The organism is Pantoea sp. T14 (assembly GCF_036663535.1).
In the GTDB taxonomy this organism is placed as follows: Bacteria; Pseudomonadota; Gammaproteobacteria; order Enterobacterales; family Enterobacteriaceae; genus Pantoea; species Pantoea phytostimulans.
Map to the genome: position 1 here is coordinate 173,014 of NZ_JAWUEB010000013.1, position 57,671 is coordinate 230,684.

The 57,671-nt window shown below is 52.7% G+C and carries 48 protein-coding genes, 1 pseudogene and 1 other annotated feature (2 of these 50 only partly in view); of the genes and pseudogenes, 18 read left to right on the forward strand and 31 right to left on the reverse strand.

The features are described from left to right. On the reverse strand, positions 1-399 hold the 5' portion of the coding sequence (gene folA / locus SC127_RS05610) for a type 3 dihydrofolate reductase (RefSeq protein ID WP_215847661.1). Its footprint begins 84 nt before the window's first position; the window shows 399 of its 483 coding nt (coding positions 1-399); the start codon lies at positions 397-399; its stop codon lies off the left edge, out of view. Between the two features lie 299 nt (positions 400-698). Between folA and SC127_RS05615 the strand changes: the two genes are divergently transcribed. Continuing rightward, positions 699-1,073 (forward strand): DUF805 domain-containing protein, encoded by a 375-nt coding sequence (locus SC127_RS05615; protein ID WP_243078619.1) that lies wholly within the window; start codon positions 699-701, stop codon positions 1,071-1,073. A 45-nt stretch (positions 1,074-1,118) separates the two neighbouring features. On the opposite strand, the gene SC127_RS05620 is transcribed toward SC127_RS05615, so the two are convergent. From SC127_RS05620 to ribF, 9 genes are all read right to left on the reverse strand, one after another. Then, positions 1,119-2,258, reverse strand: a complete 1,140-nt coding sequence (locus SC127_RS05620) for a porin (protein ID WP_215847663.1) — start codon at positions 2,256-2,258, stop codon at positions 1,119-1,121. Between the two features lie 296 nt (positions 2,259-2,554). Continuing rightward, positions 2,555-5,776, reverse strand: a complete 3,222-nt coding sequence (gene carB, locus SC127_RS05625; protein WP_215847664.1) for a carbamoyl-phosphate synthase large subunit — start codon at positions 5,774-5,776, stop codon at positions 2,555-2,557. A 13-nt stretch (positions 5,777-5,789) separates the two neighbouring features. After that, positions 5,790-6,938, reverse strand: a complete 1,149-nt coding sequence (gene carA, locus SC127_RS05630) for a glutamine-hydrolyzing carbamoyl-phosphate synthase small subunit (RefSeq protein WP_243078620.1) — start codon at positions 6,936-6,938, stop codon at positions 5,790-5,792. A 467-nt stretch (positions 6,939-7,405) separates the two neighbouring features. After that, positions 7,406-8,221 carry a 4-hydroxy-tetrahydrodipicolinate reductase gene (dapB, locus tag SC127_RS05635; RefSeq protein ID WP_215847666.1) on the reverse strand — a complete coding sequence of 272 codons (816 nt, stop codon included), beginning with the start codon at positions 8,219-8,221 and terminating at the stop codon, positions 7,406-7,408. 225 nt (positions 8,222-8,446) lie between these two features. After that, positions 8,447-9,400 (reverse strand): 4-hydroxy-3-methylbut-2-enyl diphosphate reductase, encoded by a 954-nt coding sequence (gene ispH, locus SC127_RS05640; protein ID WP_215847667.1) that lies wholly within the window; start codon positions 9,398-9,400, stop codon positions 8,447-8,449. Continuing rightward, complete coding sequence (fkpB, locus tag SC127_RS05645) at positions 9,381-9,851, reverse strand: FKBP-type peptidyl-prolyl cis-trans isomerase (RefSeq protein WP_215847668.1); 471 nt, start codon at positions 9,849-9,851, stop codon at positions 9,381-9,383. The genes ispH and fkpB overlap by 20 nt, the downstream gene beginning before the upstream one ends. A gap of 3 nt (positions 9,852-9,854) precedes the next feature. Beyond that, positions 9,855-10,361, reverse strand: coding sequence for a signal peptidase II (gene lspA, locus SC127_RS05650; protein ID WP_243078622.1), 507 nt, complete (start codon positions 10,359-10,361; stop codon positions 9,855-9,857). Next, positions 10,361-13,177 carry an isoleucine--tRNA ligase gene (ileS, locus tag SC127_RS05655; RefSeq protein ID WP_332625697.1) on the reverse strand — a complete coding sequence of 939 codons (2,817 nt, stop codon included), beginning with the start codon at positions 13,175-13,177 and terminating at the stop codon, positions 10,361-10,363. Before ileS ends, lspA begins: the two co-directional genes overlap by 1 nt. Before the next feature lie 29 nt (positions 13,178-13,206). Further along, on the reverse strand, positions 13,207-14,133 hold the full coding sequence (gene ribF / locus SC127_RS05660) for a bifunctional riboflavin kinase/FAD synthetase (RefSeq protein WP_215847669.1): 927 nt from the start codon (positions 14,131-14,133) through the stop codon (positions 13,207-13,209). 317 nt (positions 14,134-14,450) lie between these two features. Here ribF and rpsT point away from each other — a divergent pair, with 317 nt between their 5' ends. After that, the gene (gene rpsT / locus SC127_RS05665; protein ID WP_006117633.1) at positions 14,451-14,714 is read left to right on the forward strand and encodes a 30S ribosomal protein S20; all 264 of its coding nucleotides are present in this window, start codon (positions 14,451-14,453) and stop codon (positions 14,712-14,714) included. Positions 14,715-14,751: 37 nt separating this feature from the next. Here the strand turns inward: rpsT and nhaR are convergent, their stop codons facing one another. The 4 genes from nhaR to dnaK form a co-directional block, all read right to left on the reverse strand. Continuing rightward, entirely contained in the window at positions 14,752-15,669 is a 918-nt protein-coding gene (gene nhaR, locus SC127_RS05670; protein WP_243078624.1) for a transcriptional activator NhaR, read from the reverse strand. Between the two features lie 18 nt (positions 15,670-15,687). Beyond that, positions 15,688-16,860 carry a Na+/H+ antiporter NhaA gene (nhaA, locus tag SC127_RS05675; RefSeq protein WP_332625700.1) on the reverse strand — a complete coding sequence of 391 codons (1,173 nt, stop codon included), beginning with the start codon at positions 16,858-16,860 and terminating at the stop codon, positions 15,688-15,690. Between the two features lie 167 nt (positions 16,861-17,027). Continuing rightward, the gene (gene dnaJ, locus SC127_RS05680; RefSeq protein ID WP_215847672.1) at positions 17,028-18,161 is read right to left on the reverse strand and encodes a molecular chaperone DnaJ; all 1,134 of its coding nucleotides are present in this window, start codon (positions 18,159-18,161) and stop codon (positions 17,028-17,030) included. Positions 18,162-18,265: 104 nt separating this feature from the next. Continuing rightward, a complete protein-coding gene (gene dnaK / locus SC127_RS05685) occupies positions 18,266-20,176 on the reverse strand; it encodes a molecular chaperone DnaK (RefSeq protein ID WP_243078626.1) in 1,911 nt (636 codons plus the stop codon). Positions 20,177-20,477: 301 nt separating this feature from the next. Between dnaK and SC127_RS05690 the strand changes: the two are divergent. Beyond that, positions 20,478-20,558, forward strand: a pseudogene (locus SC127_RS05690) (GPR1/FUN34/YaaH family transporter); the annotation flags it as partial. A 68-nt stretch (positions 20,559-20,626) separates the two neighbouring features. On the opposite strand, the gene SC127_RS05695 reads toward SC127_RS05690, so the two are convergent. From SC127_RS05695 to tal, 3 genes are all read right to left on the reverse strand, one after another. Continuing rightward, on the reverse strand, positions 20,627-21,937 hold the full coding sequence (locus SC127_RS05695) for an MFS transporter (RefSeq protein WP_243078627.1): 1,311 nt from the start codon (positions 21,935-21,937) through the stop codon (positions 20,627-20,629). A gap of 106 nt (positions 21,938-22,043) precedes the next feature. Next, the gene (gene mog / locus SC127_RS05700; RefSeq protein ID WP_332625705.1) at positions 22,044-22,631 is read right to left on the reverse strand and encodes a molybdopterin adenylyltransferase; all 588 of its coding nucleotides are present in this window, start codon (positions 22,629-22,631) and stop codon (positions 22,044-22,046) included. Between the two features lie 126 nt (positions 22,632-22,757). Then, entirely contained in the window at positions 22,758-23,711 is a 954-nt protein-coding gene (gene tal, locus SC127_RS05705; protein WP_215847674.1) for a transaldolase, read from the reverse strand. A 209-nt stretch (positions 23,712-23,920) separates the two neighbouring features. Between tal and yaaA the strand changes: the two genes are divergently transcribed. After that, positions 23,921-24,697, forward strand: coding sequence for a peroxide stress protein YaaA (yaaA, locus tag SC127_RS05710; RefSeq protein WP_332625707.1), 777 nt, complete (start codon positions 23,921-23,923; stop codon positions 24,695-24,697). A 48-nt stretch (positions 24,698-24,745) separates the two neighbouring features. On the opposite strand, the gene thrC is transcribed toward yaaA, so the two are convergent. From thrC to SC127_RS05730, 5 genes are all read right to left on the reverse strand, one after another. Further along, positions 24,746-26,032: a threonine synthase gene (thrC, locus tag SC127_RS05715; RefSeq protein ID WP_332625710.1), complete on the reverse strand. Its 1,287-nt coding sequence runs from the start codon at positions 26,030-26,032 to the stop codon at positions 24,746-24,748. 3 nt (positions 26,033-26,035) lie between these two features. Continuing rightward, a complete protein-coding gene (gene thrB, locus SC127_RS05720; RefSeq protein WP_215847676.1) occupies positions 26,036-26,965 on the reverse strand; it encodes a homoserine kinase in 930 nt (309 codons plus the stop codon). A 2-nt stretch (positions 26,966-26,967) separates the two neighbouring features. Further along, positions 26,968-29,430: a bifunctional aspartate kinase/homoserine dehydrogenase I gene (gene thrA / locus SC127_RS05725; protein ID WP_332625712.1), complete on the reverse strand. Its 2,463-nt coding sequence runs from the start codon at positions 29,428-29,430 to the stop codon at positions 26,968-26,970. Between the two features lie 26 nt (positions 29,431-29,456). After that, positions 29,457-29,575: a sequence feature (Thr leader region), on the reverse strand. After that, positions 29,514-29,582: a thr operon leader peptide gene (thrL, locus tag SC127_RS22560; protein WP_215848341.1), complete on the reverse strand. Its 69-nt coding sequence runs from the start codon at positions 29,580-29,582 to the stop codon at positions 29,514-29,516. (Overlaps the previous feature by 62 nt.) Before the next feature lie 187 nt (positions 29,583-29,769). Further along, positions 29,770-30,474 carry a tRNA/rRNA methyltransferase gene (locus SC127_RS05730; protein WP_243078630.1) on the reverse strand — a complete coding sequence of 235 codons (705 nt, stop codon included), beginning with the start codon at positions 30,472-30,474 and terminating at the stop codon, positions 29,770-29,772. Between the two features lie 600 nt (positions 30,475-31,074). On the opposite strand from SC127_RS05730, the gene arcA reads away from it, so the two are divergent. After that, a complete protein-coding gene (gene arcA, locus SC127_RS05735) occupies positions 31,075-31,791 on the forward strand; it encodes a two-component system response regulator ArcA (RefSeq protein WP_215847679.1) in 717 nt (238 codons plus the stop codon). Positions 31,792-31,828: 37 nt separating this feature from the next. On the opposite strand, the gene creA is transcribed toward arcA, so the two are convergent. Beyond that, positions 31,829-32,302 carry a protein CreA gene (creA, locus tag SC127_RS05740; protein WP_215847680.1) on the reverse strand — a complete coding sequence of 158 codons (474 nt, stop codon included), beginning with the start codon at positions 32,300-32,302 and terminating at the stop codon, positions 31,829-31,831. A gap of 198 nt (positions 32,303-32,500) precedes the next feature. Between creA and robA the strand changes: the two genes are divergently transcribed. Continuing rightward, entirely contained in the window at positions 32,501-33,379 is an 879-nt protein-coding gene (gene robA / locus SC127_RS05745; protein WP_243078631.1) for an MDR efflux pump AcrAB transcriptional activator RobA, read from the forward strand. Between the two features lie 45 nt (positions 33,380-33,424). On the opposite strand, the gene gpmB is transcribed toward robA, so the two are convergent. After that, positions 33,425-34,072 (reverse strand): 2,3-diphosphoglycerate-dependent phosphoglycerate mutase GpmB, encoded by a 648-nt coding sequence (gene gpmB, locus SC127_RS05750; RefSeq protein ID WP_215847682.1) that lies wholly within the window; start codon positions 34,070-34,072, stop codon positions 33,425-33,427. 60 nt (positions 34,073-34,132) lie between these two features. On the opposite strand from gpmB, the gene yjjX reads away from it, so the two are divergent. Next, on the forward strand, positions 34,133-34,651 hold the full coding sequence (gene yjjX, locus SC127_RS05755; protein WP_243078632.1) for an inosine/xanthosine triphosphatase: 519 nt from the start codon (positions 34,133-34,135) through the stop codon (positions 34,649-34,651). Here the strand turns inward: yjjX and trpR are convergent. Next, positions 34,626-34,961 (reverse strand): trp operon repressor, encoded by a 336-nt coding sequence (gene trpR, locus SC127_RS05760; protein WP_215847683.1) that lies wholly within the window; start codon positions 34,959-34,961, stop codon positions 34,626-34,628. The genes yjjX and trpR overlap by 26 nt on opposite strands. A 45-nt stretch (positions 34,962-35,006) precedes the next feature. Continuing rightward, a complete protein-coding gene (gene sltY / locus SC127_RS05765) occupies positions 35,007-36,926 on the reverse strand; it encodes a murein transglycosylase (protein WP_332625715.1) in 1,920 nt (639 codons plus the stop codon). Positions 36,927-37,195: 269 nt separating this feature from the next. On the opposite strand from sltY, the gene atzF reads away from it, so the two are divergent. From atzF to urtE, 8 genes are all read left to right on the forward strand, one after another. After that, complete coding sequence (atzF, locus tag SC127_RS05770; RefSeq protein ID WP_332625717.1) at positions 37,196-38,992, forward strand: allophanate hydrolase; 1,797 nt, start codon at positions 37,196-37,198, stop codon at positions 38,990-38,992. 3 nt (positions 38,993-38,995) lie between these two features. Further along, complete coding sequence (gene uca, locus SC127_RS05775) at positions 38,996-42,613, forward strand: urea carboxylase (RefSeq protein ID WP_332625719.1); 3,618 nt, start codon at positions 38,996-38,998, stop codon at positions 42,611-42,613. A gap of 9 nt (positions 42,614-42,622) precedes the next feature. Next, complete coding sequence (locus SC127_RS05780) at positions 42,623-43,324, forward strand: GntR family transcriptional regulator (RefSeq protein ID WP_243078635.1); 702 nt, start codon at positions 42,623-42,625, stop codon at positions 43,322-43,324. Between the two features lie 29 nt (positions 43,325-43,353). Then, positions 43,354-44,622 carry an urea ABC transporter substrate-binding protein gene (gene urtA, locus SC127_RS05785; protein ID WP_215847686.1) on the forward strand — a complete coding sequence of 423 codons (1,269 nt, stop codon included), beginning with the start codon at positions 43,354-43,356 and terminating at the stop codon, positions 44,620-44,622. Between the two features lie 357 nt (positions 44,623-44,979). Beyond that, positions 44,980-46,545: an urea ABC transporter permease subunit UrtB gene (urtB, locus tag SC127_RS05790; RefSeq protein ID WP_332625723.1), complete on the forward strand. Its 1,566-nt coding sequence runs from the start codon at positions 44,980-44,982 to the stop codon at positions 46,543-46,545. Further along, positions 46,545-47,621: an urea ABC transporter permease subunit UrtC gene (gene urtC / locus SC127_RS05795; protein WP_332625725.1), complete on the forward strand. Its 1,077-nt coding sequence runs from the start codon at positions 46,545-46,547 to the stop codon at positions 47,619-47,621. Before urtB ends, urtC begins: the two co-directional genes overlap by 1 nt. Beyond that, positions 47,614-48,411 carry an urea ABC transporter ATP-binding protein UrtD gene (urtD, locus tag SC127_RS05800; RefSeq protein WP_215847688.1) on the forward strand — a complete coding sequence of 266 codons (798 nt, stop codon included), beginning with the start codon at positions 47,614-47,616 and terminating at the stop codon, positions 48,409-48,411. Before urtC ends, urtD begins: the two co-directional genes overlap by 8 nt. Before the next feature lies 1 nt (position 48,412). Further along, entirely contained in the window at positions 48,413-49,111 is a 699-nt protein-coding gene (gene urtE / locus SC127_RS05805) for an urea ABC transporter ATP-binding subunit UrtE (RefSeq protein WP_243078638.1), read from the forward strand. Positions 49,112-49,149: 38 nt separating this feature from the next. Here urtE and SC127_RS05810 read toward each other — a convergent pair whose 3' ends face one another. The 3 genes from SC127_RS05810 to rbsK are packed head-to-tail and all read right to left on the reverse strand — an operon-like array spanning position 49,150 to position 52,460. Then, a complete protein-coding gene (locus tag SC127_RS05810) occupies positions 49,150-50,166 on the reverse strand; it encodes an aldose 1-epimerase family protein (protein WP_215847689.1) in 1,017 nt (338 codons plus the stop codon). Next, positions 50,163-51,488, reverse strand: coding sequence for an L-fucose:H+ symporter permease (gene fucP, locus SC127_RS05815; protein ID WP_243078816.1), 1,326 nt, complete (start codon positions 51,486-51,488; stop codon positions 50,163-50,165). Before fucP ends, SC127_RS05810 begins: the two co-directional genes overlap by 4 nt. Before the next feature lie 54 nt (positions 51,489-51,542). Next, positions 51,543-52,460, reverse strand: a complete 918-nt coding sequence (gene rbsK, locus SC127_RS05820) for a ribokinase (RefSeq protein WP_215847690.1) — start codon at positions 52,458-52,460, stop codon at positions 51,543-51,545. Between the two features lie 406 nt (positions 52,461-52,866). On the opposite strand from rbsK, the gene deoR reads away from it, so the two are divergent. Then, on the forward strand, positions 52,867-53,631 hold the full coding sequence (deoR, locus tag SC127_RS05825) for a DNA-binding transcriptional repressor DeoR (protein ID WP_332625729.1): 765 nt from the start codon (positions 52,867-52,869) through the stop codon (positions 53,629-53,631). A 4-nt stretch (positions 53,632-53,635) separates the two neighbouring features. On the opposite strand, the gene SC127_RS05830 is transcribed toward deoR, so the two are convergent. Further along, complete coding sequence (locus SC127_RS05830; RefSeq protein ID WP_332625731.1) at positions 53,636-54,583, reverse strand: 2-hydroxyacid dehydrogenase; 948 nt, start codon at positions 54,581-54,583, stop codon at positions 53,636-53,638. Positions 54,584-54,767: 184 nt separating this feature from the next. Between SC127_RS05830 and ettA the strand changes: the two genes are divergently transcribed. Continuing rightward, positions 54,768-56,435, forward strand: coding sequence for an energy-dependent translational throttle protein EttA (gene ettA / locus SC127_RS05835; RefSeq protein WP_215847693.1), 1,668 nt, complete (start codon positions 54,768-54,770; stop codon positions 56,433-56,435). Between the two features lie 53 nt (positions 56,436-56,488). Here the strand turns inward: ettA and SC127_RS05840 are convergent, their stop codons facing one another. Then, positions 56,489-57,385, reverse strand: coding sequence for a LysR family transcriptional regulator (locus SC127_RS05840; protein ID WP_332625734.1), 897 nt, complete (start codon positions 57,383-57,385; stop codon positions 56,489-56,491). 94 nt (positions 57,386-57,479) lie between these two features. On the opposite strand from SC127_RS05840, the gene SC127_RS05845 reads away from it, so the two are divergent. Beyond that, positions 57,480-57,671, forward strand: partial view of a zinc-binding alcohol dehydrogenase family protein gene (locus tag SC127_RS05845; protein ID WP_332625736.1) — the 5' portion only. It continues 810 nt past the right edge of the window; 192 of the gene's 1,002 nt are visible here — the first part of the coding sequence; it begins with the start codon at positions 57,480-57,482; its stop codon lies beyond the right edge, outside the window.

Consider the following 57,671-nt stretch of genomic DNA (forward strand, 5'->3'; position numbering starts at 1 on the left):
CCATTCGTCCGGCTCGTAATCCGGGAACTGCGTGTCACCTTCAACTTCAGCGTCGATATGGGTCAGGTAAAGACGATCGGCACGGTTCAGCATCTGCTCGTATACACGACCGCCACCAATCACCATGATCTCTTCTGCATCACCGGCAGCCTGAACCGCTTCCTCCAGAGATGTTACCCACGTCACGCCTTCTGCGTCACCCGGCTTGCTGCTCACAACGATATTCAAACGTCCCGGTAACGGTCGGCCAATAGACTCAAACGTCAGGCGACCCATAATAACCGGCTTTTTCAAGGTATTACGCTTAAACCAAGCCAAATCCGCAGGCAGGTCCCACGGCATGGCGTTTTCCATACCGATAATGCGATCAGCTGCTAATGCCGCGATAAGACTAATCATGTTAAAAGACTCACTGGAAAAAATTGGCGCCATCATACGTAAAGGCGAAACTTTCGTCGATAGCGATAAGGGTCTATTTGCGTAAAGCTTTTTTGCCGCCGCATTTTTGTTACTGGACAGAATTTTAAACCGTGTTTTTGCGTTCTTTTGAATCAAGCCGCCAGTTAAGATCCGTTAGCGAGTACAAGGAGAAGGTTACAGCTTCTGGCCGTGACGTCGGAGAGAGAGCTGCATAGAATACACTTGGATTTACCTTACCAGGTCGCACCTACTGATCACGCAAAATAAGGAAATATGCTGTGAATGAATATCTCTCTGCGTTAAAGCAGTATGGCGTAATACAGGGTCGCTGCCGCCGCAAAACTTACTGGCTGTTTGTGTTAGTGAACATTCTCGTTTCAGTGGTTTTAACCGTGCTTGATACAGTTTTAGGCTTCAATATTTGGCTTGATGAAGGGTTACTCTCAACGCTCTACTCTTTGGCGATATTGATTCCTTCCATCACGGTTTCAATTCGCCGCCTTCACGATCTTGACCGATCCGGCTGGTGGTTGCTGCTAATACTTTTACCTTTCATCGGTACGCTGTTACTGCTGATTTACTTCTGCTTCAAAGGTAGCGAAGGGCCAAATCGCTTTGGCGACGATCCGTTGCGCGCGCCCTCTCATTCTTAAAAAAAACGGCTCCCAAAGGAGCCGTTACGTTTTGATTTTTTTCGCTTAGAAATCGTAGCGTAAACGTACCAGGTTCATATCACCCAGATTGTCCGTGCTTGAGGTAAATACGTGTTCGTAGTCAACACGGAAGCCGTAGTCGAGGAACAGCGTTACGCCCAGGCCATTATCGATACGCTGATAGTCACGACCATTCACGTACTCGAGACGATCGCCCATCACGTAAGGCTGCACAGCTTTCAGGCCATATTGCTTAACCGGGATCTTGTAACCGGCAAAGTATTCGATGCCCCACGCATCATCAGCAAAATAGTTGTTCACATTACTTTGCTTGGTCGGGATGAAGTTTTCGTACCAGCCGCCGCCGGCAGAGAATGTCCAGTTACCTGGCGTCCAGCTCAACGCGGTACCGAAGATATTCTGGTCGTAATCTTTGCTGTCGCCCGTCTCTGCGTTACGCATCGTTGCATGCGTGTAGTTCCACGCGGTGCCCCAAGTCAGATCGTCAGTGATGTGGTAATCAACACCCAACGAACCGCCGCCTTTACGCTTGTAGCGCAGGCTGTTACCCGGTAAATACTCGTTATCATTAAACAGATAAGAAGCATAAACATCGAGTGCGCCGAAGGTATTTTTATACTTCAACTGCTTGCGGGAACGGTAAGAGCCGTCATAGTCGCCGCTAATGCCGTTGCCTGGCGCCTGAGCGAGCATATCGTAATCCCAGATGTCAGTTTTAGCGCCAACCACATCGTAATAAACGCTGTTTTGCTGACCAAAGGTCAACTGGCCCCACGTTTTGCTTTTCAGGCCGGTATAGAGCTGGCGGCGAGTGGTGTTGTTTGCACCGTCAGCGTAGTGATCGTCCCAGTCAAACAGCTTAGGAATGTTCACACCCAGCTCGTAATAACTGACCCAGCTCACATCATCGAACAGGTAATAATCTGCACCAAAACGGAAGCGCGTACCGCCGTCGAAGCCGTCGCGTTTGTAAGATGAGTCGTTAACGCCAGTCTGGTGATTGACCTGAGCACGGATGCTGCCGCCCACGGCAAAATTCAGGCGGCTCAGCGGATCGCCTGCCTGTACATCTTGTTTCAGAATCGTGATTTCTGCCTGGCTGGCAAACGGTAAAAAGGTCATCAGTGCAGCCACTGCACTCAGTGAAAATTTATGCATTTTCATTTTTTATTAATATCTCTGTTAACGCTCCAATAATGAGCGAACGAAATATTACATTGTGAATTATTTAGACAGCTAGCTTTTGCTTTATAGATTTGTGCGGAGTAGGATAATTCGCATTATTCGCTAAAAATTAAGTCAAATCAGATACTTTTATAATCAAAGCTTAGAACATATTTTTCTTTATTGTTATATTTCAAACAACAAATACGCTGTCTGCATTCGAATAATTTAAAATAAATGGAAATATTTAAGTAAAAAAAACGGCTCCCGAAGGAGCCGTTTTTTACACGTGATGCTTATTTAATTTGCGCGTGCATTTCCTGCACGGAAATCACTTGCTCAGTCGGATCGGCATTCAACGACATTGCGGTAGCAAAACCACCGTTCAGCGTAGTGTCGTAATGCACTTTGTACTGCAGTGCACTGCGGCGGATTAACTTGGAATCTTCAATCGCCTGGCGACCTTCCGTGGTATTCACGATGTAGGTGTATTCGCCATTCTTTAAACGATCCTGAATGTGCGGACGACCTTCATGCACCTTGTTTACCAGACGTGGATTGATACCCGCTTCACCCAACACCACGGCAGTGCCGTGAGTTGCATCCAGTTCAAAACCAAACTTCTGCAGCTTCGCGGCCAGGTCGACGATACGTTTTTTATCGCCTTCACGCACCGACAGTAGTGCACGACCGGTTTTCTTCATGTTGCTCTGCGCACCCAGCATGGCTTTAGAGAAAGCTTCAGCAAAAGTACGGCCCACACCCATGACTTCACCGGTTGAGCGCATTTCTGGACCGAGAATCGGGTCAACGCCCTGGAACTTGTTGAACGGCAACACCACTTCTTTCACTGAATAGTACGGTGGAATCACTTCTTTGGTGACGCCCTGCTCAGCCAGCGTTTTGCCTGCCATCACGCGTGCAGCCACTTTCGCCAGCGGTACGCCGGTCGCTTTTGAAACGAACGGTACAGTACGTGCGGCACGTGGGTTCACTTCAATCAGATAGACTTCGTTGTCTTTCACGGCAAACTGGACGTTCATCAAACCACGTACTTTCAATTCAAAGGCCAGCTTTTCGACCTGCTGACGCATCACGTTTTGAATCTCTTGATTCAGCGTATAGGCTGGCAGTGAGCACGCGGAGTCACCAGAGTGAACGCCCGCCTGCTCGATGTGCTCCATGATGCCGCCAATAAACACGCGTTCGCCGTCGCAAATCGCATCAACGTCAACTTCTACCGCATCATCAAGGAAGCGATCCAGCAACACAGGCGCGTCGTTAGAGACCGATACCGCCGTCTGGAAATAACGCTTCAGGTCAGCTTCGTCATAGACGATTTCCATTGCGCGGCCACCCAAAACATAGGAGGGACGGACGACCAACGGATAACCGATGCCAGCTGCTTTCTCGACAGCCTGCTCCAGCGTTGCCACGGTGGCGTTAGCCGGTTGCTTCAGGTTCAAACGTTCTACTGCTTGCTGGAAACGTTCGCGATCTTCTGCGCGGTCAATGGCGTCTGGACTGGTACCAATTACCGGTACGCCAGCCGCTTCCAGCGCACGCGCCAGTTTCAGTGGAGTTTGACCACCATATTGCACGATTACGCCTTTCGGCTTCTCGATGCGAACAATTTCCAGCACGTCTTCCAGCGTGACCGGCTCGAAGTACAAGCGGTCTGAGGTGTCATAATCCGTTGATACGGTTTCAGGGTTACAGTTCACCATGATGGTTTCGTAACCATCTTCACGCAGCGCTAAAGAAGCGTGGACGCAGCAGTAGTCGAACTCAATACCTTGACCGATACGGTTTGGACCACCGCCCAGCACCATGATTTTCTCACGATCCTGATTTGGATTGGCTTCGCACTCTTCCTCGTAAGTTGAGTACATATAAGCGGTATCAGTTGAGAATTCTGCGGCGCAGGTATCAACGCGCTTGTAAACCGGATGTAAGTTGAACTGCTCACGCAGTTTACGGATTTCGCTTTCTGCCACGCCCGCTAACGTCGCCAGACGTGCATCGGCAAAGCCTTTACGCTTCAGAGCACGCAGGAACGTTTCATCAAGACTGTTTACCCCTTCGCGTGCAACCTGCTCTTCCAGACGGACTAACTCTTCAATCTGCACCAGGAACCAGCGGTCAACATTGGTCAGGTTGAAAACGCCATCCACTGACATACCTGCACGGAATGCATCAGCGATGTACCAGATACGATCCGAACCGGCGTCTTTTAATTCACGACGGATGCGGGTTAACGCTTCTGTATCATCAAGGCTGACTTTTGGGTCGAAACCGTTAACACCGACTTCCAAACCACGCAGCGCTTTCTGCATTGATTCCTGGAAAGTACGGCCAATTGCCATCACTTCACCGACCGATTTCATCTGCGTGGTCAGGCGATCGTTAGCACCGGCAAATTTCTCGAAATTGAAGCGAGGAATTTTGGTCACAACGTAGTCGATAGAAGGTTCGAATGACGCAGGTGTTAAGCCACCGGTGATGTCATTCATCAGTTCATCAAGGGTGTAACCGACAGCCAGTTTGGCGGCAACTTTCGCAATCGGGAAGCCGGTAGCTTTCGACGCCAGCGCCGATGAACGTGACACGCGCGGGTTCATTTCGATGATGATTAAACGGCCATTCTTCGGGTTTACCGAGAACTGTACATTCGAGCCACCGGTTTCTACGCCAATCTCACGCAGTACCGCCATCGAGGCGTTACGCATGATTTGATATTCTTTATCGGTCAGCGTCTGGGCAGGGGCGACGGTGATGGAGTCACCGGTGTGAATGCCCATTGCGTCGAAGTTTTCGATAGAGCAGACGATGATGCAGTTGTCGTTTTTATCACGCACCACTTCCATCTCGTACTCTTTCCAACCAATCAGCGATTCATCAATCAGCAGCTCATTGGTGGGTGAAAGATCGAGACCGCGTTCGCAAATTTCTTCGAACTCTTCACGATTGTAAGCGATACCGCCACCGGTGCCGCCCATGGTAAAGGAAGGACGAATAATGCAAGGGAAACCGACATCGGCAGCCACTGCCAACGCTTCTTCCATGTTGTGAGCGATGCCGGAACGCGCGGTTTCCAGTCCAATACTCTTCATCGCCACGTCAAAACGACGGCGGTCTTCAGCTTTATCGATGGCGTCGGCGGTCGCACCAATCATGGTGACACCGAACTCTTCCAGTACGCCATGACGCTCCAGTTCAAGCGCGCAATTCAGCGCTGTCTGACCACCCATGGTGGGCAGCACGGCATCCGGGCGCTCTTTTTCAATGATTTTGCGTACCACTTCCCAATGAATCGGCTCAATGTAAGTCGCATCAGCCATTTCCGGGTCAGTCATGATGGTGGCCGGGTTGGAGTTCACCAGAATGACGCGGTAACCCTCTTCGCGCAGCGCTTTACACGCCTGCGCACCGGAATAGTCAAATTCGCAGGCCTGGCCAATCACAATAGGACCGGCGCCAAGAATCAGGATGGATTTTATGTCTGTACGTTTTGGCATGATTAGCTCCTGATTACTTCGCTTTAGAACGGAATGCGTCAATCAATTCAATAAAGTGGTCAAACAGTGGTGCTGCATCACCCGGACCCGGGCTGGCTTCTGGGTGTCCCTGGAAGCTGAACGCAGGCTTGTCGGTGCGATGGATGCCCTGCACGGTTTTATCAAACAGCGAGATGTGCGTAACACGTAAGTTGGCAGGCAGGTCAGCTTCATCAACAGCAAAACCGTGGTTCTGCGCAGTGATCATCACGGTATTATTATCGAAATCTTTAACAGGATGGTTGCCGCCATGGTGACCAAGCTTCATCTTCACCGTTTTAGCACCGCTCGCCAGCGCCAACAGTTGATGGCCAAGACAGATACCGAAAACCGGAATTTCCGTTTGCAGGAAGGACTGAATCGCCTTGATGGCATAGTCACAAGGTTCTGGATCGCCAGGACCGTTCGAGAGGAAGACGCCATCTGGATTCAGTTTCAGTACGTCTTCTGCTGAAGTCTGCGCAGGCACCACTGTCAGACGGCAGCCGCGATCTACGAGCATGCGCAAAATGTTGCGCTTTACACCGTAATCGTAGGCAACAACGTGATAAGGCAGCTCTTCTGCTTTTGTTTGTTCTGGCAGGCCGCCTTCTAACGCCCAGCTTCCCTGTTGCCAGGCGTAGCTTTCGGTGGTCGAGACTTCTTTCGCCAAATCCATGCCTTTCAAACCCGGGAACGCCTGCGCCTTTTGCAATGCGAGTGCTGCATCCGGGTTATCGCCCGCGATGATACAGCCGTTCTGCGCACCTTTTTCACGCAGCAAACGAGTCAGTTTGCGAGTATCGATATCGGCAATTCCAACAATGTTATTGCGCTGCAGATAAGCGGATAGGCTTTCTTCACTACGGAAGTTGCTGGTAATCAGCGGCAGATCGCGAATAACAAGGCCTTGAGCGTGGATTTGACTGGATTCTTCATCGGCGGCATTAACACCAACATTGCCGATATGGGGATAAGTGAGGGTAACGATTTGGCGGGAATAGGAAGGATCAGTGAGGATTTCTTGATAACCAGTCATTGACGTGTTGAAAACGACTTCCCCCACTGCCGACCCCGTTGCCCCGATGGCCCGACCGTGGAATTGGGTTCCGTCTTCCAGAACCAAGAGCGCTGACTTAATCAAAACATCCTCCAGGGAATAAACAGTCACAATATCTGCATATTAATTCATAATAGCTGCCTGAATCAATGCAAAAACCGCCTGAATTATCGATTTTTGGCAAATTGCGCGCATTCTAATGATCGCCCTGAAGCTTGTCTACCCTATGAACGTATTTTTTTGCCCTTTTCAGGCTTCTGGATGTTAAAACGGGGATAAGCAGTAAAAAGAGGGGAAAACTCGGATAATTAAACGATTGCCAGAGCATGAAAATTACAAAACGGAGCCGCTATACTATTATTTTTGACCATTTGGTCAAAATTGGCATTTTTAGCGGTTTTTCCTAAGTCAAAATCCAAAAAAAAAGCATTTCGAAGTGATTATTAAACCAAGCTCTTATTTTTTATAAAATAAAGGGCAGCAAAAAAGCTACCCTAGTTCAATCAATAAGTTACCGATTGAAACAACCACATCACGATGGTTCACAACACTCACAACATCGACAAATCCAGCACATCACGCATGTCATAAAGGCCACATTTATTGCCCTTCAACCAAAATGCCGCTTTAACAGCGCCATTTGCAAAGGTCATACGGCTTGAAGCCTTGTGCGTTATCTCTACACGCTCGCCAATATCCGCAAACATTGCCGTATGCTCACCGACAATATCGCCTGCCCGCACCGTGGCGAAACCAATGGTTTGCGGTTTGCGTTCGCCGGTATGGCCTTCACGCGCATACACGGCATGTTCATCCAGATTCCAGCTCATCGCATCAGCAATGGCTTCGCCCATCGCTAACGCTGTTCCAGAAGGCGCATCAACTTTGTGACGATGGTGCGCTTCCACAATTTCGATATCCGCATAATCGCCCATGACCTTCGCTGCTTTTTCAAGCAGCTTCAACACCAGGTTGACGCCAACGCTGAAATTGGCTGCGAACACGATCCCAATCTCTTCTGCGGCAGTGCGGATTGCCGCTTTGCCCGCTTCGTCGAAACCGGTAGTACCAATCACCATCGCCTTTTTATGCTCACGACAAATTGCCATATAAGCCAGCGTTGCTTCTGGGCGGGTAAAGTCGATCAGTACGTCAAAATCATCGATGACACTAAGAAGATCGTCGGTGATAAGCACCCCTGTTTTACCTACGCCAGCTAATTCTCCAGCGTCGCTGCCAATCAAAGATGACCCCGAGCGGGCCAGTGCAGCACCCAGTTCAACGTCTTCCGCCTGCTGAGTTGCCTGAATCAGGTTACGCCCCATACGACCCGGCGCGCCGACGATGGCAATGCGGATATTTTTCATATTTATTCATTCCTAAGACAAAACTATGCATGCAAAGCGTAATCAGGTTAACGATGAGTTAACAACCACGCCACTATTAATCCAGGATAATAAGAATTTTATGCCAGCCGTGATCGATTATCAGTAAAAGCAATCTCATTGAGTGGAACCGCCGTTTTTTCAATCGGATAAAAACAAAAAAGGCCGAACTCAGTCGGCCTTTTTATCTTTTTTAGCATTATCGCTTTACTGAACGTTTCTTACATCAACACGCAGCTCTTTTGGCACTTCAAACACGATATTCTCTTCACGGCCAATCAACTCGATCGCCGCTTCCCCGCCCAGCTCACGCAGGCGCTGAATAACTTGCTGTACCAGAATATCGGGTGCCGATGCACCCGCCGTCACGCCAATGCAGTCAACGCCTTTAACCCACTCTTCCTGAATATCATCAGCGGAGTCGATCAGTTTCGCTAACTTTCCTGCGCGTTGCGCCAGTTCTGCGAGACGATTCGAGTTAGAGGAGTTTTTCGATCCCACCACTAACACCACAGCAGCATCGCGAGCCAACGTGCGCACCGCTTCCTGACGATTAGTGGTGGCGTAGCAGATGTCATCTTTACGTGGGCCGATGATCGCGGGGAAGCGTTGGCGCAGCGCATCAATGATGTCAGACGTATCATCCACTGACAGCGTGGTTTGCGTCATAAAGCTCAAATTGCTTTCATCTTTGACTGACAATTTGAACACGTCTTCTGGCGACTCGACCAGATACATGCCGCCATTGGGATTACTGTATTGGCCCATGGTGCCTTCAACTTCAGGATGGCCTGCATGTCCAATCAGAATCGCTTCTACGCCTTTACGGCTGGCACGTGCCACTTCCATATGCACTTTGGTAACCAATGGACAGGTCGCGTCAAACAGCATGGTCAGGTTACGTGCTTTCGCTTCAGCGCGAACAGCTTGTGAAACGCCGTGCGCTGAAAAAATCAGAATTGCGTTATCAGGCACTTCACTGATTTCTTCAATGAAGATCGCGCCGCGCTCGCGCAAGCTATTAACCACGTAGCGGTTATGTACCACTTCGTGGCGTACATAGATTGGCGCCCCGTACATTTCTAATGCACGCTCAACAATACTGATTGCCCGATCAACCCCAGCGCAGAAGCCGCGCGGATTAGCCAACAGAATTTGCATCGTTCGCCTCCAGTACCGGATCAATCTCCAGCACTTCTACATCAAACTGAACGCGATGGCCTGCCAGCGGATGGTTGAAATCAACGGTGATAGAATCGCCGGAAACCTCACGTATCACGCCTGGCATTTCGCTTCCGCCCATGCCGCTAAACAGCATGATAGCGCCGACTTCAGGTTCACCTGCGTCGATAAAATCGCGACGCGAGAAATACTGGATGAGATCGGGACTGATGCTGCCAAATGCGTCTTCAGGCGCCAACGTGAAGTTGCGCTTCTCGCCCACTTTTGATCCCAGCAACGCCTGTTCCAGCGCAGCGGAAAGGCTGCTATCGCCCAGACGAAACAGCGCTGGTTTGCCGTTTGCACGGGTCGATTCCGCCGTGGAGCCATCTTCCAGCTTCAGCGTAAAATGCACCAACACCGCGCTTTCGCGCTGTACAGACTCAGTCATGACTTACCCTTTCTGTTTTGCCTGTTTGCTGGTTGGGCTGAAAAAGCCCTCCAGCACCACCAACGCAGCACCAATACAGATGCCGCAATCAGCAATATTAAACGTAGCGAAATGCCAGTTGCCGACGTAGAAGTCGATAAAATCGACCACAAAGCCGTGATACGAACGATCAAACAGATTGCCCACCGCGCCACCCACAATCAGTGCGTAAGCGATGTTCGCGATTTTTTGGCTGGCGCGATTGCGATACATCATCACTAACAGCGACACGACGATTGCAATCGCAATACCGGCAAAGAACCAGCGTTGCCAGCCGCCTTTATCGGCTAAAAAGCTAAACGCCGCACCGTAATTGTGGGCGTAAAACAGGTTAAAGAACGGCATCAGTGGCTGCGTCTCGTGCAGCATCATGTTGTTCATCACCCATTGCTTACTGGCAAAGTCGACAACGATGACGATCAGCACCAGCCATAGCCAGCGCAGTCCGGTAGAGAAAATAGGTTTACTCATCAGGCAAACTTACGCTCTTCACCGTTACCGGCTACGTTGGTGAAACAGCGACCACAAACTTCTGCGTGCTCTGGATTTTGACCAACGTCGGTCGTGTAGTGCCAGCAGCGTGGGCATTTCTCGCCTTCCGCTTTATGCAGTGCCACTTTCAAACCTTTCAACAGCTCACTTTGCTGCGCTTCGTCACTCGCCAAGGCGTAATCTGCAACCTTCGCCCCAGACGTTAGCAGTACAAAACGCAATTCGTCGCCCAATGCTTGCAGCTTAGCCGCCAGCTCAGGGTCCGCATACAGCGTAACCGTGGCTTCCAGCGCGCCGCCGATGCGTTTATCGCCACGCGCCTGTTCGATCACCTTGTTGACTTCGCCGCGCACTTTCAGCAGCTCGCTCCAGTAGGCATCGTTCAATGCTTCGTTTTCTGCCAGACCAAACAGGCCGTCATACCACTCTTCAGTGAAGACATACTGCGCACGATCGCCCGGTAGGTAACCCCAAATTTCGTCAGCGGTGAAGGACATGATAGGTGCCATCCAGCGCACCAACGCCTCAACAATATGCCACAGCGCGGTCTGGCAGCTGCGACGCGCCAGACTATCGCCTTTGGCGGTATACTGACGATCTTTGATGATATCGAGATAGAAGGAACCCATTTCTACTGAGCAGAACTGCATCAGGCGCTGAATCACTTCATGGAAGTCATAATTTTCGTAAGAGGCAACGATATCAGCCTGCGCGGCTTGCGCACGACCAACAGCCCAGCGATCGACCACCACCATATCTTCTGGTTTTACCAAATCGGTGGCGGGATTAAAGCCACTCAGGTTCGCCAGCAGGAAACGCGAGGTGTTACGAATACGACGGTAAGCATCAGCTGAACGCTTAAGGATTTCGTCAGAAACGGCCATCTCGCCAGAGTAGTCAGTAGAAGCGACCCATAAACGCAGGATATCAGCGCCCAGTTTGTTCATCACATCTTGCGGCGATACGGTGTTACCGATGGATTTCGACATTTTGCGGCCTTGGCCGTCAACGGTGAAACCATGGGTAAGCACCTGACGATAAGGCGCTTTGCCTTTCATTGCCGTGGAGATCATCAAGGATGACATAAACCAGCCGCGATGCTGGTCTGAGCCTTCCAGGTAGAGATCCGGCGTGTGTCCCTCAAATTCTGAACGCGCATCAACCACGGAATAGCTGGTTGAACCGGAGTCAAACCAGACATCAAGTGTATCTGGCACTTTACGATAGTGATCGGCGTCATCGCCCATCAGCTCACGCGGATCGAGATCCCACCATGCCTGGATGCCATCTTGCTCAACGCGTTTGGCGACTTTTTCCATCAGCTCAAGCGTATCGGGGTGCAACTGCTCCGATTCATTATGAACGAACAGCGCCATCGGCACGCCCCACGTACGCTGACGTGAAATACACCAGTCAGGACGGTTAGCGACCATTGATTCAATGCGCGCCTGGCCCCAGTCTGGGATCCACTGCACACCTTTGATCTCTTTCAGCGACTGCGCACGCAGGCCTTTTTGATCCATGCTGATAAACCACTGCGGCGTCGCACGGAAGATGATCGGCGTCTTGTGGCGCCAGCAGTGCGGATAGCTGTGCAGCAGTTTTTCAACGTGCAGCAGCGCCCCTTTCTCTTTCAGCAGCTCAACGATCACATCATTGGCTTTAAAGACGTTGATACCATCCAGCGTTGGATAAGTACCTGGCAGGAAAGCGCCATCTGGCCCAACAGGGTTAGCGACTTCGATGCCATATTTCTGGCCGATGACATAGTCATCCGGGCCGTGGCCTGGCGCAGTGTGAACGGCACCCGTACCTGCTTCGAGCGTAACGTGCTCGCCTAAAACCACCAAGGATTGGATATCAAGGAAAGGATGCTGGAATTTTTGCAGCTCAAGGGCTGCACCTTTGCATTCGCCCAGCACAGTCCACTCGCTGACACCTGCACGCTTGAGCACGCTTTCGACCAACTCTTTGGCAAGGATCAGCGCACGGCCTTCGATCTGTACCAGCTGATATTCGAATTCAGGGTGCAATGAGATGGCACGGTTAGCCGGCATGGTCCAAGGCGTGGTCGTCCAGATCACTAAAGAAATGGGGCCGTTAACCTGTGATACGCCGAAAGCACTGCGCACCGCATCCGCATCGATGGCGTTAAACATCACATCAATAGATGGCGAGGTTTTGTCGTAATACTCAACTTCCGCTTCCGCTAATGCTGAGCGGCAATCCATACACCAATGCACCGGCTTAGCGCCTTTGTGTAGGTGACCATTGCCGATAATTTTGCTCAGCGCGCGAATGATATTGGCTTCGGTCTGGAAATTCATCGTCAGATATGGACGATCCCAGTCACCTAATACGCCTAAGCGGATAAAGTCAGCTTTCTGACCTTCTACCTGCTCAGCAGCATATTTACGGCAGGCTTCACGAAATTCAGCTGCAGTGACTTTCTCACCCGGCTTACCAATCATCTGCTCGACTTTATGCTCGATAGGCAAACCGTGGCAGTCCCAGCCTGGAACGTAAGGCGAATCATAGCCCGCCATGCCTTTCGACTTAACGATAATGTCTTTCAGAATCTTGTTAACTGAGTGACCAATATGAATGCTGCCGTTCGCATAAGGAGGGCCATCGTGCAGGATAAAGGTTTTTTTCCCTTTTTTGGCTGCGCGGATGATGCCGTAAAGGTTGTCATCATACCAACGTTGCAGCATTCCCGGTTCGCGCTTGGCCAGATCGCCACGCATCGGGAACCCCGTTTCCGGCAAATTCAGGGTAGATTTATAGTCACTCATCAGATTCTCGATTCCGTTTTTCGCTCAGGTTAAAGCCCAAAGAACTGCCGGGCCGTTACCACATCTTTCGCAATTTGTTCTTTCAACGCCTCCAGTGAGGCAAAGCGCTGCTCGTTTCGTAATTTTTTCTTCAGCACAACATCGATGTGCTGACCATATAGATTCATATTGATGTCAAGCAGGTGAACTTCAAGCTGCTGGCGCAAACCTTTTACCGTTGGGCGCGTACCAATATTGGCCACACCCGGCAGCGGCTGCGGCGTCAAGCCGTGCACCTCAACCGCAAAAACGCCTTTCACCGGCGAGACAGCGCGGCGTAAAGGAAGGTTCGCGGTGGGAAAACCAAGGGTGCGTCCCAGTGCATCACCGTGCACTACGCGGCCTGAAATACTGAAAGGATGGCCTAACAATGACTGCGCCAGCGCAAAATCATCATCGGCCAGCGCCTGACGCACAGCGGTGCTGCTAATACGCTTGCCGCCGTCACAAAAGGTCTGCGTGCTGACTACATCAAAGCCATATTCAGCACCCGCTTTCTGTAATAACAGGAAATCACCCAGACGACCAGCGCCAAAACGGAAATCATCGCCGACCGCGAGAAACTTCACATTGAGCTTTTCGACCAGCAGTTCAGCAATAAAACTCTGGGCTGATAATGCCGCAAAGCGGCGATCAAAACGTACGCAGACCACTTCATCAATACCGGCTTCAGCCAGATACTTCAGCTTTTCGCGCAGACGCGTTAAACGGGCCGGGGCTTTTTCGCCAGCAAACAGCTCCAGCGGCTGTGGCTCAAACAGCATCACCATTACCGGCAGATTACGTTTACGTCCCTCTTCGCGAAGCTGGGACATCAACGCCTGATGACCGCGGTGCACGCCATCAAAATTACCAATGGTCAGAACGCAGCCGCGATGCTGCTCTTTAATGTTATGAATGCCGCGGATAAACTTCATGGCTGACTCAACGCGATGGAAATCGGCGGATTATACCCTCGAAAGCCGCGAAGGTTAACCCGTCAGCACGCCTTTCCTGCTTTATGGCGGTCATTTCCTGTTGTCAGAGCGATACAGAAGAATTTTGTCGCGAAATACTGTATTCAGCGAGGGGAAGCTGGTAGAATCTTGCGCCATCAAATACGTAACCGAGTGTCGTCCGCGCTGTTGAATGTAAGCGACGCTTATTTGCACAAATCCATTGACAAAATTAGGTTCGAAAGGCATAGTCCTCGGCCTTTGATTTGTCTATATAGAACACATTTGGGAGTTGGACCTTGGCTAATATCAAATCAGCTAAGAAACGCGCCGTAACATCTGAGAAACGCCGTAAGCATAACGCTAGCCGCCGCTCTATGATGCGTACCTTCGTTAAGAAAGTATACGCGGCGATCGCTTCAGGCGACAAAGCTGCTGCGCAGAACGCATTCAACGAAATGCAACCAATCGTGGACCGTCAGGCTGCTAAAGGTCTGATCCACAAAAACAAAGCTGCCCGTTATAAAGCAAACTTAACGGCTCAGATCAACAAACTGGCTTAATCGCCTTTTGTTAATCGCTTTGTTGAAAGAACCGGCGCTAAGCCGGTTTTTTTTCGTCTGCTGATCGTGGCGCAAACAGCTCACTAAAATCGCGATGGCAGATACGCTGCACTGCCGGATGCTGAATCATCCGCTCGGCAAAAATAACGTGATACTCCTCCATCACTGAATCCAGCCTCCCCAGCTCACACATTCCATCGCTTTGATAGATATCTTGCCCGTACAGACTCGGGGCAACAAAAATGGCATTTTGCTGCGTACCGAAAGATTTCATCAGTGCTGCATCATCAAACTCGCCTAAAATTTCAACCTGCAATCCCTGACTATGAATCCAGTTAAGAATCTTGCGGCCCGGCATTGAACGTCGTCCTGGAATGAGTAATTGACGTGTCTCCAGACACGCAGGGAACGGTAATTCTGGCAGCGGCTGTGTACACCAAAAGCTCAACGGACATTCGCCCAGCTTCACCGAAAACAGCCCTTCCTGCTGCGTGGAATCAATCGAGCAATCCGACACAATCATATCCAACTTATGCTGGCTGAGTTGCTCCAGTAGCATTTCATGGGTCGATTCAAAACAGCGCAGATGAATCTTTTCACCCGATACCACCGCCGCTTCTAATATTTTACTGACGAGCTGTTTAGACAACGCATCCGCAACCCCGACATCAAACAACAGATGCGATTCTTTGCGGTAATTAACAATATCCAGCATTTCATGACTCAGCATAAACATGCGATCGGCATAGCGGAAAACCAGTTGCCCCAGTTCAGTCGGCACTAATCCCCTTCCCTGCCGCCGGAACAGTTTGCCTTGCAGGCGCTCTTCGAGCGCCTTGATTTGGCCAGTTATGGTTTGCGGTGTCAGAAAGAGTGCTTCTGACGCACCAACGATTGAACCTTCGCGGCACACATGCCAGAAATAATAAAGGTGGTTGTAATTGAGGTGCGGCATACCTACTTTCTCAACCTTTTACGCTGCACGGTTTGCCAGACGACGCCACAGAATGAGATAACCCAAGACAGCAGAGAGTATCGAGCCCATCAGGATGCCAAGCTTCGCGAGCGTAATAAGTTCTGCATTGTGGTCGCCATACGCCAGCGAGGCGATAAAGATCGACATCGTAAAACCGATGCCGCACAGCACACCGACTGCGGCGATGTCTTTCAAATCAGTTTTTTCAGGCAGTTTGGCCAAGCCGGTTTTTACCGCCAGCCAACAGAACAGCGTAATCCCCAAAGGCTTACCGATCAGTAATCCCGCCACGATGCCCAGCGGTAACAGTGAAAACAGGTGCCCGAATGAAACACCGTCTAGCGAGACACCGGCATTAGCAAAAGCAAACAGCGGTAAAATCAGCCAACGCACCCAAGGATGCAGCGCATGCTCAAGGTGAATGGCTGGAGAATGCCCATCCTTCTTAGCCAATGGAATCAGGAAGCCGACCACAACACCCGCCAGCGTCGCATGTACCCCTGATTTCAACACTGCAGTCCATAACACGATTCCTACAATCAAATAGAGTCCGGTATTACGCACATTCATCAGGTTCATCAGCCCCAATACAACAATGGCTGCAGCGGCAACGCTCAAGGATACCAGGGAAAGATCGGAGGTATAAAACAGAGCAATGATGACTATCGCGCCGAGATCGTCAATGATTGCCAACGCCATCAGGAATATTTTCAACGCGGGCGGCACGCGACTGCCCAATAACGCCAAAATACCCAAAGCAAAAGCGATATCCGTTGCGGTAGGAATGGCCCAGCCGCTGTGTGTGGCTGGATCTGCACCATTGAATAGCAAAAACAATATTGCTGGTGCGACCATGCCGCCCAGGGCTGCAATCAGCGGAAAAATGGCCTGTTCACGTTTAGCTAGCGCGCCCATCACTAATTCGCGCTTCACTTCCAGTCCAACCATCAGGAAAAACAGTGCCATCAGCGCATCGTTAATCCATAACAGTAAATTTTTGCTGATATCGAGATCGCCGAAACGGAACTCCACCGGAATAGCGAGGAAGTTGAGATAGCTTTGCTGCGTACCGCTGTTATTTGCTAAAACCATCGCCAACGCCGCAGCGATGATCAGTACGACGCCACCCGTTGCGTCACTATGGAGAAATTTTTTAAGTTGAATGTTCATGAACAAGCATCCTTTTCCAAAGGGAAAATTAAAGGCGTTAGATTATCGCCTATGATAGCTCGAAAAAAGCAGGTTATTCATGAGACATGGCTCGGAAATACCGAACATTTGAAGATAAGCATAAAAAAGCCAGCGACAGTGCGCTGGCTTTTTCAGAGAGTGAAAACTTATCGGGTCAAGTCATCAAAGAACTTCTTTACGCCATCAAAAAAGCTTTTTGAGCGCGGGCTGTTGTGCTCACCGCTTGGCCCGCCAAAGCTCTCTTCCAGTTCACGCAGCAGCGATTTCTGTTTTTCGTTGAGGCTAACCGGGGTTTCCACCACAACGCGACACAGCAAGTCGCCCACTGCACCACCGCGCACCGACTTCACCCCTTTGCCACGCATACGGAACAGCTTGCCCGTTTGCGTTTCAGTAGGCACTTTCAGCTTCACACGACCATCCAGCGTCGGCACTTCAATTTCGCCGCCCAGCGCTGCCATCGCAAAATTGATCGGCACTTCGCAATAGAGGTTGTTATCTTCACGTTCAAAGATCGGGTGTTTCTTCACCGATACCTGAACATAAAGATCGCCCGCTGGTGCACCGTGCTCACCCGCTTCACCTTCGCCAGTCAGACGAATACGATCGCCGGTATCCACACCCGCAGGGATTTTCACTGACAGCGTTTTCGATTTCTCGACGCGTCCATGACCATGACAGGCGTTGCACGGGTCTTTAATCACCGAGCCACGACCGTGACAGGTTGGACAGGCTTGCTGCACGGTGAAGAAACCTTGACGCATCTGCACCTGGCCTTGGCCATGGCAGGTAGAACAGGTTTGCGGTTTGGTGCCGGCTTTCGCGCCGCTGCCGTGGCAAACTTCACACTCTTCCAGCGTTGGAATGCGGATCTCTTTGGTCACGCCGCGTACCGCTTCTTCCAGCGACAGCTCCATGTTGTAGCGTAAATCAGCGCCACGGGATGCGCGCTGACGGCGACCACCACCAAAGATGTCGCCAAATACGTCGCCAAAGATATCGCTGAAATCTGCACCGCCGCCGCCACCGAATCCACCGCCGCCCATACCGCCTTGTTCAAAGGCTGCATGGCCATATTGATCGTAGGCCGCACGCTTCTGCGCGTCGGTCAGGATTTCGTAAGCTTCTTTTATCTCTTTAAACTTGTCTTCGGCCGCTTTATCCCCAGGATTACGGTCCGGGTGAAATTTCATTGCCAGGCGTTTATATGCCTTTTTGATTTCACGCTCGTCTGCGGATTTGGCGACGCCTAAAATCTCGTAGTAATCACTCTTCGCCATATTTATTTAGCCCTTAACATGATCGCACGGGCGTGGAGAAAACTCCTACGCCCGTGCTGGTTTCAACGGCTGTCAGGCCAACCGTCGCGCCCGGTCAGGGGCAATTATTTCTTGTTGTCTTTTACTTCTTCAAATTCAGCGTCAACCACGTCATCTTCTTGCTTCGCTGACGCGTCGCCTGCATCGGCAGCACCCGCCTGAGATTGCTGTGCTGCTTCCATCAGTTTGCTGGATACTTCCATCAGCGCCTGCATTTTAGCTTCGATCTCTGCTTTATCTTCACCTTTCAGCGCTGTTTCCAGCTCAGCCAGGGCTGCTTCGATCGGTGCTTTGTCATCAGCTGACAGTTTGTCGCCCGCTTCTTCCAGCTGCTTGCGCGTGCTGTGGGCAATCTGATCGCCCTGGTTACGCGTTTGAACCAGCTCTTCGAACTTGCGGTCCGACTCAGCGTTCGCTTCTGCATCACGCACCATTTTTTCGATCTCTTCTTCATTCAGACCTGAAGAAGCCTTGATGGTGATTTTCTGCTCTTTGCCGCTGTTTTTGTCTTTTGCAGAAACATGCAAAATACCGTCAGCATCAATGTCAAAGGTCACTTCAACCTGTGGCATACCGCGTGGCGCTGGCTGAATACCGTCGAGGTTAAACTGGCCCAACGATTTGTTATCGCTAGAACGTTTACGCTCACCCTGCAACACGTGAATGGTCACGGCGCTCTGGTTATCTTCAGCTGTTGAGAACACCTGGCTGTGCTTGGTTGGGATCGTGGTGTTCTTGCTGATCAGCGAAGTCATCACGCCACCCATGGTTTCGATACCCAGCGACAGCGGAGTAACGTCCAGCAGCAGGACGTCTTTCACTTCGCCGCCCAGAACACCACCCTGCACTGCAGCACCTACTGCCACTGCTTCGTCCGGGTTCACGTCTTTACGTGGTTCTTTACCGAAGAATTCAGTCACTTTAGCCTGAACCAGCGGCATACGCGTTTGACCACCAACCAGAATCACATCGTTGATTTCTGATACAGACAAACCAGCATCCTGCAGCGCCACTTTCAGCGGAGCAATCGAACGTGCAACCAGATCTTCAACCAGCGATTCCAGCTTAGAGCGCGTTACTTTGATGTTCAGGTGCTTAGGACCCGTCGCATCTGCAGTGATGTACGGCAGGTTAACGTCAGTCTGCTGCGCAGAAGAGAGTTCGATTTTCGCTTTCTCTGCGGCTTCTTTCAGACGCTGCATTGCCAGCGGATCGTTGTGCAGATCGATGCCCTGATCTTTCTTAAATTCTGCAACCAGGTAGTTGATCAGGCGGCTGTCGAAGTCTTCACCACCCAAGTGGGTATCACCGTTGGTCGCCAGAACTTCAAAGGTTTTTTCGCCGTCAACTTCATCAATTTCGATGATGGAGATATCAAAAGTACCACCACCCAGGTCATATACCGCGATAGTGCGGTTGCCCTGACCTTTGTCCAAACCATAAGCCAGTGCAGCGGCTGTTGGTTCGTTAATAATACGTTTTACTTCCAGACCCGCGATGCGACCTGCATCTTTGGTCGCCTGACGCTGGGCGTCATTGAAGTAGGCTGGAACGGTAATAACCGCTTCAGTCACTGGCTCACCGAGGTAATCTTCCGCGGTTTTCTTCATTTTTTTCAGCACTTCGGCAGAAATCTGCGGTGGTGCCATTTTCTGGCCTTTCACTTCCAGCCATGCATCGCCGTTATCGGCGTTAGCAATTTTGTACGGCATGATTTTAATATCACGCTGTACTTCTTCATCCTGGAAACGACGGCCAATCAGGCGCTTGATCGCGAACAACGTGTTCTGCGGGTTAGTCACTGCCTGACGTTTAGCCGGCTGACCAACCAGAATTTCGCCATCCTGGGTATAAGCGATAATCGAAGGCGTGGTGCGATCGCCTTCGGCGTTTTCCAACACGCGAGCTTTACCGCCATCCATGATCGCAACACAAGAGTTGGTTGTGCCCAGGTCAATACCAATAATCTTACCCATCTAAACGTCTCCCACTTAAATTCTTTGCCAATTTGGGTTGTGAACCTGTTATGCGGGCGGGTTGTTTACTTTCAACCATCACCACATGCTTTTTTCCAACGTTCACAACGCTCGATGACAAGTAAATGGGGCCGCTTCGAAGCGCATCAAGGGTTAAACCAAAAAAAAATTTCGATCTTCTTTCTACTCAGATCAAAGACGTTGCGTCAGCGCCTCTCTGTGAGCTGCTCCCAGCCATTGCAAACAGGGCTTTCGGACAAAAAACATCCCCTAAATCCACATTCGAGACATTACAGGAACAATGAGCACCATAACGTTGGCTAACCCCGCTCCACTCGGTTTAATGGGGTTCGGCATGACCGCCTTTCTGCTCAATATTAATATTGATCTGCCAGATGCAAAACGCGGAGCCAGGCTCCGCGTTTTTATTTTTAAAGCTGCTGCTCGTGATTAAGGCTGCTGCGCAACAGCCTCATGCACCGCATTTTCGTGGCTAATATCACTTCGCAACCAAATTCCCGTCACTAACCCAACCAGCGCTAATGCCAGCACATACCATGAAGGTGCCATCGATGAGACATTCATCAACAAGGTAACAAAAATCGGCGTTAAGCCACCGAAAATTGCGTAGGCGACATTATAAGAGAAGGAGATTCCACTAAAGCGCACCTCGGCTGGAAAAGCGCGCACCATCACAAAAGGCACCACGCCGACAACGCCAACGCTCAGGCCTGCTAACCCGTACAGCAGGAAAAGCTGCTGCGGATACAACGGCGTAAAGTGGTAGAACGCCCAACTGCACGCCGCCAGTAATACACTGCCTGTGATCAACGCTTTACTTGCACCAAAACGGTCTGCCGCTACGCCGGCAACGATGCAGCCTATACAAAGCATAATGGTTGCAAAACTATTGGCCTGTAAGGTTAACGCAGGCGCAAGGCCATGCTGCTTCTGCAACCAGACCGGCGACATCAGAATCACTACCACAATGCATGCTGAGAGCAGCCAGGTCAGCAGCATAGAAATGATCACTGACTTTTTATGGTTCACCACCACCGCTTTTAAAGGCAGTTCATCCGCCAGCGCTTTACGCTTTTGCATGGCAATAAAAACGGGTGTCTCATGCAGCCAACGGCGCAAATACATCGCAGCTAAACCAAACACACCGCCGATAAAAAACGGTAAACGCCAGCCACCTTCGCGAATGGCTTGCGGTGTCATTGACGTGTTTATTAGCGTTGCGACCACCGAACCCAACAGAATGCCCACGGTTAGCCCAGCGGTTAACGTGCCGCAGGCAATACCAATTCGCTTGTAAGGCACGTGCTCGGCGACAAATACCCAAGCGCCCGGCACTTCCCCACCAATTGCAGCACCTTGCAACATGCGCATCAACAGCATTAATAAAGGTGCCGCAATCCCGATAGTTTGGTAAGTCGGCAGTGCGCCCATTGCTAGCGTGGGCAGCGCCATCAATAAAATGCTTAGGCTGAACATCTTTTTGCGGCCCACTTTGTCGCCGAAGTGCGCCATGATAATCCCGCCTAGCGGGCGCGCCAGATAACCTGCCGCGAAAATGGCAAAAGTTTGTAGCTGGCGCAGCCATTCAGGAATATCAGGTGGGAAAAAGAGTTCGCCAATCACCGCAGCGAAAAAAACAAAAATGATGAAGTCGTAAAATTCTAAAGCACCGCCGAGGGCAGCGAGTGAAAGGGTTTTATAATCCTGGCCGTTCAGGCGTTGAGTCTGATTCGATTCCATAACATTCCAGAGGCAAAAGAGAAACGGTTGTAAAGCTGAGCTTACTATACCGTCAATCTTTCACCACACCAGCCAGGCTATAGCTTATGCCTGAAAATCGGAATATTTAGTTATTTATCTCACGTATCGCGCTTTTGGGGCGAAAAGCTGCTACGACTTGCGTATGCGTTTCAACGTAGGGCCCTTCCAATAACTGTAAACAATAAGGTACAGAAGCGAAAATTCCCGCAATGCTAACGTTACCCTGCTCATCTTTCAGGCCTTCCAGCGTCTCTTTAATCGATTTGGGCTGACCTGGAAGATTAAGGATTAAAGATTGCTTGCGGATCACGCCAACCTGTCGCGATAAAATGGCAGTCGGCACGAATTGCAGGCTGATTTGACGCATCTGCTCACCAAAACCGGGCATTTCACGATCGGCAACGGCCAGGGTGGCATCGGGTGTCACATCGCGACGCGCCGGACCGGTTCCGCCTGTGGTTAACACCAAATGGCAAAAGCGTTCATCCACCAGCTCGCAAATCGCCTGTTCAATCATCGGCTGCTCATCCGGCACTAAACGGGTTTCAATCTCAAACGGCGTGCTAATCGCACTGCTCAGCCAACTTTCGAGTGCGGGGATCCCTTGATCCTGATAAATGCCGTTAGCGGCGCGATCGGAAACGGAGATCAACCCAATGCGTAATGTATTCATCGTTTTGGTTCGCTGTGATTTACCGCGTTGCGGTGGAGTAGAAAGGGGGAACAGAGAGAGGATAATACAAAGCGAAAGGTGCGGAAAAGAGAAAACCGTGACGACATCTGCCGCCACGGTGCAAGATTACAGCAGTTCTGCCAGCATCTTCTCAAGTTTGCCTTGGTCAACAGCAAAGTTGCGGATGCCTTCCGCCAGTTTTGCCACCGCCATTGGATCCTGATTGTGCTGCCACAGGAACTCAGATTCAGTCATTTTAGCAGGACGCGCTTTCACATCGCCGCTGTAGCTGAGCTTACGTTCAAGAGTGCCTTCGCTTTCAGCCAGTTCTTTCAGCAGCGCAGGAGAGATGGTCAGTCGATCACAACCTGCCAGTTCAACGATTTCGCCAACGTTACGGAAGCTTGCGCCCATCACCACGGTTTCATAACCGTGCTGCTTGTAGTAGCTGTAGATTTCAGACACGGAAACCACGCCTGGATCTTCATGAGGTGCGTACTCTTTCTTGTCGGTATTCGCTTTGTACCAGTCAAGAATACGGCCCACGAAAGGGGAAATCAGGAACACGCCAGCTTCTGCACATGCACGCGCCTGTGCGAAGGAGAACAGCAGCGTGAGGTTACAGTTGATGCCTTCTTTTTCCAGCTGCTCCGCTGCGCGGATGCCCTGCCAGGTTGAAGCCAGTTTGATCAGGATACGATCGTTGCTGATGCCCGCATCGTTATAGAGTTTGATCAGGCTACGCGCCTTAGCGATGCTGCCTTCGGTGTCGTAAGAAAGGCGAGCATCAACTTCAGTTGAAATACGGCCTGGAACCAGTTTCAGAATCTCTAAACCAATGTTGACGGCCAGCTTGTCAGAAACCAACTGCAGCTGCTCTTCTTTGTTGCTGCTCTGCTCACGTGCCCAGCTAATCGCTTCATCGATCAGTTTGCGGTATTCAGGAATTTGCGCGGCGTTGAGAATCAAAGAAGGGTTGGTGGTAGCGTCTTGTGGCTGGTACAGCTTCATGGCTGCGATATCACCGGTGTCAGCAACCACAGTGGTCAGCTGACGCAAGGAGGTAAGTTTGTCCGTCATGTTCTTTTCTCTTAGTTAACTGTCAGGGTGAAAAAAGGCTGTTGCGATAATATCACGCAGCAACAGCGGTGCAAGGTCGAGAAATGCCGTTTACGATAGCGCTAACAAATAGCTGTGATTTGCCGATCTTTGCGGCTTTTTTGTTACACTGCGAGGCTAAATAATCAGCCAATGCCCTGTAAAAATAGGGGTTATATGAGGAAGCGAACATGTTGATGGTGATCTCTCCCGCCAAGACGCTGGACTATGAAAGCCCGCTGGCGACCACGCGCTATACCCAACCTGCGCTGTTAGAAAAGTCACAACAGCTCATTGAGGTAGCGCGCGATCTGTCACCTGCACAAATCGCTTCGTTAATGGGCATCAGCGATAAGCTGGCTCACCTCAACGCCGATCGTTTTAACAGCTGGCAGCCTGAATTCACGCCTGATAATGCGCGTCAGGCGATTCTGGCCTTTAAAGGCGATGTCTACACAGGCTTGCAGGCTGAAACCTTTAGCGACAACGATTTTGACTTTGCCCAACGGCATCTGCGGATGTTGTCTGGCTTATATGGTGTGTTGCGCCCACTGGATTTAATGCAGCCTTATCGGCTGGAAATGGGTATCAAATTCGCCAGTCCGGCAGGCAAAGATCTTTACAGCTTCTGGGGCGAGCTACTGACAGACACACTCAATGACGCTTTGGCTGAGCAAGGCGATGATGTGTTGATTAATTTGGCATCGGATGAATACTTCAAAGCGATTAAGCCGAAGAAATTGCAGGCGCAGTTAATCAAACCGGTGTTTTTAGATGAGAAGAACGGCAAGTATAAAGTGATCAGCTTCTACGCCAAAAAAGCACGCGGATTAATGAGTCGCTATATCATTCAAAATCAGCTGCAAAAACCGGAGCAGTTGAAGGCGTTTGATGTGGACGGTTATGCGTTTGATGCGGCCAGCAGCAATGACAGCGAGTGGGTATTTAAGCGCTCAGAGCAGGTTTAATTAACTCGATAAAAAGAAAAAGGGACGATGATCGTCCCTTTTTTGTGCTTACGCTTTCAGCAAGAAAGCGCGCAGTGGGGTAAAATCGGCTTTCATCGTATGAGACAGCAGCGGCAGTTCAGCGCGCTCGGCTAATTCAGCCGGCAATGCCAGTTTCTGATCCAGAATCGCTTCCACGCTCTCGATAAATTTCGCCGGATGCGCCGTCCCGAGGAACAGGCCATATTCGCCTTCCTGCAACTGATCGCGCAGCAAGCGCCAGGCAATTGCCGCGTGTGGCTCTGAAATATAACCTATGCCCGCCAGCTCACGCATGGCAGCTTTAGTGGTGTCATCAGTTACCGCGCCATACGCCAGATCGGTCAAGCGCCAGGTTTTACGACGGAATAACTCTTCTACGCGTGGCCAGTTATTGGGCTGGCTCACATCCATCGCGTTCGACAACGTTGCTACAGTAACATTTGGCTGCCATGCGCCGTTGCCCAAGAATCGCGGCACGGTATCGTTAGCATTGGTAGCGGCAATGAATCGTTTGATCGGTAAACCCAGCGATTTTGCCAGCAAACCGGCGGTTAAATCGCCGAAGTTACCGCTTGGCACGGACACCACCAGTTGATTACGTTTCTCCTGCGGCAGCTGTGCCACTGCTTCAAAGTAGTAGCAAATCTGCGCCAGCAGGCGGCTGATATTGATGGAGTTGGCGGAGTTCAGGCCAATGGCCTTTTTCAGCTCTTCATCATCGAACGCCTGTTTCACCAGCGTTTGGCATGCATCAAAATCGCCGTCAATGGCGATGGTTTCGATGTTGCCACCCAGCGTACAGAACAGTTTTTCCTGCAATGGACTGATCTTGCCTTGCGGATAGAGGATCACGACGCGCACGTTTTTCATGCCATAAAATGCGTGCGCAACCGCCGCGCCAGTATCGCCTGACGTCGCAGTTAAAATCGTGATTTGCTCATCGCTGCCGCTGAAATAGGAGAGCATTTGCGCCATGAAGCGACCGCCGAAATCTTTAAATGCCAGCGTCGGGCCGTGGAACAGTTCCAGACAAGCGATATCCTCACTGACCTGCTTAACCGGTGCAGGGAAAGCAAAGGCTGCTTTAACACGTTCAGCCAACTGCTGCGCTGGGATTTCGTCGCCGATATAAGCAGAAAGAATCTTGCTGCTGCGGCTAACAAAATCCATTTCCAGCATGGCGTCGATGTCGGTCAGTTCAAACTCAGGCAGCTCCAGCGGAAAAAACAGCCCTTGCTGCGAACCCAGACCTTGTTTCACCGCCTGGGCGAAGCTGACCTGCTCGTTGTGATCCTTAAGATTATAGAGTTTCATGCGTTATCCCAATTTACGTGCGCCAGCCGTATCCAGGCGGCAGATATGGACGAAGCCTTCATCATTTTGCAGATAGTGCTGGCTCAACCAGTCAGCCATCCGCTGGGCCGTTTCCATTTGATTGCAAACGGCGAAAAGTGTTGGACCTGAGCCGGAAATTCCGCAAGCCAGTGCACCGATATCCTGCGCAGCCTGACGCGCTTCGGCAAAGCCTGGTAACAGTTTGGTGCGGTACGGTTCCGCAATCACGTCCTGCATAAGTTTAGCTGCCAGCAACGGCTGACGCGTATGGCAGGCGTGAATGAATCCCGCGAGCAAGCGACCATGCTTGATGCAATCCTGCTTACGGTATTGTGCGGGCAGAATAGCGCGCGCTTCGGCGGTAGAAACTTTGATGCCCGGATACGCCATCACCCAGAGCCAGTCATCAAAACCCGGCACTTCCTGACTGATAATGCCGTTCTCTTCCAGCATCAGCTGGATACCACCAAGGAAGCATGGCGCAACGTTATCGTAATGTACGCTGCCTGAAATGCGGCCTTCAAGCTCGCCCATCAGCGTCAGCAGTTCTGTATCGCTGAGCGGTTTGCCGCAAAATTCGTTCATTGCCATCAAACCCGCAACCACAGAACAGGCGCTGGAACCGAGGCCGGAGCCAATCGGCATGTTCTTTTCCAGCGTCATCGCTACCGGCACGGTTTGGCCAATCGCTTCGCAAAAGCGCTGCCAGCATTGATATACGATGTTCTCTTTGGGATCGTCCGGCAATTTGCTGACGAAGCGGCCTGAGTTGGTCAGACTAAACGTGTCTGCGGCTTCGACTGAGACGCAATCGCCCAGTAACGAACCATCCACCGGCGAGACCGCAGCGCCCAGCACATCAAAGCCGACGCTAACGTTACCAATTGAGGCCGGTGCATAAATTTTTACCATTATTAAACTCCCAACTTCCATGACAGCGTACGCAACAAATCGGCAAATACACCGGCCGCAGTTACGTCATTTCCGGCACCGTATCCGCGCAGCACCAACGGAATCGGTTGATAGTAGCGGCTGTAAAACGCCAGCGCGTTTTCGCCATTTTTCACTTTATAGAGCGGATCGTTGCCATCTACGGCATCAATTTTCACTTTGCAACTGCCGCCCTCTTCAATCGCACCAACGAAGCGTAAGACTTTACCTTCATCTCGCGCTTTGGCTACGCGGGCAGCAAAGGCGTTATCCAGTTCCGGCAGACGCTGCATAAACTGTTCAACGTCTTTGATTTCAAGCAGGCTTTCCGGCAACAACGGTTCGATCTCAATATCACTCAGCTCAAGCTGGTATCCCGCTTCACGCGCCAGAATCAGTAACTTACGCGCTACGTCGGTGCCAGAGAGATCGTCACGCGGATCCGGCTCGGTGAAGCCCATTTCACGCGCCATGTGAGTGGCTTGCGACAGCGACACGCCTTCGTCCAGCTTACCGAAAATAAATGAAAGCGAACCTGAGAGAATACCGGAGAACTTGATTAATTCATCACCCGCGTTCAGCAGGTTTTGCAGGTTTTCAATCACCGGCAAGCCTGCACCCACATTGGTGTCATAGAGGAATTTGCGACGCGATTTCGCTGCCGCCGTACGCATCTGCTGGTAGTAGTTCCACGACGAGGTATTGGCCTTTTTGTTCGGCGTCACCACGTGAAAACCGTCGGCAAGGAAATCGGCATACTGATCGGCAACCGCCTGGCTTGACGTACAGTCAACGATGACGGGATTCAGCAAGTGATACTCTTTCACTAAACGAATCAAACGGCCCAAATTGAACGGCTCTTTGGCTTCGTTCATTTCGGCTTTCCAGTTGCTTAAATCAATGCCGTGCACGTTAGTCAGCAATGCACGTGAATTGGCGATGCCGCAAACGCGTAAATCGATATGCTTCTTCTTAAGCCAGGCCTGCTGACGATGCAGCTGATCCAACAGCGCACCACCTACCCCGCCAACGCCAACCACGAAAACTTCAATAACCTGATCGGTGGCAAACAGCATTTGATGCACGCCGCGCACGCCGGTGGTCGCTTCATCGTTATTCACGACTACTGAAATCGAACGCTCTGAAGAGCCCTGCGCAATCGCTACGATATTGATATTGGCACGCGCCAACGCTGAGAAGAACTTGGCGGAGATACCGCGCAGCGTGCGCATACCATCGCCCACTACCGAAATCACCGCCAGATTTTCGAGTACATCCAGCGGATCAAGCAGGCCATCTTTCAGCTCAAGATAGAATTCCTCTTCCAGCACGCGACGCGCGCGTGCCTGCTCGCTCTGCGGTACGCAGAAGCTGATGCTGTATTCAGAAGAAGATTGCGTGATCAACACCACCGAAATACCGGTGCGGGACATGGCGGCAAAGACGCGTGCAGCCATGCCGATCATGCCTTTCATGCCTGGGCCGGAAACGTTGAACATCGCCATATTGTTCAGATTGGTGATGCCTTTGACCGGACTTTCATCCTGATCGCCTTCGCCACCAATCAAGGTGCCGGGCGCTTGCGGGTTGGCGGTGTTTTTAATCAGACAGGGAATCTGGAACTGGGCAATCGGGGCGATGGTGCGCGGGTGAAGCACTTTGGCCCCGAAATAGGAAAGCTCCATCGCTTCTTGATAAGACATCGATTTCAGCAGGCGAGCATCTGGCACCTGGCGCGGATCACAGGTATAGACGCCGTCAACGTCAGTCCAGATTTCACAGCAGTCGGCACGCAGGCAAGCGGCCAATACCGCAGCAGAATAATCGGAACCGTTGCGGCCCAGCACTACCAGCTCACCGCGCTCGTTACCGGCAGTGAAACCCGCCATCAAAATCATATTCTCTGCTGGGATTTTACTGGCTTCAATACGACGCGTGGACTCAGTGATATCCACGGTGGATTCAAGATAATGCCCAACAGCCAATAACTTCTCGACCGGATCGATGACGCTAACGCCATGACCGCGTGCTAGCAGCAGCGCTTCCATAATAGCGATAGAGAGTTTTTCACCGCGGCAAATAATGGCGGCGTTAACGCTATCTGGGCATTGTCCCAGCAAGCTGATGCCGTGCAGCACCTGCTTCAACTGAGCAAATTCTAAATCAACGCGAGTTTTCTGACGGTCATAATCAAAACCCGGCTGCGCATCGGCTAAGCCACGCAGCAGGTCAGCAAAAATACGTTCGGCATCACTGATATTCGGTAAAGCATCCTGACCGCTGATGGTTTTCTCAATCATCGCCACCAAGTGATTGGTGATTTTGGCCGGGGCCGAGAGCACGGTTGCAACTTGTCCCTGCTGCGCATTGCTTTCCAAAATGTCGGCTACGCGAAGAAAACGTTCCGCATTTGCCACCGAAGTCCCGCCGAATTTCAGCACTCGCATGATATACACTCTCCTGAATTTGAGCCGAAAAAAAAGCCCGCACTGGTTAGGTGCGGGCTTTTTTCTATTTTATCCTGTATGCGTCAGCCCGCACCGTTACCTGTAGTAATGGTGGTGGTAATAATTGTGGTAATCAGGCTGAAGTTACGCATTTAGATTTATTTTCTGTCTGTCTTTGGTTGTCCGTCTGCCTTCCAGAAGTAAAGCAAAGGGCACTTTAAGTCAACGAATTTGTCGATTGTGTAAATTCTCAACGCTGCGCACAGTTTCGTCATCTTCTAAGAATCCAGAGTGGATCTTTCGCACTGGCGAATTCTGCTACGATCTGCCGCTAAAAAATCATACTTTTCCGGACGATTTATCTATAAGTTTTTTTTCTATGTCATGCAGCAAACGATGCAGCATCGCACTGTCGCGTTGCTCCAGCACGCCGATACGTTGATCGATCCAGTCCGCGAGTTTTTCATCATTGCTAACGTCCAGCTGAACCAACAGATGCTGGAATCGCTGATGCAGCGCTTTCAATTGCTGGGCATCGGCTATTTGAGGGGCCGGTGCCGCAACCTGATTCAGCGCTGACAGCTGATAGCTATACACCATCACCGCCTGCCCTAGATTTAAGGAGGGATAGTCGTTTGCCATCGGGATTCCGGTCAGCAAGTCGACCAGATCCAGCTCTTCATTCGTCAACCCGTTGTCTTCACGGCCAAACACCAGCGCCATGCTTTTCACCCACTGTCGTTTTTCCAGCAGCTGCGTTTCAACCTGCGTTGGCGTGGCGTAATGGCGGAATTTAGCACGGCTGCGGGCGGTGGTAGCGACTGAAAATTCGATGTCATGTAGCGCATCAGCGAGCGTGTCAAAGGTTTGCAGATTATCGAGTATCTCCCCGGCACCGTGAGCGACACGTCGGGCCGCTGGATCTTGCCACGCGTCGCTGGCAACGATTCGTAATTCACTAAATCCCATGGTTTTCATCGCACGTGCGGCAGCGCCAATATTTTCTGCCCGAGCGGGCGAAACCAGAATGAAAGGGAAACGCATGATTATTCCATCAGTTTATTAACATCGCGCCATATTGTAACACGCACGTTCATGACATCGCGGATCGATAAGAAACAGGAAAATGAAATGTTAACGATGTTAAAACCTATTAAAAAAAGCCACAGAGCAAGATTTCGCCACCAAGCGCGTTAAAACAGAAAGTAAAATAGAAAATCCTTTTATTTCAGCTTAGTGAAACATTAATTCCTGCACATTGCACTTTGTGTATCATGCAGTGAAATTGTAGCGAAAATGCTGCTTTTTGTGAGCTAAGCAGGCAATCTACGAGAAGTTTTTCACAAAAGTGTTAACGTGCTACACTTGCATTTGATATAAGTCAACGAAGCGTTGTTTTTATGCTTATCGGTTGTTGTTGGTGCTGTTAGGTTGCTGTTAATGCAGTTAGGATATGCGCCATCCCGGGGCATGCAAGTTTCATCCTGACTGGCTGAGCTAACACTGTTGTTGACGTTGATAGAGAGTTTATCAAAACATAATTTCGTACAACGGTTCAGCGCGGCACGCCGCTCTCCGTAAGGAGACCGAATAACCGCTGTACGCCCTGATTTCGATTTGTTGGCAAATTTTAGGTAGCGAAATATGCAGACCCCGCACATTCTTATCGTTGAAGACGAACTGGTCACGCGTAACACCCTCAAAAGTATTTTTGAGGCTGAAGGTTATGTGGTGTATGAAGCGACCGACGGTGCTGAGATGCATCAGGTTCTGACCGACAATGACGTCAATCTGGTGATCATGGACATCAACCTTCCCGGCAAAAACGGCTTGCTGTTAGCGCGTGAACTGCGTGAACAAGCCAACGTTGCGCTGATGTTTCTGACCGGTCGTGATAATGAAGTGGATAAAATCCTTGGTCTGGAAATCGGTGCCGATGATTACATCACCAAACCGTTTAATCCACGTGAGTTAACCATCCGCGCACGCAATCTACTGTCACGCACCATGAATTTGGCGCTGCCGAGTGAAGAGCGCCGTCAGGTGGAAGATTATAAATTCAATGGCTGGACGCTGGATATTAATAGCCGCTCGCTGATTAACCCGAACGGTGAACAATATAAGCTGCCACGCAGTGAGTTCCGCGCCATGCTGCACTTCTGTGAGAACCCGGGTAAAATTCAAACCCGTGCCGATCTCCTGAAGAAAATGACTGGCCGCGAGCTGAAGCCACACGATCGTACTGTTGATGTGACAATCCGCCGTATTCGTAAGCACTTTGAATCCACGCCGGATACGCCAGAAATCATCGCCACGATTCATGGCGAAGGTTATCGTTTCTGCGGCGATCTCGAAGACTAAATGAAAAAAACGCCCATTCGGGCGTTTTTTCTTTGCCTTAATGCCACGGCATAATCGGCACTGCGCTCAGCGCGTTCTTTGGTGAACCATCCACCACTTTGTCTGAATAGGTTAAATAGACCAAAGCGTTGCGCTTTTTATCAAAGAAGCGTACAACCTGCAGCTTCTTGAAAATCAGTGAAGTGCGCTGGCGAAACACGACTTCACCCTGCGCTTTGCCTTGGACAATTTTATCACTGAGTTCAACAGCACCGATTTGCTGACAAGAAATGGCTGCATCTGATGTATCTTCCGCCAGACCTAATCCGCCCTTAATACCGCCGGTTTTTGCCCGGCTGATATAACAGGTTACATTTTTGACGTCTGGGTCATCAAAGGCTTCAACCACGATCTTATGATCGGGTCCGAACATCTTGAAAACCGTGTCTACTGAGCCAATCTCTTCGGCGAGTAAAGGGCTGGAAAAAGTCACCGTGGCGACTGCGGCGATGAGAAGGCGAGATATTGTCATGGAGTTACCATTGCAAACGTAATAGATGAGAATGTAATGTACTGGCAATTGTCCACAAAGACCAAACCATAACGGGTCTAAACCCGCATTGATGTAGCACAATCATCCCAAATGAAACTGCCCACGCCCTTTGAGCAATTAGTGCTATTATTCGTCGACTGCGTTTAGCTGCGCCACCAGAAAGTATGAGGATGTTTTATGGACCAAGCCGGTATCATTCGCGATTTGCTTGTCTGGCTGGAGAGCCACCTGGATCAACCACTTTCACTGGATAATGTTGCCTTGAAAGCGGGTTATTCCAAGTGGCATTTACAACGGATGTTTAAAGACGTCACCGGGCACGCCATTGGCGCCTATATTCGCGCACGCCGCTTATCTAAGGCGGCGGTCGCCCTGCGCCTTACCAGCCGCCCAATCCTGGATATTGCTTTGCAATATCGCTTCGATTCACAGCAGACCTTTACCCGCGCGTTTAAAAAGCAGTTTAATCAAACACCTGCGTGGTATCGCCGTTCATCAGACTGGAATTCATACGGTATTCGTCCGCCGATTCGCCTTGATGACGATAAACAGCCAGAACCGAGTTTCGTCACTTTGCCTGAAACGGTACTGGTAGGGCAAACGCAGAATTACACCTGCACACTGGAACAAATTTCCAGCTATCGCGACGAAATGCGCATCCATTTTTGGAAGCAGTTCCTGCTGGAAACCGATACGGTGCCGCCGGTACTGTATGGCTTGCATCAGGTGCGCGCCAGCCACGATAAAGATGATGAGCAGGAAATTCTCTATACCACCGCCGTGCCAGCCGATAATGCCATCAACATGCATTCGGGCCAGAGCGTAATTCTGGAGGCAGGTGATTACGTCCAGTTCACCTACACCGGACCGCGCGTTGAACTGCAAGAATTTATTCTGCTGCTGTATGGAACCTGCATGCCAACGCTGGGCCTGACGCGTCGCCAGGGTCAGGATATCGAGCGCTTCTTCACCCACGGTGGTAAAAAGCGCAGCGAGCCGCCAACAGAAATTCGTTGCGAATATCTGATTCCTATCCGCCCTCAACAGGCGAGCTAAACAAAAATGCCGTCCTCGAGACGGCATTTTTTATCAACGTTGCCCTTAGCGCTGCAACTCGTCGAGTGCAGGGGCATCCAGATGTGAAATATCCCCCGCCGTTTCAACCACCCAACCTTTGGCCAGCCAGGCGCTTTGCTGATGATCAACGCGTGAAATTGAACAGTTACGCAGACGCAGACGACGTTCGGCATAAGCAGGCAATCCGAGGATGGTGCTCACCAAGACGCCCAACGCCATACCGTGGCTGACAATAAGTGGGCGGCTGCCTGCAGGCAGATCAAGACAGGTATTCAGCGCATCATGCATACGCTCCGCCATTTCCGTCATTGATTCGCCATCCGGGATACGGCCGCCTTCGGTGCCATTAACCAATCCAGCACGCCATGTTTCCTCTTCTGCCGTCAAACCGTCCAGTGGGCGCTTCTCCAGCACGCCCATGTTCAGCTCACGTAGACGTGGATCCAACGTAACGGCACAACCGCAGGCATCGGCAATGATCTCTGCGGTGCGACGCGTGCGGCCTAAGTCGCTGGAAATGATATGCGTGATGCCCCAATCTTTAACGCGCTCGCCCACTTGATGGGCTTGTTGTTCACCTTTTTCCGTCAGCGGACTGTCGGATTGACCTTGAATGCGTCGCTCCGCATTCCATACCGTTTCACCGTGACGAACAAGATAGACCTGTAACATGCTTAGTTTCCGTTATACTGCGACCAAAATTGCCTTAATCACTCAAGGGTTCAACCAATTATGTACCATGTTGTCGCAGCCACCATCAACCCAGCAAAAATTCGCGCGATTGCACAAGCGTTCAACGACGTTTTCGGCGAAGGATCCTGCCATATTGAAGGGGTCGAGGTCGATAGCGGCGTGGCGGCTCAGCCCTTAACTAATCTGGAAACGCGAACTGGCGCACGTCAGCGCGTGATGAATGCGCGTCAGGTCCGACCAGAAGCGAACTTTTGGGTAGCGATTGAAGCCGGCATTGAAGACGATTGCGCCTTCGCCTGGATGGTAGTGGAGAACCAAAAGCAGCGGGGGGAATCGCGTTCAGCCAGCTTTACCCTGCCGCCGGTGGTAATGGCAGGTTTACGTGAAGGACGTGAACTGGGCGAAGAGATGGCGCGATTAACTGGCGAAGAGAATATTAAACAAAAAGGTGGCGCAATTGGGGCTTTTACCCATGGTTTATTGAGCCGTTCAAGCGTTTATCATCAGGCTTTGATACTGGCGCTGTGCCCGTTTACTCACCCTTTGTATCAGCAGTAATCAGCCGCGCCTCCAGCCAGCGCTTTAGCTCTGGCGGCGCCTCTTTTAAGCTATTTGATCCGCGCGTAATGGTCGCAATACCCACGCCAAGCTCATTCTTCAGCTCGCGTTGGCTCATTTCTCCCGTCATCAACTCTTCGATAATGCGCAAGCGCGTACCAAAGGCTTCGCGTTCATCTGGCGTCATCATCAACTGCATCAGCGGCAGCGCATGGCCATTAGCGAAAGCTTCTTGCATCAAATCGACAAAGCGCAGCCAATTATTGTCAGCAGAACCGGTGTGGGTCGAAGGGGCAAAAGATTGGGTCATGAAAGGGCTTCCGTACTCGCTAAAGAGTACGGAAGCTTAGCACAGCTAGTAACGGCGATTCCACTCACCATCCGAAAGGATCTTATCCGGCTGGCCCATAAAGTGACGATAGTACGCATCATAAGCCAACACGTTCTTCACATAGCCACGCGTTTCTGAGAACGGAATGGTTTCAATAAACGCGACCGCATCCAGATTTCCTGCGCTGGTTTTCTGCCAACTTCGCACACGGCCTGGGCCAGCATTATAGGCTGCTGAAGCAAAAATGCGGTTCTGCCCAAACTGCTGGAAAACATACTCCAGATACTGCGTACCAATCTGAATATTGGTTTGCGGATCCAGCAACTGGCTGTTATTCACGTAACCGGGAATGTTATACATCTTCACGGTATGGGTAGCCGTACCCGGCATAATTTGCATCAAACCGCTTGCGCCCACCGGTGAACGAGCTTTAGGGTTCCACGCACTTTCCTGACGAGAAATCGCCATCGCATAGCTTTGCGGAATGCCTTTATCGCGGGTGTATTGCTGATAAAGACTTTGCCATGCTAGTGGGAAACGCTCTTTTAAGCTGTCCCACATTTTCGCGGTGATGGTGGCTTGTACACTGAGATCCCACCAATCCTGCTCGTTGGCGTAGCGCGCCAGCATCTGTTGCTGCACGTGCGTTCTGCTCGCCACCAGATTCGCCCACTCGCTACGCGCTAGGTTATCCAGTCCCCAATACATCAGCTCACGCACGCGCGCCAACTCCGCGCCTTGCAGCGTGGTACTGTCGGGTTTCGGAGCGGCATCGACCTGCAACGGATAATCCACGCCTAAACGCTGCGCTGCGACCATCGGATAATAACCACGTTGCTTCATCAGCTTACGCAGGATCTCTTCCGCCTCTTCTTTGCGGTTTTGTGAAAAGAGCAGGTCAGCTTGCCAATATTGCCACTCATCTTTCTCTTTGGCTTCCACCGGCAGGCGGGCAATCCAGGTATTCAGGCTACGACGATTGTTTTCGCTTAAGGCCAGACGCACGCGACGTTCCACCAGCGCCGTTGATTCGCTGTTCATCACTACCGCATCACGCCAGCGCGCCTGCTCGGAGGTCAGATCGCTGCCCATCATGCGCCACACCACAATCTCTTTCAGCGCCTGTTCGTCGGCCGCTTCCATCTTTTGCGCACGCACTAAGATCGGAATCATGCTGCGGGCATTTTCCATGTCCTCACGCGCTACACGCGTAAAGGCGTAGATTGTGGCCTGGCGGGTAAAATCGGTTGGGCCGACTGCGCTGGCAAAGGTGGTGACCGAAAGCGGATCTTTCTGCAAAGCCAACACGGCATCGGCCATGGTTTGATAATCGGCAGGCAGCATTTTTGCCAGATAACTGACCAGGCTGTCATTGCCCGCTTTCATCGCGAGGCGAATACGCTCCAGAATAGTGATTGGCGAAAGCTGACCGGACGATTGCCATGCCGAGAAAAGCGCGTCGCAGTCATTAGGCAAGGCGGTGCCGCGCAGCCAAATCGCTTTCGCGCCCTCAAAGGCGGCTTGCTGCTGCCCGGTTGCCCATTTGGCGTAATACCAGTTACAGCGCGCCTGTACCGGTTTGGGTTCAGTCGGGCTGAAGGTCAACACACCTTGCCAGTCTTGACGATGTGCCAGCACATTGACGAAGCGCGTGCTCAGCGATCTTGCGGGCGGCAAGGTAGGATATTTTTGAATGAAATTCTTTACCGCCAGGCTGGTCTCCTGATCGAGATCCTGCGCCAGCAAACGATATTCCAGATACGGATACAGAGGGTAATCCTGTAGCGTGGGCAACAGTTGATCCACCGTCGCCATCTGATTGCTGTCCCAGGCTTGCTTAATTTCTTGATAACGTTGCCGTTGTTGATCGAGCGAGTCAGCCCATACGCTGCTGGCCGTGCTGACCAGACAAATCCCTATCATCCAGTTACGCCACTTCTCCACGTAAATCTCCTCTGTTTCTGGGCTCCGGCTACGTGCCAGACTTTCTTCATGCTAACCAGGCCATTGCGCTCTTGCCATGTTCTTCACAAAATTTACTCAACGTGAGCCAAACGCACTGCAATTGCGCAAACCCTGCGCTGCGGTTGTGCATTTTATCATCAGTTAAACTTATGACTGGTGAACTTTAACCCTCAGATCATAGCGTTAAAAATCTGGCACAGCCTTTGCTCTGTTGAATTCCATCTTGTATACCAGTTGGAATTCATCGCATGGCTTCGACATTTGGCTTGACCCTTAACGAGTGGCAGCAGCGCTACCAACAGGAACCGCAACAGATCTACACGCTGCTGCAAACGCATCTGGCAGCGCTTAATACCCAAGACAACGCCTGGCTCTATTTGGCGACACCCGCCCAGCTTAACGCCCAGATCGAGCCGCTGCTGGCCAGCTATCTTCGCAACCCTGCGGCGCTTCCGCTGTTCGGTGTGCCTTTCGCCGTGAAAGACAATATTGATGTCGCGGGCTGGCCCACCACCGCCGCCTGCCCCGCTTTCACTTATACTGCCGAAAAAGACGCCTTTGTTGTCGCGCAACTTAAAGCCGCAGGCGCGATTGTGATCGGTAAAACTAATCTCGATCAATACGCCACGGGGTTGGTCGGCACACGTTCGCCCTTTGGTGCGGTATGCAACACCTTTGATGCCGACTATGTCAGTGGTGGTTCCAGTTCCGGCTCGGCTTCAGTACTGGCGCGTGGTTTAGTCGCGTTCTCATTAGGCACCGATACCGCCGGTTCAGGTCGCGTTCCCGCCGGATTCAACAATATGGTGGGCTTGAAACCGACCAAAGGCTGGTTTTCTGCCAGCGGCGTTGTTCCGGCCTGCCGCCTGAATGACACCATTTCGGTGTTCGCCTTAACGGTAGAAGATGCCTTCATCGTTGCCAGCGTAGCGGGCGGTTACGACGCTGATGATGCCTATTCACGTCACAATCCTCATACCGCGCCCGCCAGTATGAAAGCGCATCCCGACTTCTCCATTCCGGCTAACCCAGAATTTTTTGACGATGCTGCGGCTGAAGGCGCGTGGGATCAGGCGTTGGAAGCATTATTGGCCAGCGGTGCAACATTGCATCCTATCGATTTCACCCCTTTTGAAAAATTAGCTGAACAGCTCTATTACGGCCCGTGGGTCGCAGAGCGCACCGTGGCCGTCGGGGAGATGATTAATCGCCCGGAAGAGATGGATCCGGTGGTTCACGGTATCGTTTCCAGCGGCCTGAAATACAGCGCGGTTCAGGCTTATGAAGCGGAATATCTGCGCGCTGAATTGACGCGTCAAATTCAGCAAACGCTGGCGCAGTTTGATGCGCTGGTGGTGCCGACTTCACCCACCATTCACACCCAGGAAGAGATGAAGCAGGAGCCGGTGCATTACAACTCGCACTTTGGTTATTACACCAACTTCACCAACCTGGCCGATCTTGCTGCGTTGGCGCTGCCTGCGCCGTTTCGCAATGACGATTTACCGGCAGGCATCACGCTGATTGCACCGGCCTGGCACGATCGTGTACTGGCGGACTTTGGCCTGCGCTGGCAGCAGCAAATGGCGCTGCCGCTGGGCGCGACCGGTAGAGCTCAGCCCGCGGTTCACGCCGCTCTGCCCGTTTCAACCGATCACGTGCGCGTCGCTGTGGTGGGTGCGCACCTTACCGGAATGCCGCTCAACTTCCAGCTCACCACACGTCAGGCCGTTTTCGTTGAAGAGACGCAAACCGCCCGCTGTTATCGCCTGTTTGCGCTGCTGGATGGCCCCATCAAAAAGCCGGGCCTGATGCGCGCTGAGCAAGGCTCTGCCATCACCGTCGAGTTGTGGGATATCCCACTGGCGCGCTTCGGTGAATTTGTGGCGGAAATTCCCGCGCCGCTGGGCATTGGCAGCCTGACGCTGGCAAATGGCCGCGTGGTGAAAGGCTTTATTTGTGAAGGTTCCGCGCTGAACAGCGCGCTGGAGATTACCGAATTTGGTGGCTGGCGTAACTGGCTCGCTGCTCAGGGGAGTAACTAAACCATGTTCAGTACCGTGTTGATTGCTAACCGTGGCGAGATCGCCTGTCGCGCCATTCGTACCCTCAAACGCCTCGGCGTAAAAAGCGTCGCGGTCTATTCCGATGCTGACCGCAATGCGCAGCACGTAAAAGATGCGGATGTGGCTATTGCGTTAGGCGGTGACAAAGCCAGCGACAGCTATTTGCGTATCGACAAAATTTTAGCGGCTGCCAAAGAAACCGGTGCGGAAGCTATCTGGCCTGGCTACGGTTTTCTCTCTGAAAGTCTGCCGTTTGCGGATGCCTGCGAGCAGGCCGGTATCGCCTTTGTTGGCCCCACCGCACAGCAGATTGGTGAGTTTGGTTTGAAGCATCGCGCACGTGAACTGGCGGCCAGCGCCGGCGTACCGATGACGCCAGGCACGCCGCTGCTGGCTTCGCTGGACGACGCGCTGAGCGCCGCTGAAGAGATTGGTTATCCGGTCATGCTAAAAAGCACTGCCGGCGGCGGTGGCATTGGCCTGACGCGCTGTGCCGATGCCGACGCGCTTCGCAATGGCTGGGAAAGTGTGCGGCGTCTCGGTGAGCAATTTTTTAGCGATGCCGGTGTGTTTCTCGAACGCTGCATCGACCGCGCCCGCCATGTAGAAGTGCAAATCTTCGGCGACGGCAGCGGCAAAGTCGTGGCGTTGGGTGAGCGCGATTGTTCACTGCAACGTCGCAATCAAAAAGTGGTAGAAGAGACCCCTGCTCCGAATTTGCCACACGCTACGCGTGACGCCCTGCTCTCTTCAGCGGTGCGTCTTGGTGAGTTAGTGAATTACCGCAGCGCCGGTACAGTGGAATATATTTACGACGCCGAACAGGATGCTTTTTACTTCCTCGAAGTGAACACGCGTTTGCAGGTAGAACATCCGGTCACTGAATGCGTCACCGGTCTCGATCTGGTGGAATGCATGCTGAAAGTGGCAGCAGGCGAAAGTATCGATTGGGCGCGTCTGCAACAGGATCCGCAAGGTGCATCCATTGAAGTGCGCCTGTATGCCGAAGATCCGTTGAAAAACTTTCAGCCTAGCCCCGGCGTTTTAACCGGCGTTAGCTTCCCGGAAGGCGTGCGCATTGATGGCTGGATCGACACCGGAACTGAGGTCTCCAGTTTTTACGACCCGATGGTCGCCAAGCTGATTGTTCACGCCGACACACGTGAAGCCGCGCTGGAAAAGCTGCAGACTGCGCTCAACGCCACGCAGTTGCACGGCATTGCCACCAACCTCGACTATTTGCGCCAGATTATTGCAACGGATGCCTTTCGCAGCGGCAAAGTCTGGACGCGTTTCCTCGACAGCTTCACGCCAGCCGCCTCGGTGATTGAAGTGCTGCAACCTGGCACCTTTAGCTCGATTCAGGATTTCCCTGGCCGCCTCGGCTACTGGGATATTGGCGTGCCGCCCTCCGGGCCGATGGATGACTTCGCTTTTCGCCTGGCGAACCGCATCGTCGGCAATCATGAAGCCGCTGCCGGTCTGGAATTTACCTTGCAAGGCCCGACCCTGCGCTTTCACAGCGAAGCAACCATTGCATTAACGGGCGCCGATTGCGCCGCCACGCTGGATGGCGAAGCAGTAAATTACTGGCAACCACTGACGGTCAAACCGGGACAAACATTGACGTTGGGTCGTGCGCAGAGTGGCTGCCGCAGTTATCTGGCGGTGCGCAACGGTTTTGACGTGCCGGAATATCTCGGCAGCCGATCGACCTTCTCGCTGGGTCAGTTTGGCGGTCACGCCGGTCGTACGTTGCGCGTTGCAGACATGCTGGCCATTTCTCAGCCGCAGCTTGCCGCCTGCACCACACCGGCACCGGTTAGCGAACCGCAAGCGCTGGATGACGCGCTGGTGCCGCATTACGGCACGGAATGGCGTATCGGCGTGTTGTATGGCCCACACGGCGCACCCGACTTTTTCACTCAGGCCGCCATTGACGCGTTCTTCGCCAGCGACTGGCAAGTGCATTACAACTCCAACCGCTTAGGCGTGCGCTTAGTGGGCCCGAAACCGAGCTGGACTCGCGCCAACGGCGGCGAAGCTGGCCTGCATCCTTCGAACGTGCATGATTGCGAATACGCTATCGGCGCGGTGAACTTTACTGGCGACTTCCCGGTGATCCTGACGCACGACGGCCCAAGCCTTGGCGGTTTCGTCTGCCCTGTGACCATCGCCAAAGCGGAATTATGGAAAGTCGGCCAGGTGAAACCGGGCGACAAAATTCGTTTCCATCCAATTGGAGCCAGTGAAGCGCTAGCGCTGGAAAAAGCGCAGATGCATGTGGTAGAGACGCTGCGCCCCGAACACGCGCCGAAATTTGATGTGCCTTCGCTGGCAGAAACTGCGTTTGGCTCAGCCACTATTCTGGCTGCTATTGATGCCACCGACCGCACACCAAAAGCGGTTTACCGCCAGGCGGGCGACAAATATGTGCTGATCGAATATGGCGATAACGTATTGGATCTGGCGCTGCGTTTACGGGTCCACTTGTTGATGAATGCGCTGCGCGAACAGGCGGTGCCGGGTGTGAAAGAGCTTTCGCCAGGCGTTCGCTCTTTGCAGGTGCGCTATGACAGCCGCATCCTCAGCCAGTCGCAGCTCATGCACGTGTTGTTAGGGCTGGAAGCCACGCTTGGCGACGTCAGCACGTTGAAAGTGCCGTCACGTATTGTCTGGATGCCGATGGCGTTCGAAGACAGCGCCACCTTAGGCGCGGTCGAGCGCTATCAGGAAACGGTGCGCGCCAGCGCGCCGTGGCTGCCCAATAATGTCGACTTTATCCAACGCATTAACGGCTTAGCCAGCCGCGAAGCGGTGCGCGATACGATTTTCGATGCCAGCTATTTAATTCTCGGCTTGGGCGATGTTTACCTTGGCGCACCTTGCGCGGTGCCGATAGATCCCCGTCATCGCCTGTTGAGCTCCAAATACAGCCCGGCGCGCACCTTTACCGCGGAAGGCACCGTGGGTATCGGCGGCATGTACATGTGCATCTACGGCATGGATTCACCCGGCGGTTATCAGTTGGTAGGCCGTACGCTGCCGATCTGGAACAAATTCCTGAAAAACAGTCAGTTTGCTGCTGACGAACCTTGGCTGCTGCACTTTTTCGATCAGGTACGTTTCTATCCGGTGAGCGAAGCGGAGCTGAATCAGCTGCGCGATGACTTCCGTGAAGGCCGCGCCACCCTCCGTATTGAAGAAACGCTGTTCGATTTTGCTGAGCATCAACAATTCCTGGCGAATAACGCCGAATCGATTGCCGACTTCCGTCAGCGTCAGTCGGCCGCTTTCGAACAGGAAGTCACGCTCTGGGCGCAGGAAGAGCAGAGCGCGCCGCTGGCCAGCGAAGAGACATTACATGTCATGGAAGAGGACGACAGCGCATTCGCGGTGCAGGCCGATATGAACGGCAACATCTGGAAAGTAGTGGTGCAGCCGGGCGACGACATCGAAGCGGGTCAGACGCTGATCATTGTGGAAGCGATGAAGATGGAGCTGGCGATTGTCGCGCCGCAAGCGGGTCGAGTGAAACGCATTGCCTGTCAGGCGGGTCGTCCGGTCAGTCCCGGCGATACGCTGCTGTGGCTGGAATAAGGAGCGTTGATGTCATCCCCAATGCAACGCGGTAAAGGACGCCCGGAAGCGCTGGCAGAGCGCGTTTATCAGGCGTTGAAAAACGATATTTTCGAGTTCCGCCTGATGCCCGGCGATCGTTTTAGTGAGAATGAAATCGCCGAGCGCATGGAAGTGAGCCGCACGCCAGTGCGCCAGGCACTTTTCTGGCTGGAGCGTGAAGGCTACGTCGAGGTCTGGTTTCGCAGCGGCTGGCAGATCAAGAACTTTGACTTCGAATATTTCGAAGAGCTGTACGACCTGCGCACCGTGCTGGAGTGCGAGGCGGTAAAACGCCTGTGCGCCTTGCCATCTGAACAGTGCGCCGCGCTGTTAACTGAACTCAAACAATTTTGGATTCAGGCGGAGCGGCTAGAAGAGGGAAAAACCGTTTCGCAGCACGATGAGGCGTTTCATATGACGCTGGTGGCGTCGGCGGGGAACCGTGAAATGGCGCGTATCCACGCGGAGTTAACCGAAAAAATTCGCATTATCCGTCGTCTCGACTTTACCCGTGATGATCGTGTTGATGCGACTTACCAGGAACACGCTCAGATTTTACAGGCGATCTTTCAGCAACGGACCGAGGAGGCGCAGCGCATCCTGACCAACCATATCGCCGTCAGTAAGGCGGAGGTCAGGAAAATCACCTTACACATGTTACAGCAGGCCCGGCTTCAACCCATTGAATAACTCAAAACACATTTAGGGGTTCTAAAACGATGAAAAGACGTTCGTTGCTCAAGGCTTTCGCACTCTCCGCTACGGTTGTCAGCATGGGCCTTTCCTGGGGCGCTCAGGCTGCCGACACCATAAAAGTGGGGATCATGCACTCCCTTTCCGGAACCATGGCGATTTCAGAAACACCGCTGAAAGATGTGGCGCTGATGACCATTGATGAGATCAATGCCAAAGGCGGCGTGCTGGGCAAAAAGCTGGAACCGGTGGTGGTCGATCCCGCGTCTAACTGGCCGCTGTTCGCCGAAAAAGCGCGTCAGCTTCTGACACAGGATAAAGCCGCAGTGGTGTTTGGCTGCTGGACGTCGGTATCGCGTAAATCGGTACTGCCGGTATTTGAAGAGCTAAATGGCCTGCTGTTCTATCCGGTGCAGTATGAAGGCGAAGAGATGTCGCCCAATGTCTTCTATACCGGTGCAGCGCCAAACCAGCAGGCGATTCCCGCAGTGGAATACCTGATGAGTGAAGATGGCGGCAGCGCCAAACGCTTCTTTCTGTTAGGCACTGATTACGTTTACCCACGCACCACCAACAAGATTCTGCGATCTTTCCTCCACTCGAAAGGCGTGCAGGATAAAGATATCGAAGAGGTCTACACGCCGTTTGGTTATAGCGATTATCAAACTATCGTCTCTAACATCAAGAAGTTTGCGACGGGCGGCAAAACAGCGGTGGTCTCCACCATTAACGGTGACTCCAACGTGCCGTTCTACAAAGAGCTGGCAAACCAAGGCATCAAAGCTACCGATATTCCGGTTGTGGCTTTCTCGGTGGGCGAAGAGGAACTGCGCGGCATTGACACTAAACCGTTGGTCGGCCAGTTAGCGGCGTGGAACTACTTTGAATCGGTTGATAACCCAACCAACGCGAAGTTTGTGGCGGATTACCGTGCCTATGCCAAGGCGCATAATCTGCCGAATGCTAACTCTGTTGTGACTAACGATCCAATGGAAGCGACCTATGTCGGCATTCATATGTGGGCGCAGGCGGTAGAAAAAGCGGGCACCACCGATGTAGATAAAGTGCGTGCAGCGATGGCGGGCCAAACCTTTAAAGCGCCGGACGGCTTTACGTTGACCATGGATCAGACCAACCACCATCTGCATAAACCGGTGATGATCGGTGAAGTGGAGGAGAATGGTCAATTCAACGTGGTGTGGCAGACCGATCAACCCGTACGTGCGCAGCCGTGGAGCCCGTATATCGCGGGTAATGACAAAAAGCCTGACCATCCGGTGAAAACGACGCAGTAGGTTAGGCGTCTGCTGCCTCCAAACTCTGTAAGAGGTTAGGTGGCTGCTGTCCCCCACCTCGGTCCTCCCCCACCCGTGGGGGAGGAAGACGCTGCTAAATGTTAGCCACTAAGCCGCGTGCAGCACGATCTTCCCCTTCCCCCGCGTGCGGGGGAAGGCAGGGATGGGTAGGTTAGGTGCCTGCTGTCCCCCACCTCGGTCCTCCCCCACGCGTGGGGGAGGAAGACGCTGCTAAATGTTAGCCACTAAGCCGCGTGCAGCACGACCTTCTCCTTCCCCCGCGTGCGGGGGAAGGCAGGGATGGGGGACCGCACGCACCTTACCCGCATTTTTATCAGACCAACGAGGCCCAATCCTATGAATCTTCGCCTCTGCCTGTTTAGCCTGCTGCTGTGGCTGCCGCTGTTTGCCAACGCCGGACCGGCAGCGGATTTCGCTGCGGCCAGCCGCACCCAGCAGGCAATGCTATTACAACAGTGGGCCGCCGCGCCGGAAGCCAGTCGTTTGCCGCTGCTGCAAGCACTGAAGGCCGAAACCGTGGTCATCGATCAGAAAAAACAGCCTTTCAGTAAAGTCGGCGACGCTCTGCTGCCGTTAGACGCCAGCCCGCAGCCTGACGGCGACGTAAAAAAAGTCTTCATGAATAACCGCTTACGCGTTCTGGTTACGGGTGCACTCGCCGCTCACCAGTTAGTCAGCGACGATGCAAATGTCCGCCTGCGCGCCGCTCAACAACTGCAGAATGACGGCGTCGCTGACCAGCTACCGCTGATTGAACAACGCCTCGCCGCTGAACAAGAGAGCCGCGTTCACGCTGCGCTGGCGATGGCTATCGCTAACCTGCAACTGGCCGATCCTCAACCGTTGGTGCGTCTGAAAGCCGTGAAGCTGCTCGGCGATTCCAGCGATCCTAACACCCAAGCCAGCCTGCAACGTTTAACTCAGGCAGCTAACGAACCTGACGCGACAGTGCGTGACGCCGCTGCCGAAAGCTTGCAGCGAATCCAAAAACGGTTGATGTGGGGCGATCTGCTGGGTCAGGCGTTTAGTGGTCTTTCGCTCGGATCGATTCTGCTGTTAGCTGCGCTGGGCCTGGCGATTACTTACGGCCTGCTCGGCGTGATTAACATGGCCCACGGCGAAATGCTGATGCTGGGCGCTTACGCCACCTGGTTTGTGCAAAACCTGTTTCAGCAGTTTGCACCGCACTATCTGGCCTGGTATCCGCTGCTGGCGCTGCCGGTGGCTTTTTTGGTCACCGCCTGCATCGGCATGGCGCTGGAGCGCACCATCATTCGTCATCTGTATGGTCGCCCGCTGGAAACCTTGCTGGCGACATGGGGCATCAGCCTGATGCTGATCCAACTGGTACGCGTGTTGTTTGGGGCACAAAACCTGGAAGTTGCTAACCCGGAATGGCTGTCGGGCGGCTTGCAGGTGCTGCCAAATCTGGTACTGCCGTGGAACCGCATTGCAGTGATCCTGTTTGTCATTGGGGTAATGGCGCTGACCTGGCTGCTGTTGAATCGCACCCGCCTTGGCATGAATGTGCGCGCAGTAACGCAAAACCGCGCCATGGCAGATTGCTGCGGCGTGCCCACGGGTCGTGTGGATATGCTCGCATTCGGCTTAGGTTCCGGCATTGCCGGTCTTGGCGGCGTGGCGCTGTCGCAGTTGGGCAACGTCGGCCCGGAACTCGGTCAGGGCTATATCATCGACTCGTTTCTGGTGGTGGTGCTGGGCGGCGTCGGCCAACTGGCGGGCACCGTTGTCGCGGCCTTCAGTCTTGGCATTCTTAACAAAGTGCTGGAGCCGCAAATCGGTGCCGTGCTGGGGAAAATATTGATTCTGGTAATTATCGTGTTGTTCATCCAGAAGCGTCCGCAAGGCCTGTTTGCCGTTAAAGGAAGGGTGATTGACTGATGACGCAACCCATAACCTTAACCGTGGCGCGTAGAGCGCCGCGTCTCACGCTCAGCATCGGTATGCTGCTGACCCTCGCGCTGCTGGTGATGCCCTTTCTGGCGCTGCTGCCCGCCGCACATCCGTTAGCCATTTCCACCTACACGCTGACGCTGGTGGGCAAAATCCTCTGTTATGCCGTGGTAGCGGTAGCGCTCGATCTGGTTTGGGGTTACGCCGGATTGTTGTCGCTGGGCCACGGGCTGTTTTTCGCCTTGGGCGGTTACGCCATGGGCATGTACCTGATGCGTCAGGCATCAGGTGATGGCATGCCCGCTTTTATGTCATTCCTCGCGTGGAATGAGATGCCGTGGTTTTGGGCAGGTACCCAACATTTTGCCTGGGCGCTGTGCCTGATTGTGTTGGTGCCCGGTTTGCTGGCGCTGGTGTTCGGCTTCTTCGCCTTCCGCTCAAAAATCAAAGGTGTGTACTTCTCGATCATGACGCAGGCGCTGACTTACGCGGGCATGCTGCTGTTTTTCCGCAACGAAACTGGCTTTGGCGGCAACAACGGTTTCACCGGTTTTACCACCCTGCTCGGCTTCAATGTCACCGCCACCAGCACGCGCATTGGGCTGTTTGTCGCCACGGTCTTATTGCTGCTGCTTAGCCTGGCAGTGGGTTTTGCGCTGGCACGCAGCAAGTTTGGTCGGGTGTTGACGGCCGTTCGCGATGCCGAAAACCGCCTGATGTTTTGTGGTTACGATCCCCGAGGTTTCAAGCTGTTTGTCTGGACGCTCTCTGCAGTGCTTTGTGGCCTGGCGGGCGCGCTTTACGTGCCGCAGGTTGGCATTATCAACCCCAGCGAAATGTCGCCCACTAATTCAATTGAAGCCGCTATTTGGGTGGCGCTCGGCGGTCGCGGCACGCTGATTGGCCCGCTGTTGGGCGCTGGCATTGTCAATGGTGCCAAAAGCTTCTTCACCGTTGCTTTCCCGGAATACTGGCTGTTTTTCCTCGGCCTGATGTTTATCCTGGTCACGCTGTTTCTGCCGCGTGGCGTAATTGGCCTGCTGCGTCGGAGGAAAGATGACTGAACCTTTACCGCTGTTTACCCAACCGCACCGCGCGGATCGCCACCGTGCGCAAACCGATCCGATCCTGCAGCTGGAAAAGATCAACGTCTCGTTTGATGGCTTTCGCGCCCTAACCGATCTTTCCCTGCAGATCGGCGTAGGTGAATTGCGTTGTGTGATCGGCCCCAACGGTGCCGGTAAAACCACGTTGATGGATGTGATCACCGGAAAAACCCGGCCCGATAATGGCCGGGTAATCTACGACCAGAACAGCGATTTCACCCAGCTTTCGCCAGTAGAAATTGCGCGCGCGGGGATTGGCCGCAAGTTTCAAAAACCCACGGTGTTCGAGGCGTTGACGGTATTTGAAAACCTTGAAATCGCCCTGAAAGCGGATAAATCCGTGTGGGCCAGCTTGCGCGCCCGTCTGAGCGGCGAGCAGCAGGATCGTATTGATGAAGTCTTAAAACTGCTGCGTTTGGGCGGTGAGCGCCAGCGCAAAGCGGGTTTGCTGTCACACGGACAAAAGCAGTTTCTGGAGATTGGCATGTTGCTGGTGCAGGAACCGCATCTGCTGCTGCTGGATGAACCGGCGGCGGGCATGACCGATGCCGAAACTGAGTACACCGCCGAACTGTTTCGCAGCCTGGCGGGTAAACATTCGCTGATGGTGGTGGAACACGACATGGGTTTTGTTGAAACCATCGCCGATCACGTCACGGTATTGCATCAAGGTCAGGTTTTGGCTGAGGGATCGTTGCGCGAAGTACAGGCCAACGAACAGGTAATCGACGTTTATTTGGGACGCTGAGATGCTACAGGTTTCTGAACTGAATCAATATTATGGCGGCAGCCACATTCTGCGCGGCCTCTCTTTTGAGGTGAAGATCGGGGAAGTGACCTGTTTGCTGGGCCGTAACGGCGTAGGCAAAACCACGTTGCTAAAATGCCTGATGGGATTGATTGCCGCGAAGTCAGGGGAAATTCGCTGGCAGGATAAAGTGATTAATTCACGAAAACCGCATCAGCGCGTGCAATCCGGCATTGCTTACGTACCGCAGGGCCGCGAGATTTTCCCCCGTTTGACGGTGGAAGAGAACCTGCTGATGGGACTGTCGCGCTTCTCCGCGTCGCAGGCGAAACAGGTGCCAGATGAGATCTATCAGCTTTTCCCGGTGCTGTTTCAGATGAAATCACGTCGTGGCGGCGATCTTTCTGGCGGTCAGCAGCAGCAATTGGCGATTGGCCGCGCACTGGCGTGTCGCCCGCAGCTGTTGATCCTCGACGAGCCCACAGAAGGGATCCAGCCTTCGGTGATCAAAGAGATCGGCGCGGTGATCCGCCAGCTGGCACAGCGCGGTGATATGGCGATCTTATTAGTCGAGCAGTTCTATGACTTTGCGGCGGAACTGGCAGACAATTATCTGGTGATGTCGCGTGGCGAAATCGTTCAGCGCGGGCGTGGCGATAACATGGAAGCGGAAGGCGTGCGCGGGTTAGTGGCAATATAGCCGCGATTTAAGGCAGCCTTGCGGCTGCCTCATTGACCTTACAGCAGGCCGGTTTCAACCGAAAAATGCCGCTGCTCGCCCGGCGCCAGTTCGATCAGCGTGCCGGCCTGTTTCGCTGCTAAAAAGCCTTCTGGCCGACAGGTGGCGGGCAGGATATAGGCTGCAACCTGCTGATCGCGATTATGCAGTAACCAGCGCGTGGCATGCGGAAACTGCGCAGTGGAAAAGCGCGTCATCAAGGCGTAATCTTCTTGCGGCGAATGCAGTTCAAACTGTACTTCCTCACCATATTGCGCCAGATCGTCAGCAAAAAAGACGATCTCAGGATCGCACATCTGCGGTTGATCCAACTGCTGTAAAGATTGAGGATCCCGCGCCAACCGATCGGTATATTCCCGCCAGGCTGGCGTAGGCCGCACATGCGCTGGGATGGTGGTGCGCAGCTGGAAAGCATCATCAGGGATCGACTGCTGGAAACGTCCCTGCTCCACCCATGCGCTGTTGAGATGGCACATGTACTGCAGCGGCATTGGCGCACCCGCAAGATTGGTGACTGTCATTTCGATATGCAGTCGCGCGTGATTGGCCTGCAAACGCACCGCCGGTGCCGCCAGATAATGATGACCAAATCCTTTCACATATTCGGTTTCACCTTCCAGTGACACTCGCCCCTCTTCCAGCACGATCCAGGCGTTGTCCATGCGGGCGCACGCCATTTCGCCGTGCAGCGGATGATCATCCTCCGCTGAAGGACAGCCATTCGCCAGCAAACCGGAGTGAAAGGCGAAACAGCCGTAAGTATCAATAATTGAACTGCCCGGCAGCGGCTGCTTAAAGCTGTGGCCCATGGTCAGCGAATGCCCATCAAAGCTTGCTTGCCAGATCATCTGCCCGTAAAAGGGCAGCACGATCACCGTACCACGCCGATTGTGGATGCGTACCGCTTCGATGCCCGCAGGATAGCGAAACAGCTCTACTGTGAAATCTTCATTTTGCAGCAGCACGCCTGGCGTGGCGTGAAACTGCTCACGATGCAACGGTAAACGGGTTTTCATGGCAGCTCCTCCACTAAACGTCCCGCTGCGTTAGCCTGTTTTTTATGACGCAGTTCGCCCCAGAAATAGAAGCCAACCCAGGCAAAACAGAGCAGCGAGACGCCAAACGCCAGCTGCATTGAACCCAGATGATCAGAGACGAAGCCTTGCAGCGCAGGCACAAAAGCCGCGCCAACAATCGCCATGACAATAAACGCCCCCGCCACTTCGGTATATTTATTATCTACCGTAGCGAGCGTCCCGGCGTAGATGGTGGCCCAGCACGGCCCAAACAGCACGCTGACAAACACGGCGGCGTAAACTGCCGTGAAGTTAGGCACCAGCATCACATAGGCTAAAGTCAGCACCCCCAGCACCGAATAGGCGATCAAGACTTTTTCCGCCCGGAAGCGTGTCATCAGGAAGTTAGCGACGAATTTACCGATGAAGAAGCAGATAAAGCTGTACATCATAAAGTTGGAGGCGTGACGTTCATTAGTTGCGCCCAATGTTAACGCCAGGCGAATAGTGAACGACCACACCGCAACCTGCATACCAACATAGAGAAACTGCGCCACAATGCCGCGTTTAAAGTGGCGATTATTCGCCAGATAGCGGAACGTTTCGCGCAGGGAAGGCTGCGATTTTTCGCTGCTCTCCGGCTTGCAGCGCGGATAACGCGTGAACATAAACAGCAACATCACGACCACCAGCACCATGACCAAATATTTATAGGGTTCTAAGGTGTGCTCCAGCATGGTCAGGCGAAATGCATGAGCCTGCTCGACGCTCATTCCCGCCATCTGGCTTTCCAGGCTCTCTCCATCCTGAAACACCAGATATTTACCCAGCACAATGCCCATCAGCGCACCAATTGGATAGAACGTCTGGCTGACGTTCAGACGCAACGTGGCGTGATCGCGGTGGCCAATCATCGAGCTGTAAGTATTGGCAGCGGTTTCAAGAAAGCTCAGACCAATGGCGATGGCAAAGATTGCCGCCAGAAACATGGTGTATGTCGCCATGTGCGAGGCGGGATAAAACAGCATGCAGCCGACAATATAGAGCGCTAATCCCATTAAAATCGCCAGTTTGTAGCTGGCTTTACGGATCACCAGTGAAGCCGGGATCGCAATCAGAAAGTAGCCGCCGTAAAACGCACTTTGCACCAGCGCGCTGGCGAAGTCGCTCAGGGCAAAGACGCTTTTGAACTGGGTGATAAGAATGTCATTCAGGCTCGCAGCACAGCCCCAAAGCGGGAACAGGCAAGAGAGCAAAATAAACTGGAACAGCGGCGTTTTATTTAGGTAGCCATCAGATTGCTGAACAATATTCTGTGGCATTGCGTTCTGTTGCATCGTTTTAGTTTGCAGGGTTTTGGGTTGCATAACAGGGCCTCATTGAACGTTCAGAAAACGCTGGAAGCTGTCCGCGTCGGGGTAAGAGCGCTGGGTGCCGCGGCCGGTCACGCTACAGGCGGCATAGGCAGATGCCTGTGACATCGCTTCAGCGATATCACCGGTTTTCACTAGCACATAAGCAAAGCAGCCAATAAAAGCATCGCCCGCTCCGCTGGTGTCCACTGCCTTGACCGGCGTAGGTGCAACGTGGTGCAGATCATCGCCGGTCATCCACAGCGAGCCGCGACTGCCAAGGGTAATGATCAGGTTTTTCAGCCCACGTTTTAGCAGCGACTGCCCTGCAAGTTGCACCTCTTCATCGGTGCTAACGGGCATACCGGTCAGAATCTCCAGCTCGGTTTCATTCGGCATGAAGAAGTCGCATTTGCAGGCGTACTGAATATCCAGATCCGCGACTGCGGGCGCGGGATTAAGAATCACCTTGATATTGTGCTGGCGGGCAAAATCGATCGCGTAATAGACGGTTTCAAGCGGGATTTCGAGTTGCAGGATCATCAGTTTGCAGGATGTTAGCGCCTCAGCGGCATCATCAATATCTGCCGGTTTAAGCTGCTGATTAGCTCCTTTGATGATCAGGATGCGGTTTTGCGACTGATCGTCGACAAAAATAGGTGCCACGCCGCTGGAGGTGCCCGGTGCAGTGGTGACGTAGCGGGTATCCACGCCTTGCTGTTGCAGATTGGCGACGGTGTTAGGCGCGAACAGATCGTCCCCCACTTTACTGATCATCATCACGTTGCCGCCCAACTTTGCCGCCGCCACGGCCTGATTAGCGCCCTTTCCGCCGCAGCCGATAGCGAAATCGGGCGCTTCAAGGGTTTCGCCCGCTTTCGGCAGGCTGTTGGTATAAGTAATAAGGTCCACCATGTTTGACCCGATAACGGCTATCTGCATCTTTTTCTCCTGGCTCTTTTTTAACCTTAAAATGTTATTAAAATAACAATAACAATTCGCATAAGTTAAATATGTGATAAAAACCACATCCTGAGCGCGTGGCAACAGCCGTCTTAGCGAGCTTTATACATAAATATCGTGTTACTATTTTAACAAAGCAACATCAACCCTCAGACAAAGATAGCGCTCAGGGCTGGGTTAAAGCGTGATTATCTGGTGGAGAAGCGTGCTGATCTCGCGGCGCGGCGCGAAGTTTGCGGGCCGTTTCTATTACGGGTAAGATTGAAAATCCATCTGCAAGATGAGAGGCAACTCATTAAAATTCGGGGGGATTTGTCCCGATTGGCAGGCCGAAAGAGTGAAACCTCATGCGGAACATCAGGATACTAATAATACAGAGATGAACATGGAAACCCGGCGCGACGAACGTATCCACAAGCTGGCTCAGGCGCTGAAACGCACTGATAAACTGCACTTGAAAGACGCAGCGCAACTGCTCGGCGTCTCAGAAATGACTATTCGCCGCGATTTAACGGAACCCGCGTCCACAGTAGTGCTGCTGGGCGGTTACATCGTTAGCGATCCCAAAAGCCACGCTGGGCACTATTTCATCTCCGATCAGCATGGACAAAATGCCGCCAGAAAGCAGCGGCTGGCGCAAGCTGCGGCCAGTTTGATTGGTGAAAACGACACCGTGTTTTTTGATTGCGGCACCACGCTGCCGTACATCATCGATGCCATTGCCGACACCTTGCCTTTCACCGCTATTTGCTGCGCCATGAATACTTTTTTGGCATTGAAAGAAAAACCCGCCTGCAATGTGATCTTAAGCGGGGGTGAATTTCATGCGGATAACGCGCTGTTTACGCCGATTGGGGCACATTCGATTCTCGACGATCTCTGCCCTACGCTGGCGTTTATCTCAGCCGCCGGAATCGATAAGGATCAGGGGGCAACCTGCTATAACACCAATGAACTGGCGATGAAGCATCACGCAATGCTGCGTGCCCGCCAGCGTGTGCTGGTGGCGGACAGCAGTAAATATGGCAAAGTGCTGCCGGTGCGAATTGGAGAGCTGCGTGCTTTCGATTTGCTGGTCAGTGACAGCGCACCCGAGCAGGCTCTGAATAACTGGCTGGCACAACAAAACATTCCGCTGCGCCTGCCATAGGCCATTATGCCCAGCGGTTGTCCACCGCTTCGCCATCACGTAACCGGCGCAAATTTTCGCAAACGCCTGCTACATTTCCGGCTAAAGAGATATCGGTTACGCCACCAATGTGCGGCGTAGCGATCACGTTGTAGTTAAACACGGCATCGTTGGGATCGGGCGGCTCCTGCCAGAACACATCCAACCCGGCTCCCGCCAGCGTGTTGTTTTCCAGCGCAGCAATAAACGCCTCTTTGTCGATCAAACCGCCCCGTCCCAGATTGATCAGGAAACTGTCAGGCTTCATCTGGCTCAACGCTTTTTCGTCGATGATATGGTGCGTTTGCGCATTATCCGGCAGGCTGAGGATCACAAAATTGGCTTGCTCAAGCAGCTGCGGCAGTTGCGCCATATCACCGACCCAATCCAGACCATACTTTTCTGCAAATGCCGCGTCAGCCTCGCGCTTCACGCCAATCATGCGCATACCAAACGGTGCCAGGCGTTTCGCCAGCGCTTTACCGATGCCGCCCAATCCCACCAGCCCCACGGTTTTTCCCATCAACCCCATCCCCACCGGCTGACCGAGCCGCTGCTGCGCCAGACATTGCGCAATCTCCTGATGACGACGCGCCAGACCAATCATCATCCAGATACCGAGTTCAGCCACGGAATCTGCATTGCCCGACGTATGAGAGGGCACGTTCGCGACCATAATGCCCTGCTGTTTTGCCGCCGCGATATCCACGCTTTCCAGGCCGGTGCCCGCTTGTTGAATCAGCTTTAAGCGGTCAGCGGTGGCTAACAGGCGCGCATCGACTTTGCACATGCCGGGGATTAGGGCGTCAAAGCCCGCCAGGCTTTCTGCCGCATGACCCGCCGAGGCGACAAATTCGACATCCGGCATGGTTTGACGAATCGACTCAATCAATCCGCCCCAGGCGTTTTCATCCGCTGCGATCAGCACTCTCATCGAACCTCCTCCGTTTTAAGGCAAAAAGGCAGCATAGTCTCGAGGTTGTGCGTAAATCAAACAGTTATCCCAAACTGCGGCACACATCAGAAGAATCCCCGTGCGTTGGCTGTGATTAGACGGTGAAAAAGGCTAAACTTCGACATCATCCAAACGACAAACAGACCCAGAGGCTCAATACAACGTGGCTCAATTCGTCTATAGCATGCATCGCGTCGGCAAAGTGGTTCCGCCGAAGCGACATATCCTTAAGAACATCTCCCTTAGCTTCTTCCCTGGCGCCAAAATCGGTGTGCTCGGCCTGAATGGCTCGGGTAAATCTACGCTGCTGCGCATCATGGCGGGCATCGATAAAGACATCGAAGGGGAAGCGCGCCCGCAGCCAGGGATCAAAATTGGTTATCTGCCGCAGGAACCGCAGCTCAATCTGGAACACACCGTTCGTGAATCGGTGGAAGAAGCGTTGTCAGAAGTGGTTGGCGCGTTAAAACGTCTGGACGAAGTCTATGCGCTTTACGCAGAAGAAGATGCTGACTTCGATAAGCTGGCTGCTGAGCAGGGTCGTCTGGAAGAGATTATCCAGGCGCACGATGGTCACAATCTCAACACGCAGTTAGAGCGTGCCGCTGATGCGCTGCGCCTGCCAGAATGGGATGCAAAAGTCAGCAACCTGTCGGGTGGTGAACGTCGCCGTGTTGCGCTGTGTCGCCTGCTGCTGGAAAAGCCAGACATGCTGCTGCTGGACGAACCTACCAACCACCTGGATGCCGAATCCGTGGCCTGGCTGGAACGCTTCCTGCACGACTTCGAAGGCACCGTTGTGGCGATTACCCACGACCGTTACTTCCTCGACAATGTTGCGGGCTGGATTCTGGAACTGGACCGCGGCGAAGGTATTCCGTGGGAAGGCAATTACTCATCCTGGCTTGAGCAGAAAGATGCACGTCTGGCGCAGGAAGCCTCTTCTGAAGCGGCGCGTCGTAAGTCAATTGAGAAAGAGCTGGAGTGGGTTCGTCAGGGCGCGAAAGGCCGTCAGTCCAAGGGCAAAGCCCGTCTGGCACGCTTTGAAGAGCTGAACAACACCGATTACCAGAAGCGTAACGAAACCAACGAATTGTTCATTCCACCTGGCCCACGTCTGGGCGACAAAGTGGTAGAAGTGACTAATCTGCGCAAATCTTACGGTGACCGCGTCCTGATCGACGATCTGACGTTCTCCGTGCCGAAAGGCGCTATCGTCGGCATTATCGGCCCGAACGGTGCGGGTAAATCCACCCTGTTCCGTATGATGTCTGGTCAGGAACAGCCTGATTCCGGCAGCATCGTGCTCGGTGATACCGTGAAGCTGGCTTCTGTCGATCAGTTCCGTGACAGCATGGATAATTCCAAAACCGTGTGGGAAGAAGTCTCCGGCGGCCAGGACATTATGCGTGTCGGCAACACCGAAATGCCAAGCCGTGCCTACGTTGGCCGCTTCAACTTCAAAGGGGTTGATCAGGGTAAACGCGTGGGTGAACTCTCTGGTGGTGAGCGTGGTCGTCTGCACCTCGCCAAGCTGCTGCAGGTTGGCGGCAATATGTTGCTGCTCGATGAACCGACCAACGACCTGGACATCGAAACCCTGCGCGCCCTGGAAAACGCCTTGCTGGAGTTCCCAGGCTGCGCCATGGTTATCTCGCATGACCGTTGGTTCCTTGACCGTATCGCCACCCACATTCTGGATTACCAGGATGAAGGCAATATCGAATTCTTCGAAGGTAACTTCACCGAATACGAAGAGTACAAAAAACGCACGCTCGGCGCAGAAGCGCTGGAGCCGAAGCGCATCAAGTACAAACGTATGATTAAGTAAGAGAAATGGCGGCAGAAATGCCGCTATTTTTTTGCCCGTTTTACGGGATAGCGTTAGCGGTAAAACGCCTTAAACACCGTTGACTGCAGCGCAAATTCAATAAACTTTGCCAGCGCAGGCGAGTTCAACTTGCGACTCGGATAGACCAGCCACAACTCGTTCCCCTCCATTTCCCACTCTGGCAGCACAGGCACCAAGCGGTCATCCGCCATTGCGCCCTCGGTTAAAAAGCGCGGCAGCTGCGTAATACCTGCATCACCCAATGCGCATTCGCGTGCATACACCAAATTATCGGTCAGATGACCCGGCGGCAGCAGCCAACGGTAATACGCATTGTCCTGCTTCAGCACCCACTCATTCCACGCGTGATGGGCAATGCAACGATGCTCCGCCAGCTGTTGCGGATGCGTGATGGGCGCGTGCTGTTCAAGGTAATGTTTCGACGCCACCAGCGTGCGTTCGCAATAACCGACCCGACGACCAATCAACGACGAATCCTGCGGCTGACCGGTGCGCAGCGCGATGTCGAATCCCTCTTGAACCAGGTCGCGTATGTCATCCGAAACAGAAACATCTAACGTGACGTCTGGATAAAGCTGCAAAAACTCAGCATTACAGCGTGCCAGCAACGTCGCGCCGATGCCTGCCGGGCTGGTAATGCGCAGCCGTCCGCTGGGGTTGTCACGCAAATTAGCGATGGCCTGCTCGGCACGTTCACTGGCCTGCATCATCTCCTGGCAATGCAGCAGATAGCGTTCACCGGCAAACGTGAGATTGAGCTGGCGCGTAGTGCGATTCATTAAACGGATTCCAAGCCGCTGTTCCAGTTGGCTAATGCGCTGGCTGACGCTGGATTTAGGCAATCCCACCCGCTCAGCCGCTGCGGTAAAGCTGCCACATTCGGCGACTAAGGCAAACAGCGCCATATCCTGCCATTGACGAAATGCCATTGTTCACCTCAGACGAACACGCTATGAAAGATTGTCCATCTTATCATTGGCAAAATGGGGTTCTACACTTAAGTCATCAAAACAGGAGAACCCCATGACTATTCGCGCTATCGCTATCAATCCAGAAAATCCACACACTTTTATTGAAATCACCCCAGAAACGCCAACGCCGGGCGAATATGATCTGCGTGTTGAAGTCAAAGCGGCCTCAGTGAATCCGGTTGATACCAAGGTTCACAAAGGTGCCATTAAGAACGGCTTGCAGGTGCCACGCGTCTTAGGCTGG

Coding starts and splice junctions, on each gene's coding strand:
- SC127_RS05620 (WP_215847663.1), bottom strand. CDS start 2,258: ATGAAAATGCATAAATTTTCACTGAGTGCAGTGGCTGCACTGATGACC.
- carB (WP_215847664.1), bottom strand. CDS start 5,776: ATGCCAAAACGTACAGACATAAAATCCATCCTGATTCTTGGCGCCGGT.
- dapB (WP_215847666.1), bottom strand. CDS start 8,221: ATGAAAAATATCCGCATTGCCATCGTCGGCGCGCCGGGTCGTATGGGG.
- ispH (WP_215847667.1), bottom strand. CDS start 9,400: ATGCAAATTCTGTTGGCTAATCCGCGCGGCTTCTGCGCTGGGGTTGAT.
- fkpB (WP_215847668.1), bottom strand. CDS start 9,851: ATGACTGAGTCTGTACAGCGCGAAAGCGCGGTGTTGGTGCATTTTACG.
- lspA (WP_243078622.1), bottom strand. CDS start 10,361: ATGAGTAAACCTATTTTCTCTACCGGACTGCGCTGGCTATGGCTGGTG.
- ileS (WP_332625697.1), bottom strand. CDS start 13,177: ATGAGTGACTATAAATCTACCCTGAATTTGCCGGAAACGGGGTTCCCG.
- ribF (WP_215847669.1), bottom strand. CDS start 14,133: ATGAAGTTTATCCGCGGCATTCATAACATTAAAGAGCAGCATCGCGGC.
- nhaR (WP_243078624.1), bottom strand. CDS start 15,669: ATGCCGCACCTCAATTACAACCACCTTTATTATTTCTGGCATGTGTGC.
- nhaA (WP_332625700.1), bottom strand. CDS start 16,860: ATGAACATTCAACTTAAAAAATTTCTCCATAGTGACGCAACGGGTGGC.
- dnaJ (WP_215847672.1), bottom strand. CDS start 18,161: ATGGCGAAGAGTGATTACTACGAGATTTTAGGCGTCGCCAAATCCGCA.
- dnaK (WP_243078626.1), bottom strand. CDS start 20,176: ATGGGTAAGATTATTGGTATTGACCTGGGCACAACCAACTCTTGTGTT.
- SC127_RS05695 (WP_243078627.1), bottom strand. CDS start 21,937: ATGGAATCGAATCAGACTCAACGCCTGAACGGCCAGGATTATAAAACC.
- mog (WP_332625705.1), bottom strand. CDS start 22,631: ATGAATACATTACGCATTGGGTTGATCTCCGTTTCCGATCGCGCCGCT.
- tal (WP_215847674.1), bottom strand. CDS start 23,711: ATGACGGACAAACTTACCTCCTTGCGTCAGCTGACCACTGTGGTTGCT.
- yaaA (WP_332625707.1), top strand. CDS start 23,921: ATGTTGATGGTGATCTCTCCCGCCAAGACGCTGGACTATGAAAGCCCG.
- thrC (WP_332625710.1), bottom strand. CDS start 26,032: ATGAAACTCTATAATCTTAAGGATCACAACGAGCAGGTCAGCTTCGCC.
- thrB (WP_215847676.1), bottom strand. CDS start 26,965: ATGGTAAAAATTTATGCACCGGCCTCAATTGGTAACGTTAGCGTCGGC.
- thrA (WP_332625712.1), bottom strand. CDS start 29,430: ATGCGAGTGCTGAAATTCGGCGGGACTTCGGTGGCAAATGCGGAACGT.
- SC127_RS05730 (WP_243078630.1), bottom strand. CDS start 30,474: ATGCGTTTCCCTTTCATTCTGGTTTCGCCCGCTCGGGCAGAAAATATT.
- arcA (WP_215847679.1), top strand. CDS start 31,075: ATGCAGACCCCGCACATTCTTATCGTTGAAGACGAACTGGTCACGCGT.
- creA (WP_215847680.1), bottom strand. CDS start 32,302: ATGACAATATCTCGCCTTCTCATCGCCGCAGTCGCCACGGTGACTTTT.
- robA (WP_243078631.1), top strand. CDS start 32,501: ATGGACCAAGCCGGTATCATTCGCGATTTGCTTGTCTGGCTGGAGAGC.
- gpmB (WP_215847682.1), bottom strand. CDS start 34,072: ATGTTACAGGTCTATCTTGTTCGTCACGGTGAAACGGTATGGAATGCG.
- yjjX (WP_243078632.1), top strand. CDS start 34,133: ATGTACCATGTTGTCGCAGCCACCATCAACCCAGCAAAAATTCGCGCG.
- trpR (WP_215847683.1), bottom strand. CDS start 34,961: ATGACCCAATCTTTTGCCCCTTCGACCCACACCGGTTCTGCTGACAAT.
- atzF (WP_332625717.1), top strand. CDS start 37,196: ATGGCTTCGACATTTGGCTTGACCCTTAACGAGTGGCAGCAGCGCTAC.
- uca (WP_332625719.1), top strand. CDS start 38,996: ATGTTCAGTACCGTGTTGATTGCTAACCGTGGCGAGATCGCCTGTCGC.
- SC127_RS05780 (WP_243078635.1), top strand. CDS start 42,623: ATGTCATCCCCAATGCAACGCGGTAAAGGACGCCCGGAAGCGCTGGCA.
- urtA (WP_215847686.1), top strand. CDS start 43,354: ATGAAAAGACGTTCGTTGCTCAAGGCTTTCGCACTCTCCGCTACGGTT.
- urtB (WP_332625723.1), top strand. CDS start 44,980: ATGAATCTTCGCCTCTGCCTGTTTAGCCTGCTGCTGTGGCTGCCGCTG.
- urtC (WP_332625725.1), top strand. CDS start 46,545: ATGACGCAACCCATAACCTTAACCGTGGCGCGTAGAGCGCCGCGTCTC.
- urtD (WP_215847688.1), top strand. CDS start 47,614: ATGACTGAACCTTTACCGCTGTTTACCCAACCGCACCGCGCGGATCGC.
- urtE (WP_243078638.1), top strand. CDS start 48,413: ATGCTACAGGTTTCTGAACTGAATCAATATTATGGCGGCAGCCACATT.
- SC127_RS05810 (WP_215847689.1), bottom strand. CDS start 50,166: ATGAAAACCCGTTTACCGTTGCATCGTGAGCAGTTTCACGCCACGCCA.
- fucP (WP_243078816.1), bottom strand. CDS start 51,488: ATGCCACAGAATATTGTTCAGCAATCTGATGGCTACCTAAATAAAACG.
- rbsK (WP_215847690.1), bottom strand. CDS start 52,460: ATGCAGATAGCCGTTATCGGGTCAAACATGGTGGACCTTATTACTTAT.
- deoR (WP_332625729.1), top strand. CDS start 52,867: ATGGAAACCCGGCGCGACGAACGTATCCACAAGCTGGCTCAGGCGCTG.
- SC127_RS05830 (WP_332625731.1), bottom strand. CDS start 54,583: ATGAGAGTGCTGATCGCAGCGGATGAAAACGCCTGGGGCGGATTGATT.
- SC127_RS05840 (WP_332625734.1), bottom strand. CDS start 57,385: ATGGCATTTCGTCAATGGCAGGATATGGCGCTGTTTGCCTTAGTCGCC.